53 protein-coding genes and 3 tRNA genes are annotated in these 56,567 nt (G+C 72.0%); 21 read left to right on the top strand and 35 right to left on the bottom strand.

The window, feature by feature from the left end:
- Positions 1–22: 22 nt before the first annotated feature.
- From DEI86_RS13410 to rplU, 11 genes are all read right to left on the bottom strand, one after another.
- Complete coding sequence (locus DEI86_RS13410) at positions 23–982, bottom strand: aldose 1-epimerase family protein (RefSeq protein ID WP_111013901.1); 960 nt, start codon at positions 980–982, stop codon at positions 23–25.
- 104 nt (positions 983–1,086) lie between these two features.
- Positions 1,087–1,162: transfer RNA gene (locus DEI86_RS13405), tRNA-Ala, on the bottom strand.
- A gap of 69 nt (positions 1,163–1,231) precedes the next feature.
- A complete protein-coding gene (gene rsfS, locus DEI86_RS13400; protein ID WP_111011057.1) occupies positions 1,232–1,600 on the bottom strand; it encodes a ribosome silencing factor in 369 nt (122 codons plus the stop codon).
- Positions 1,601–1,729: 129 nt separating this feature from the next.
- Positions 1,730–3,328 (bottom strand): hypothetical protein, encoded by a 1,599-nt coding sequence (locus tag DEI86_RS13395; RefSeq protein WP_111049845.1) that lies wholly within the window; start codon positions 3,326–3,328, stop codon positions 1,730–1,732.
- Positions 3,325–3,924, bottom strand: coding sequence for a nicotinate-nucleotide adenylyltransferase (gene nadD / locus DEI86_RS13390; protein ID WP_111011055.1), 600 nt, complete (start codon positions 3,922–3,924; stop codon positions 3,325–3,327). Before nadD ends, DEI86_RS13395 begins: the two co-directional genes overlap by 4 nt.
- 11 nt (positions 3,925–3,935) lie before the next feature.
- Complete coding sequence (locus tag DEI86_RS13385; RefSeq protein WP_111011054.1) at positions 3,936–4,142, bottom strand: hypothetical protein; 207 nt, start codon at positions 4,140–4,142, stop codon at positions 3,936–3,938.
- Between the two features lie 48 nt (positions 4,143–4,190).
- Positions 4,191–5,456, bottom strand: coding sequence for a glutamate-5-semialdehyde dehydrogenase (locus tag DEI86_RS13380; RefSeq protein ID WP_111049844.1), 1,266 nt, complete (start codon positions 5,454–5,456; stop codon positions 4,191–4,193).
- A gap of 51 nt (positions 5,457–5,507) precedes the next feature.
- Positions 5,508–6,329, bottom strand: a complete 822-nt coding sequence (proB, locus tag DEI86_RS13375; protein ID WP_111049843.1) for a glutamate 5-kinase — start codon at positions 6,327–6,329, stop codon at positions 5,508–5,510.
- Between the two features lie 64 nt (positions 6,330–6,393).
- Positions 6,394–7,917: a GTPase ObgE gene (gene obgE, locus DEI86_RS13370; RefSeq protein ID WP_111013905.1), complete on the bottom strand. Its 1,524-nt coding sequence runs from the start codon at positions 7,915–7,917 to the stop codon at positions 6,394–6,396.
- Between the two features lie 116 nt (positions 7,918–8,033).
- Complete coding sequence (gene rpmA / locus DEI86_RS13365; protein WP_111011050.1) at positions 8,034–8,285, bottom strand: 50S ribosomal protein L27; 252 nt, start codon at positions 8,283–8,285, stop codon at positions 8,034–8,036.
- A gap of 12 nt (positions 8,286–8,297) precedes the next feature.
- Complete coding sequence (gene rplU, locus DEI86_RS13360) at positions 8,298–8,606, bottom strand: 50S ribosomal protein L21 (protein WP_111011049.1); 309 nt, start codon at positions 8,604–8,606, stop codon at positions 8,298–8,300.
- 153 nt (positions 8,607–8,759) lie between these two features.
- Here rplU and DEI86_RS13355 point away from each other — a divergent pair, with 153 nt between their 5' ends.
- Positions 8,760–9,035: a DUF4031 domain-containing protein gene (locus DEI86_RS13355; protein ID WP_111011048.1), complete on the top strand. Its 276-nt coding sequence runs from the start codon at positions 8,760–8,762 to the stop codon at positions 9,033–9,035.
- A gap of 18 nt (positions 9,036–9,053) precedes the next feature.
- Here DEI86_RS13355 and DEI86_RS13350 read toward each other — a convergent pair whose 3' ends face one another.
- Together DEI86_RS13350 and DEI86_RS13345 are read right to left on the bottom strand one after the other, a co-directional pair.
- A complete protein-coding gene (locus DEI86_RS13350) occupies positions 9,054–9,977 on the bottom strand; it encodes a hypothetical protein (RefSeq protein ID WP_146244936.1) in 924 nt (307 codons plus the stop codon).
- A gap of 379 nt (positions 9,978–10,356) precedes the next feature.
- The gene (locus tag DEI86_RS13345; protein WP_111049841.1) at positions 10,357–13,365 is read right to left on the bottom strand and encodes an Rne/Rng family ribonuclease; all 3,009 of its coding nucleotides are present in this window, start codon (positions 13,363–13,365) and stop codon (positions 10,357–10,359) included.
- 270 nt (positions 13,366–13,635) lie between these two features.
- Between DEI86_RS13345 and DEI86_RS13340 the strand changes: the two genes are divergently transcribed.
- Positions 13,636–14,238, top strand: a complete 603-nt coding sequence (locus DEI86_RS13340) for a vitamin K epoxide reductase family protein (RefSeq protein ID WP_258368710.1) — start codon at positions 13,636–13,638, stop codon at positions 14,236–14,238.
- Positions 14,239–14,381: 143 nt separating this feature from the next.
- A complete protein-coding gene (locus tag DEI86_RS13335) occupies positions 14,382–15,302 on the top strand; it encodes a thioredoxin domain-containing protein (protein WP_111026919.1) in 921 nt (306 codons plus the stop codon).
- A 285-nt stretch (positions 15,303–15,587) separates the two neighbouring features.
- Here the strand turns inward: DEI86_RS13335 and ndk are convergent, their stop codons facing one another.
- The 4 genes from ndk to ileS form a co-directional block, all read right to left on the bottom strand.
- A complete protein-coding gene (gene ndk / locus DEI86_RS13330) occupies positions 15,588–16,007 on the bottom strand; it encodes a nucleoside-diphosphate kinase (protein ID WP_111011044.1) in 420 nt (139 codons plus the stop codon).
- Positions 16,008–16,059: 52 nt separating this feature from the next.
- Entirely contained in the window at positions 16,060–16,503 is a 444-nt protein-coding gene (locus DEI86_RS13325) for a DUF4233 domain-containing protein (RefSeq protein ID WP_111049840.1), read from the bottom strand.
- On the bottom strand, positions 16,500–17,918 hold the full coding sequence (locus DEI86_RS13320) for a bifunctional folylpolyglutamate synthase/dihydrofolate synthase (RefSeq protein ID WP_375342177.1): 1,419 nt from the start codon (positions 17,916–17,918) through the stop codon (positions 16,500–16,502). The genes DEI86_RS13325 and DEI86_RS13320 overlap by 4 nt, the downstream gene beginning before the upstream one ends.
- 82 nt (positions 17,919–18,000) lie before the next feature.
- Complete coding sequence (ileS, locus tag DEI86_RS13315; RefSeq protein WP_111049839.1) at positions 18,001–21,267, bottom strand: isoleucine--tRNA ligase; 3,267 nt, start codon at positions 21,265–21,267, stop codon at positions 18,001–18,003.
- Between the two features lie 305 nt (positions 21,268–21,572).
- Here ileS and DEI86_RS13310 point away from each other — a divergent pair, with 305 nt between their 5' ends.
- Both DEI86_RS13310 and DEI86_RS13305 read left to right on the top strand, forming a co-directional pair.
- Entirely contained in the window at positions 21,573–22,649 is a 1,077-nt protein-coding gene (locus tag DEI86_RS13310) for a cation diffusion facilitator family transporter (RefSeq protein ID WP_111013911.1), read from the top strand.
- A gap of 86 nt (positions 22,650–22,735) precedes the next feature.
- On the top strand, positions 22,736–23,830 hold the full coding sequence (locus DEI86_RS13305) for an acyltransferase (protein WP_111049838.1): 1,095 nt from the start codon (positions 22,736–22,738) through the stop codon (positions 23,828–23,830).
- Between the two features lie 67 nt (positions 23,831–23,897).
- Here DEI86_RS13305 and DEI86_RS13300 read toward each other — a convergent pair whose 3' ends face one another.
- The gene (locus DEI86_RS13300; protein WP_111013912.1) at positions 23,898–24,518 is read right to left on the bottom strand and encodes a TetR/AcrR family transcriptional regulator; all 621 of its coding nucleotides are present in this window, start codon (positions 24,516–24,518) and stop codon (positions 23,898–23,900) included.
- 31 nt (positions 24,519–24,549) lie between these two features.
- On the opposite strand from DEI86_RS13300, the gene DEI86_RS13295 reads away from it, so the two are divergent.
- Genes DEI86_RS13295 through DEI86_RS13280 form a run of 4 tightly spaced genes read left to right on the top strand, consistent with a single transcriptional unit; the run spans position 24,550 to position 30,078 of the window.
- Positions 24,550–26,250, top strand: coding sequence for an ABC transporter substrate-binding protein (locus DEI86_RS13295; protein ID WP_111049837.1), 1,701 nt, complete (start codon positions 24,550–24,552; stop codon positions 26,248–26,250).
- On the top strand, positions 26,235–27,356 hold the full coding sequence (locus DEI86_RS13290; protein ID WP_309146563.1) for an ABC transporter permease: 1,122 nt from the start codon (positions 26,235–26,237) through the stop codon (positions 27,354–27,356). The genes DEI86_RS13295 and DEI86_RS13290 overlap by 16 nt, the downstream gene beginning before the upstream one ends.
- The gene (locus tag DEI86_RS13285; RefSeq protein WP_258376554.1) at positions 27,353–28,252 is read left to right on the top strand and encodes an ABC transporter permease; all 900 of its coding nucleotides are present in this window, start codon (positions 27,353–27,355) and stop codon (positions 28,250–28,252) included. The genes DEI86_RS13290 and DEI86_RS13285 overlap by 4 nt, the downstream gene beginning before the upstream one ends.
- A complete protein-coding gene (locus DEI86_RS13280) occupies positions 28,249–30,078 on the top strand; it encodes an ABC transporter ATP-binding protein (protein ID WP_258376553.1) in 1,830 nt (609 codons plus the stop codon). The genes DEI86_RS13285 and DEI86_RS13280 overlap by 4 nt, the downstream gene beginning before the upstream one ends.
- 103 nt (positions 30,079–30,181) lie before the next feature.
- On the opposite strand, the gene DEI86_RS13275 is transcribed toward DEI86_RS13280, so the two are convergent.
- Positions 30,182–30,526 carry a MerR family transcriptional regulator gene (locus DEI86_RS13275; protein ID WP_111011037.1) on the bottom strand — a complete coding sequence of 115 codons (345 nt, stop codon included), beginning with the start codon at positions 30,524–30,526 and terminating at the stop codon, positions 30,182–30,184.
- Positions 30,527–30,623: 97 nt separating this feature from the next.
- Between DEI86_RS13275 and DEI86_RS13270 the strand changes: the two genes are divergently transcribed.
- Positions 30,624–31,529, top strand: a complete 906-nt coding sequence (locus tag DEI86_RS13270) for a PHB depolymerase family esterase (protein WP_111011036.1) — start codon at positions 30,624–30,626, stop codon at positions 31,527–31,529.
- Positions 31,530–31,650: 121 nt separating this feature from the next.
- On the top strand, positions 31,651–32,493 hold the full coding sequence (locus tag DEI86_RS13265) for a dienelactone hydrolase family protein (RefSeq protein ID WP_111049836.1): 843 nt from the start codon (positions 31,651–31,653) through the stop codon (positions 32,491–32,493).
- A 9-nt stretch (positions 32,494–32,502) separates the two neighbouring features.
- On the opposite strand, the gene DEI86_RS13260 is transcribed toward DEI86_RS13265, so the two are convergent.
- Entirely contained in the window at positions 32,503–33,414 is a 912-nt protein-coding gene (locus DEI86_RS13260) for an EamA/RhaT family transporter (RefSeq protein ID WP_111049835.1), read from the bottom strand.
- A 54-nt stretch (positions 33,415–33,468) separates the two neighbouring features.
- Positions 33,469–35,043 carry an MFS transporter gene (locus tag DEI86_RS13255; protein ID WP_111011031.1) on the bottom strand — a complete coding sequence of 525 codons (1,575 nt, stop codon included), beginning with the start codon at positions 35,041–35,043 and terminating at the stop codon, positions 33,469–33,471.
- Between the two features lie 233 nt (positions 35,044–35,276).
- On the opposite strand from DEI86_RS13255, the gene valS reads away from it, so the two are divergent.
- Together valS and DEI86_RS13245 are read left to right on the top strand one after the other, a co-directional pair.
- Positions 35,277–37,871 (top strand): valine--tRNA ligase, encoded by a 2,595-nt coding sequence (gene valS, locus DEI86_RS13250; protein ID WP_111049834.1) that lies wholly within the window; start codon positions 35,277–35,279, stop codon positions 37,869–37,871.
- Positions 37,872–37,966: 95 nt separating this feature from the next.
- The gene (locus tag DEI86_RS13245; RefSeq protein ID WP_111049833.1) at positions 37,967–38,212 is read left to right on the top strand and encodes a hypothetical protein; all 246 of its coding nucleotides are present in this window, start codon (positions 37,967–37,969) and stop codon (positions 38,210–38,212) included.
- Positions 38,213–38,264: 52 nt separating this feature from the next.
- Here the strand turns inward: DEI86_RS13245 and DEI86_RS13240 are convergent, their stop codons facing one another.
- Positions 38,265–39,308, bottom strand: a complete 1,044-nt coding sequence (locus tag DEI86_RS13240) for an SDR family oxidoreductase (RefSeq protein ID WP_258372238.1) — start codon at positions 39,306–39,308, stop codon at positions 38,265–38,267.
- A 170-nt stretch (positions 39,309–39,478) separates the two neighbouring features.
- Entirely contained in the window at positions 39,479–40,315 is an 837-nt protein-coding gene (locus DEI86_RS13235) for an alpha/beta fold hydrolase (protein WP_111049832.1), read from the bottom strand.
- Positions 40,316–40,526: 211 nt separating this feature from the next.
- Between DEI86_RS13235 and DEI86_RS13230 the strand changes: the two genes are divergently transcribed.
- Positions 40,527–41,117, top strand: a complete 591-nt coding sequence (locus tag DEI86_RS13230) for a TetR/AcrR family transcriptional regulator (protein ID WP_111011027.1) — start codon at positions 40,527–40,529, stop codon at positions 41,115–41,117.
- A gap of 58 nt (positions 41,118–41,175) precedes the next feature.
- Positions 41,176–43,200: a M3 family metallopeptidase gene (locus DEI86_RS13225; protein WP_111049831.1), complete on the top strand. Its 2,025-nt coding sequence runs from the start codon at positions 41,176–41,178 to the stop codon at positions 43,198–43,200.
- A 137-nt stretch (positions 43,201–43,337) separates the two neighbouring features.
- On the opposite strand, the gene clpX is transcribed toward DEI86_RS13225, so the two are convergent.
- Positions 43,338–44,618, bottom strand: coding sequence for an ATP-dependent Clp protease ATP-binding subunit ClpX (clpX, locus tag DEI86_RS13220; protein WP_111011025.1), 1,281 nt, complete (start codon positions 44,616–44,618; stop codon positions 43,338–43,340).
- A gap of 206 nt (positions 44,619–44,824) precedes the next feature.
- Here clpX and DEI86_RS13215 point away from each other — a divergent pair, with 206 nt between their 5' ends.
- A complete protein-coding gene (locus DEI86_RS13215; protein WP_111011024.1) occupies positions 44,825–45,592 on the top strand; it encodes a YcnI family protein in 768 nt (255 codons plus the stop codon).
- The gene (locus DEI86_RS13210; protein ID WP_111049830.1) at positions 45,589–46,320 is read left to right on the top strand and encodes a copper resistance CopC family protein; all 732 of its coding nucleotides are present in this window, start codon (positions 45,589–45,591) and stop codon (positions 46,318–46,320) included. The genes DEI86_RS13215 and DEI86_RS13210 overlap by 4 nt, the downstream gene beginning before the upstream one ends.
- 256 nt (positions 46,321–46,576) lie before the next feature.
- Here the strand turns inward: DEI86_RS13210 and DEI86_RS13205 are convergent, their stop codons facing one another.
- From DEI86_RS13205 to DEI86_RS13185, 5 genes are all read right to left on the bottom strand, one after another.
- A complete protein-coding gene (locus DEI86_RS13205; protein ID WP_111011022.1) occupies positions 46,577–47,236 on the bottom strand; it encodes an ATP-dependent Clp protease proteolytic subunit in 660 nt (219 codons plus the stop codon).
- A gap of 27 nt (positions 47,237–47,263) precedes the next feature.
- Positions 47,264–47,890: an ATP-dependent Clp protease proteolytic subunit gene (locus tag DEI86_RS13200; protein WP_111011021.1), complete on the bottom strand. Its 627-nt coding sequence runs from the start codon at positions 47,888–47,890 to the stop codon at positions 47,264–47,266.
- A gap of 217 nt (positions 47,891–48,107) precedes the next feature.
- Complete coding sequence (gene tig / locus DEI86_RS13195) at positions 48,108–49,427, bottom strand: trigger factor (protein WP_111049829.1); 1,320 nt, start codon at positions 49,425–49,427, stop codon at positions 48,108–48,110.
- A gap of 35 nt (positions 49,428–49,462) precedes the next feature.
- Positions 49,463–49,539, bottom strand: a tRNA-Pro gene (locus DEI86_RS13190).
- 136 nt (positions 49,540–49,675) lie between these two features.
- Entirely contained in the window at positions 49,676–50,032 is a 357-nt protein-coding gene (locus DEI86_RS13185; RefSeq protein WP_146242916.1) for a hypothetical protein, read from the bottom strand.
- 77 nt (positions 50,033–50,109) lie between these two features.
- Here DEI86_RS13185 and DEI86_RS13180 point away from each other — a divergent pair.
- Positions 50,110–50,183, top strand: a tRNA-Gly gene (locus DEI86_RS13180).
- Here the strand turns inward: DEI86_RS13180 and DEI86_RS13175 are convergent.
- Together DEI86_RS13175 and DEI86_RS13170 are read right to left on the bottom strand one after the other, a co-directional pair.
- Positions 50,152–50,475, bottom strand: coding sequence for a hypothetical protein (locus DEI86_RS13175; RefSeq protein WP_111011018.1), 324 nt, complete (start codon positions 50,473–50,475; stop codon positions 50,152–50,154). The genes DEI86_RS13180 and DEI86_RS13175 overlap by 32 nt on opposite strands.
- Positions 50,472–50,783 carry an ATP-dependent DNA ligase gene (locus tag DEI86_RS13170; RefSeq protein WP_111011017.1) on the bottom strand — a complete coding sequence of 104 codons (312 nt, stop codon included), beginning with the start codon at positions 50,781–50,783 and terminating at the stop codon, positions 50,472–50,474. Before DEI86_RS13170 ends, DEI86_RS13175 begins: the two co-directional genes overlap by 4 nt.
- Before the next feature lie 95 nt (positions 50,784–50,878).
- On the opposite strand from DEI86_RS13170, the gene DEI86_RS13165 reads away from it, so the two are divergent.
- From DEI86_RS13165 to DEI86_RS16610, 3 genes are all read left to right on the top strand, one after another.
- The gene (locus DEI86_RS13165; protein WP_111011016.1) at positions 50,879–51,232 is read left to right on the top strand and encodes a hypothetical protein; all 354 of its coding nucleotides are present in this window, start codon (positions 50,879–50,881) and stop codon (positions 51,230–51,232) included.
- Between the two features lie 89 nt (positions 51,233–51,321).
- Entirely contained in the window at positions 51,322–51,648 is a 327-nt protein-coding gene (locus DEI86_RS13160) for a hypothetical protein (RefSeq protein ID WP_111011015.1), read from the top strand.
- A 177-nt stretch (positions 51,649–51,825) separates the two neighbouring features.
- The gene (locus tag DEI86_RS16610) at positions 51,826–51,981 is read left to right on the top strand and encodes a hypothetical protein (protein WP_181434930.1); all 156 of its coding nucleotides are present in this window, start codon (positions 51,826–51,828) and stop codon (positions 51,979–51,981) included.
- Positions 51,982–52,009: 28 nt separating this feature from the next.
- Here the strand turns inward: DEI86_RS16610 and DEI86_RS13155 are convergent, their stop codons facing one another.
- From DEI86_RS13155 to DEI86_RS13140, 4 genes are all read right to left on the bottom strand, one after another.
- Positions 52,010–52,924: a DMT family transporter gene (locus tag DEI86_RS13155; protein ID WP_111027740.1), complete on the bottom strand. Its 915-nt coding sequence runs from the start codon at positions 52,922–52,924 to the stop codon at positions 52,010–52,012.
- A 7-nt stretch (positions 52,925–52,931) separates the two neighbouring features.
- The gene (locus DEI86_RS13150; RefSeq protein ID WP_111013933.1) at positions 52,932–53,594 is read right to left on the bottom strand and encodes a response regulator transcription factor; all 663 of its coding nucleotides are present in this window, start codon (positions 53,592–53,594) and stop codon (positions 52,932–52,934) included.
- A 17-nt stretch (positions 53,595–53,611) separates the two neighbouring features.
- Positions 53,612–55,246 carry a sensor histidine kinase gene (locus DEI86_RS13145; protein ID WP_111049828.1) on the bottom strand — a complete coding sequence of 545 codons (1,635 nt, stop codon included), beginning with the start codon at positions 55,244–55,246 and terminating at the stop codon, positions 53,612–53,614.
- Positions 55,247–56,123: 877 nt separating this feature from the next.
- Positions 56,124–56,510: a DNA methyltransferase gene (locus DEI86_RS13140; RefSeq protein WP_220038523.1), complete on the bottom strand. Its 387-nt coding sequence runs from the start codon at positions 56,508–56,510 to the stop codon at positions 56,124–56,126.
- Between the last annotated feature and the right edge of the window lie 57 nt (positions 56,511–56,567).

Genomic DNA, 56,567 nt, shown 5'->3' with positions numbered 1-56,567 from the left:
GCCGTGGCGCCTCCGCGCCCGGTCAGACCGCGGCGATCGTCCAGGAGGCCGTGGCCGACTCCCCCGGTTCGACGACCAGGAGGCCCCGCTCGGCTCCGGCGTTGAACGCATCCGGGGCGCAGGTCATCGGTTCGACCGCCAGGCCGACACGGTGGTACTCGGGCACGACGTGGTCCGCGGTGTGCACCTGCACCCAGGGGCACTCCGGGCCGAAGGTCATCCGCACGCCAGAGCCGTCGGCGGCGGTCACCCGCACGGTCGCCGTGCCGTCCCCGTCACGGTCGAACCCGGTGAAGGCATGGTCGATGAACCGCGAGCCGATCCGCTCCGGCACCCGGAGGTCGAACACACCGTCGTCGACGTCCGCCACCGGGGACAACGCCGTCGGGACCAGTCGGTCCGGCGTCACCTCGAGCACCTGCTGCGCCGGCAGGTGCAGGGTCCAGTCGTCGACGTGCCCGGGGCCTGCGACGAGGTACGGGTGCGGCCCGGTCCCCCAGGGCGCCGCGTCGGGGCCGGTGTTCGTCCCCGTGATCGTCGTGTGCAGGCCCTGCTCGTCGACCTGGTGGGTGACCGCGACCTCGACCCGGAACGGGTACCCGAGCTGCGCGGGGATGGTGGTGGTGAGGACCACCCGGTCGTCGGCCCGTTCAGCCACGGCGAAGTCGGCCCACGCGACGAGGCCGTGCAACGCGTGGCCACGCTCCGGCTCGGACAGGGCGAGCAGGTGGTCCTGCCCCGCGAACGAGTACCGGCCGTCCACGACGCGGTTGGGCCACGGCGCGAGCACGGCGCCGCGGAACACCGGACGGACCTCGTCCGCGTCGAACGGCACGACGAGGTCACGGCCGTCGTACCGGAGGCTCCGGAGCGTCGCCCCGATCGACGCGATCGTGGCCGTGTACGGCCCCGCGCTGATCGAGCATTCGGTCCCCGACAGGGGCTGACTGGAGGTGTCCGCGGTGCGCGGCGATGCGCTCATGCCGACCAGGCTATCGGTGTCCCGCCGAACCGCCGGCCGAGATCTCGACCAGCGACGGCCCGCTCAACGACGAAGGCCCCGCCGGAGCGGGGCCTTCGTCGTGATGGTGGATCTGAGGGGACTCGAACCCCTGACCCCCTGCATGCCATGCAGGTGCGCTACCAGCTGCGCCACAGACCCAGGTCGGTTGCCCCCGTGCGGAAGCAACCAGTCAAGCGTACACCATCTGCGAGGGCCGCCGGACCACGGTCAGTGGGTGACGGGGACCTCGAGCGGGATGCTCGGGCAGTCGGACCACAGGCGCTCGAGCGAGTAGTACTGCCGGTCCTCGTCGTGGAAGACGTGCACGACGACGTCACCGAAGTCCAGGAGGACCCATCGACCCTCGCTCCGCCCCTCGCGCCGGAGCGGCTTGGCGCCGGCCTGGAGCATGCGGTCCTCGACCTCGTCCGCGATGGCGAGGACGTTGCGCTCGTTCCGGCCACTCGCCAGGAGGAACACGTCGGTCAGTGGGAGCGGACCCGTCACGTCGAGGGCGACGAGGTCCTCGGCCTGCTTGTCGTCCGCCGCGGCGGCAGCGATCTGGGTGAGTTCGAGGGCTCGGGGGGAAGCGGTCACGGATTCCTTCGGTCGTTCGACGCCGGGTAGGGGTCGATGCCGTCGATCATAAGCGACACCCACGACACGGACCAGCCTGGAGGCCCGAACCGGCCACCGCGGAGAGCGAACGAACGCCGGCGGGTCGCCTCAGAAGACGCCGAGCGAGAACATCGCCAGGACGACGGCGATGACCCCGGCCACCCCGACCCCTGCAGCGGAGTACGCCAACGCGGTCGGGACCTTCGACTGCTTCGGCTTCGCCGCGGCCAGCACGACCGCACGGGTCGACGTGTGGCTCGACACCGCACGGCTCGCCCGGACGGGGACCGCGTCGTTCGTCGCGGTCTCGGCGTCGTGCTGCTCGAGCAGCCGATCGACCTCGACGCCGTCGATGTGTGGCGTGTGCGCTCCGGTGGCGGCGAGGGTCTTCGGCAGGTCGATCGACCCGGTGATGATGACCTCGCCCGTGGCGTTGAGGGCACCCGTGACGTCGCTGAGCGCCGAGTTCGGCAGGATCAGCGCGTTCGTCTGCGTCTGCGTCGCCCGCGACTGCCCGGTCTGGGGATCGTGCAGGTGCTCGTCCGCGGCCTCGGCCTGGCGGGACCAGTGGCCGGTCGGCGTCGCGATGGTGCCGGTCGTGGCCGGCGGCTCCGGGGCCGCTCCCCCACGCGCGGCAGCGGGACGGGCCCGACCCGCCGAAGCGGGTGACGCCGGACGCCGTTCTTCCGTGCGAGCGTCGGCCGCGGTGGGCGATCCGGCCGCGTCCGAGAGGTCGAGGGGGAACACGTTCGGCGTCGAGGCCGCCGGGAGGGCCGGATCGAGCACGTCGTCGGTGCTCGCGTCGATGCCCTCGGCGGCACCGGACGCGGACCGCGGGCGCGCTGCCCCGGCGTCACGGGCATCCGGGACGTCACCGGCACCACGCGCAGCGCGGTCGTCACGCGCAGTGTCGTCACGACCCGCAGCCTCGTCGTCATGCACCGCATCGGCGTCCCCGGCCGGGACGATGTCGACGATCGGCTCGGCCTCGGGGAGCGGGGCGTCCGGCTCCGGTGCCGGCGGCGCCCAGGTCGACCGGTGCACCCGCGGCTCGTCGCTGTGGGCGACGGCGTCCGAGAGCGGCTCGATGGCGTCGGGCGAACCGTCCGCCTCGGTCGCCTGGTGGAGGACCGCGGCGTCCGGCGCGGGCTCGTCGTGCTCCGCGGCGATGCGCTGGCCCTCGAGCGCGGCGACGTCGCCGAGGACGTCCGCCACGGTGCGGTCGGACGACTGGGGTGACGGCGTCCGGAGCGGGACGGGTGCCTGGTCACGGTGCTGCTCGGCCTCACGCAGGGCGCGGAGCTGACGCCGCGTCATGCCGGTGCCGGGGACGATCTCGGTGGCCGATGCGGGCGGGGCGGCATCGTCGGCGCGGGACGGTTGGACGGCCGCGCGCTGCGTGGGCTCCGCGGCGCCCTGATCGGCGACACCACCCCGCACCGGCACCGCGGCGGCCTGTGCTGGTGCCGACGCGGCGGGAGCGACGTGCGAACCCGGACGCCGGCGCGGCAGGTCGGTCGGGGCGGCGGGCGGTGCCGAGGGCACCGCGACGCTGCGCGGGCCATCGGCCGCGGACGCGACGGATGCGGGAACGCCGGCGGCCACGGCGGCCTCCGGCGTCACGGGCTGAGCACCGGTCTCGGCGGCACGCTCGCGCTCTCGGGCCTGACGCCGCGTGAGGGGCGGCTGCGAGTCGGACGAACTCATGCGACGCTCCGATACAGATGGTGCTTGGTGATGTACTGGACGACGCCGTCCGGGACCAAGTACCACACGGGATGTCCTCGGCCCACGCGGCTTCGGCAGTCGGTCGACGAGATCGCCAGTGCCGGTACCTCGAGCAAGCTTACGTCCCGCTCCGGCAATCCGGTGACGGTCAGGTCATGTCCCGGCCGAGTCACAGCAACGAAGTGGGCGAGGTCCCAGAGCTCGGAGTGGTCCTTCCAGTCGAGGATCTGGGCCACGGCGTCGGCGCCCGAGATGAACACGAACTGGGCGTCCGGTCGTTGGTCGCGGAGGTCACGGAGGGTGTCGATCGTGTACGTGGGGCCGGGGCGGTCGATGTCGACACGGCTCACCGTGAACATCGGGTTCGACGCGGTGGCGATCACCGTCATGAGGTACCGGTGCTCCGCGTCCGACACGTCGGACTTCATGTACGGCTGGCCGGTCGGGACGAACACGACCTCGTCGAGGCCGAACGAGGACGCGACCTCGCTCGCTGCCACGAGGTGACCATGGTGGATCGGGTCGAACGTGCCGCCCATCACACCGATGCGCGGCCGACCGGTGCTCTCGAGCATCGGGCGGCGGGTCAGATCTTCGTGTGGCCGAACTCGTCGACGCCGGTCTCGTCGGTCCGGGTGGCGTCGAACTTGTGGCTGTGCCGGTAGGCGACGTCGCGGAAGCTCCAGGTCACGAACCCGAGGAACGTGAACACCGCGGCCGCACCGAGCGGGAAGATGAACCGCGGCACCTCGGCCGTGGTGGGTTCTCCGGCAGCGAGCAGCAGGTGGATCATGGGCGCTCCGATCATTCCGATGGGGTGTGGCGGTGGCCGCGCCCCAGTCTAGCCGCGCACCTGACCGTGTCCGCGCACGATCCACTTCGTGCTCGTGAGCTCCGGCAGCCCCATCGGCCCTCGCGCGTGCAGCTTCTGCGTCGAGATCCCGACCTCGGCCCCGAACCCGAACTCACCGCCGTCGGTGAACCGCGTGGAGGCGTTCACCATGACGACTGCGGAATCGACCTCGGCGAGGAACCGGTCCGCGTTGCGGAGGTCGTTCGTGACGATCGACTCCGTGTGCTGGGTGGACCACCGGGCGATGTGCGCGATCGCGGCGTCGAGGTCGGGCACGACCCGGACGGACAGGTCGAGCGCCATCGATTCGGTGCCCCAGTCCTCCTCGGTCACGGGGACCGCCTGCGGGACGAGCGCGCGGGTCGCGTCGTCACCGCGCAGGGTGACCCCCGCCTCCAGGAGGCGCGCCGCCACCACGGGCAGGAGGCGCGGTGCGGCGTCCTGGTGCACGAGCAGCGTCTCGAGGGCGTTGCAGACGCTCGGACGCTGCACCTTGCTGTTGAGCACGATGTCGACCGACCAGTCCTCGGGCGCCGACGCGTCCAGGAACACGTGGACGACGCCCGCACCGGTCTCGATCACCGGGACCTGCGACTCCGTGACGACGGTCTGGATGAGGCCGGCGCTGCCGCGAGGCACGAGGACGTCGACCAGCCCCCGCGCCCGCATGAGCTCCGTCGCGCCGTCGCGGCCGAACTCGTCGATGGTCTGCACGAGCGCGCCGGGCAGCCCCACCGTGGCCACGGCGTCCTGGATGCGCTCGACGAGCACGGCGTTCGTCCGGGCGGCCGCCGAGCCGCCGCGGAGCACGACCGCGTTGCCGCTCTTGAGCGCGAGGCTGGCGATGTCCACGGTGACGTTCGGCCGTGCCTCGTAGATCGCCCCGACGACCCCGAACGGCACGCGGACCTCGGTCAGCTGGAGTCCGTTCGGCAGGGTCGAGCCGCGCACGGTCTGCCCGACGGGGTCGGTGAGCGTGGCGACGTGCTCGACGGCGGACGCCAGCGCCTCGATCCGCGCGGGGTCCAGCCGCAGGCGGTCCAGGAGGCCGGGCGCGAGCCCGCCCTGCTCCCCCGCTTCGAGGTCGTGGGCGTTGGCCGCGACGATCTCGTCGGTGGCCGACCGCACGGCCGCCGCGATCGCGCCGAGCGCGGCGTTCTTGACGTCGGCGGTCGCCGTCACGAGGGCGGATGAGGCCGCGCGCGCAGCGACGAGCTTGTCGACGAGCGTGGGGCGGACGGCGGTGGTTGCCATACCCGGATTGTAGACGGGGCGACCGACGGGAGCCGGTGCCACCGCCCCGCGCTACGCCTGCGGTCGGGCGGCGAACCAGGTCCCGATCGCGGCACCCGTGAGCGCGCGGTCGACGAGCGCGGTCGCGGTGACGAGGACGCTCGTGCCGGCCTCGGCCGCGAGGCGGGCGGCCGCGACCTTCGTCCCCGCGCCACCCGTCCCCACGCCCGCGGCGCCGACCGAACCGAACGTGACGCCGGCGAGGTCGTCACCGAACGGGACCTCCGCGATCCGCTCGGCGCCGGGCTGCTCCGGCGGCTTCGTGTAGAGCGCGTCGACGTCCGAGAGGAGGACGAGGACGTCGGCACGGAGCAACCGAGCGACGAGGGCGGCCAACCGGTCGTTGTCCCCGAACCGGATCTCGTGCGTGGCGACGGTGTCGTTCTCGTTGACGATCGGCAGGATCCGGAGCGCGAGCAGGCGGTCCATCGCCCGCTGCGCGTTGACCCGGTGCGTGGGGTTCTGCAGGTCCCCGGCGGTCAGGAGCACCTGACCGGCGACGATCTCGTACCGGCGCAGGCTCCGCTGGTACCGGTACACCAGGACGTTCTGCCCGACGGCCGCGGCGGCCTGCTGCGTCGCGAGGTCGTCGGGGCGGGCGTCGAGCGCCAGGTACGGGAACCCGGTCGCGATCGCCCCCGACGACACGAGCACGACCTCGGTGCCCCGGCCGTGCGCGGCGGCGAGGGCGTCGACGAGGGGTTCGATCTGCCCGGCGTTCTCCCCGCTGATCGAGGACGAGCCGACCTTGACGACGATCCGGCGCGCGGTCGGGACGTCGGCACGGGTCCGGACGGGGGTCGGCTCCGCGCGCGTGGTCGTGCTGTCGGTCATCGCTGCGGCACTCCTGTCGTGTCGGGTCGTGGTCCTGCCGGGTGCTCGGGGCGGGCGTGGTCGGTCAGTCGGCGTCCGGCTCGGTGTCGTCGTCGTCCGCCCAGAGTCCGGCGACGCGCTCGCGCTCGAGCTCGGCGCGCGCCTCGGCCTTGGCGTCCATGCGCTCGAAGTACTCCGCACGGCGCTGACCGCGGGTCGGGCGGGGGTTGAGGTCGAGGCGGGAGTCCGTGCCGCGTGCGCTCGTGATGAGCTCGGCGGTCGAGGTGAGTGTCGGCTCCCAGTCGAAGACCATGCCGCCGTCCCCGCCGATCACGACGGTCGAACCGGCCACCGCGCCGGCCTTGAAGAGGTCGTCCTCGACGCCGAGCTTGGCGAGTCGGTCCGCCAGGTAGCCGATGGCTTCCTCGTTGTCGAAGTCCGTCTGCTGCACCCAGCGCTCGGGCTTCGCCCCGCGGATCCGGTAGAACCGGTGCTCCTCGCCACCCTCGGCGCGGACGGTGTACTCGGTCTGGTCGACCGCCCGGGGACGGAGCACGATCCGCTCGGGCTCGGGCTGGGTGGCCTGCGTGACCCGGGCCTGCTCGACGATGTCCGCGAGGGCGAAGGTCAGCGCACGGAGTCCAGCGTGCGACGCGGTCGAGATCTCGAACACGCGGTAGCCCCGCGACTCGAGCTCCGGCCGCACGAACTCGGCGAGCTCGCGGGCGTCGGGGACGTCGATCTTGTTGAGGGCGACGAGCTGGGGACGCTCGAGCAGCGGTGTCTGACCGGCCGGCACGGGGTACCGCTCGAGTTCGCGGAGGATGACGTCGAGGTCGCTGATCGGGTCACGGCCGGGGTCGAGCGTCGCGCAGTCGATCACGTGCAGCAGGGCGCTGCACCGCTCGACGTGCCGGAGGAACTCGAGGCCGAGTCCGCGACCCTCGGACGCCCCCTCGATGAGGCCGGGGACGTCGGCGACGGTGAACCGGACCGATCCCGACTCGACGACGCCGAGGTTCGGGGTGAGCGTCGTGAAGGGGTAGTCGGCGATCTTCGGCTTGGCGGCGGAGATCGCGGCGATCAGGCTCGACTTGCCCGCGGACGGGAACCCGACCAGGGCGACGTCGGCCACGGTCTTGAGTTCGAGCCGGACGTCCCCGGTCTCGCCGAGCGTGCCGAGGAGCGCGAACCCGGGGGCCTTGCGCTTCGGTGTGGCGAGGGCGGCGTTGCCGAGGCCACCCTGGCCGCCCTGCGCGACGACGACGCGCATCCCCGGGCGGTCCATGTCGGCGATCTGCTCGCCGCGCTCGTCGTACACGACGGTGCCGACGGGCACCGGGAGGTCGAGCTCCTCGCCGCTCGTGCCGCTGCGCATGTCGCCCATGCCGGGCTGTCCGTTCCGGCTGGAGCGGTGGGGCGACCGGTGGTACCCGAGCAGGGTCGTGACCTGGGGGTCGCTGACGAGGACGATGTCCCCGCCGTTCCCGCCGTTGCCGCCGTCGGGCCCGGCGAGGGGCTTGAACTTCTCGCGGCGGACCGAGACGCAGCCGTTGCCGCCGTTGCCCGCGGTCAGGTGCAGGGTGACGTGGTCGACGAAGGTGGCCATGGTGTCCTCACGGAGCTGGTGCCAGGGGCGCCGGACCGAGGGCGCCGCACCCGGCGGGAAAGCGAAGAAGGGCGGGCACTCGGCCCGCCCTTCTCGTGGAGTGTGTCGTCGTGCGATCAGGCGTTGACGATGTTGACGACCTTGCGGCCGCCCTTGGTGCCGAACTCGACGGCGCCCGCGGTGAGCGCGAAGAGCGTGTCGTCGCCGCCACGGCCGACGTTGGCGCCCGGGTGGAAGTGGGTGCCACGCTGGCGGAGGATGATCTCGCCCGCGTTGACGACCTGTCCGCCGAAGCGCTTCACGCCGAGGCGCTGCGCGTTCGAGTCACGACCGTTGCGAGTGGAGCTCGCACCCTTCTTGTGTGCCATTGTTCTTCCGCCTTACGCGATCTTGGTGATCTTGACGCGGGTGAGCTCCGAGCGGTGGCCCTGACGCTTCTTGTACCCGGTCTTGTTCTTGAACTTCTGGATGACGATCTTCGGGCCACGGAGGTCGTTCAGGACCTCGGCCGTGACCGTCACGCCGGCGAGGTCACTCGCCGCGGAGGTGACCTTGTCGCCGTCCACGAGGAGCACCGGCGCGAGCTGGATGGTGCCGTTCTCGTCGCCCTTGATGCGGTCGATGTTCAGGACGGTGCCGACCTCGACCTTTTCCTGACGGCCGCCGGCGCGCACAACTGCGTAAACCACGTGGAATTCCTTACGTACTCTGCTGGAGGGAAGTCTGCGGTGCCGTCGCCGACGCGGTCGACGCGGGCATGAGGCCTCGCGGACACCAATAACCAAGGGTACTCGATGGCTCCCGGTCCGGTCAAACGCGCGCCACGCCGTAGGCTCCTCCGGGTGACCGTGCTCATCGACCCTCCCGTCTGGCCCGCGCACGACACGGTCTGGTCGCACCTGGTGAGCGACGAGTCCTACGACGAGCTCCACGCCTTCGCGGCCCGCGCCGGCCTGCCCCGCCGCGCGTTCGACCACGACCACTACGACGTCCCCGCGGCCCGGCACGACGAACTCGTCGCGCTCGGGGCCCTCGCCGTGTCCGGCCGGGAACTCGTCCTCCGGCTCATCGCGAGCGGACTCCGGGTCCCGCAGCGCGACAAGCGCTCCGGGCACTGACCCGCTGCCCAGGGCGCCTCAGCGGTCCCGGTCGACCTCGTCGGTCGCACGCCACTCCTCGGGAGCCGACGTCCCCGTCGGCCACGGGGTTCCCGACCGGGACGCATCGGCTGTCCACGCGCCTCCCGGCTGCGCTGCGCCCGTCGGCCACGCGCCTCCCGGCTGCGACGCACCTGTCGGCCACGCGCTCCCCGGCTGCGCTGCGCCCGTCGGCCACGCGCTCCCCGGCTGCGCTGCGCCCGTCGGCCACGCGCCTCCCGGCTGCGACGCACCCGGTCGCGGAGCAGCCGCATGCCAGGCCGGCGCCTGCGGCGGGATCGTGGCCACCGGCACGGCGTCGGCCGGCGGGACCATGCCCGGCATCCCCGGACGGCCGGTGCGGCCTCGTCGCCCTGGACGTCCGGACCACAACCAGACGAGCGTGCAGGCCGTGATGGTGAGCGCGGTGTACTCGACGCCGCGGGACAGGGGGTCCGTCAGGATGTCGGTGAGCAGGTAGGTCCAGTCGAGCTCGCTCACCGCGTGGACGAAGCCCTCGAACACGCCGACGACCATGATGCCCACGGTCCCCGCCGCCCCGGCGACGATCGCCCGGAGCACGATCGTCGGCAGTGGACTCCGTCGCGTCACCGGGGTCAGGAACGCGAGGACGACGAACGCGACGACGTAGAACGCCAGCGGGTCGAGCAGCCAGGTGACGAGGAAGTACCCGAGCGGCGTGCCGGTGAAGCCCTCGTCGCCGAAGTCCATGGCACCCGCGTAGGACAGGGTGCCGAGGAACTCGGACAGGGACGACACGAGCAGGACCGCCGCGACCACCGCGATGGCGAGCGCCGCGGCGGCGACGCCAGCTCCCGAGCGCTCCCGAGCGAACACACTCGTGGGGCTGCTCCTCCGCCATGCGGGGACGGCGCCCGGGAGCTCGATGCCGGGGCCGGGCACTCGCGGAACCGACAGACCCGGAACCGACAGACCCGGAACCGACGGACCCGGAACCGACGGACCCGGGACGGACGCCCACGACGGCGCGGGGCCGGCCGCGCCCGGCATCCGGTGGTGGTCACCCTGGGACGCGGCACGGCCGTCTCTCGGGAACCCGGGCGCTCCCCCGACCGGCTGCTGGTGGTCGTCGGTCGGATCGGACACGCGGGCTCTCCTCTGCGGTGGCGGTGGGCGGCCGCGGCACGCGGCACCGGTCGACGGTCAGGAAACGCTACCGCGGAACGACGAACGCGACCCCGCCCCGCCGGGGGGAGGTCGCGTTCGTCGTCGGCCGCGTCGGCCGTCTGCCGGGAGGCCCGGGCTCAGTCCCGCGCTGCGGTCACCGCCCGAGGATGACCGGCCCGCCGTCGGGGTCGCCCGCGTCGTCAGCACCGCCGGCGTCGGTTGCGCCGCTGGTCGTCGCGGGTGCGCTGATGCTCCCCGACGTCACCCTGCGGGACCGGTTGCGCCCCTGGCCGGGCTGCTTCGGCTCGGGGAGCGCCTGGAGGACGGAGTCCAGGAGGGACTCGGCCGCCTCGGTGCTCACCGGCCGGGGCTGTCGGACCGGCGCCGCGGAGAGCGGGATGTCGAGGATCGCGACGGACTCGGTCGGGGACACGGTCGCCGTCGTGCTCACCCGACGAGACCCCGTCGACGCCGGCTCACGGGTCGTCGACACCGGTTCGAGCGTCGCCGGTTCGTGCGGCGCTGCGGGCTGCTGCCGTGTCACCTCGGTCGGCTGCTCCACGGTCGCGTCGGCGGACGGAGCGTGCTCGGTGCGCTCGGTGCGCTCCTCACGGTCGGCACGCTCGTTCCGGTCGGCACGCTCGTTCCGGTCGGCACGGTCGTTCCGATCGCCGCGCTCGTTCCGGTCCCCGCGACGGGAGCGGCGCTGCGATCGCGTCGTCCCCGTACCGGCGTCGGCCTCACCCGGTGTGGCTCCGCTGGCGCTGTCCAGAGCCTCCTCGAGCTGGCTCGCGCTCGTCGGCGCGGTGCCGCTCGCAGCCGTCGCAGCGGCGTCGTCGTGCGGAATGGTCGATGCGGCGATCCGCGAGAGCGCGTTCTTGACGTCCTCGGTGATCTGGTGCGCCTGCTGCGACGACTGCTGGCCGTTGCCGTTGCCGCTGCCGCTGCCGTTGCCGTTGCCCTGGCCACCGCCGTTGCCCCGGCCCTTGCGACCGCTCCGGCCACCCTTCGGCGAGGACTCGTTCGTGTTGTCGTTGACCTTGGCGTTCACCTCGGCGAACGACTCCTGCAGGCCGACGCCGATCTTCTTGCGGGTCATCTGCACGAGGCCGAGCGAGGTGACCTCGGCGACCTGGTGCTTCGTCCGGTCACGGCTCAGGCACTCGACGAGACGGCGGAGGACGAGGTCGCGGTTGGACTCGAGCACCATGTCGATGAAGTCGACCACGATGATGCCGCCGATGTCGCGCAGTCGGAGCTGACGCACGATCTCCTCGGCCGCCTCGAGGTTGTTCTTCGTGACGGTCTCCTCGAGGTTGCCCCCGGACCCGACGAACTTGCCCGTGTTGACGTCGACCACGGTCATCGCCTCGGTACGGTCGATCACCAGTGAGCCGCCGGACGGCAGCCAGACCTTGCGGTCCAGGGCCTTCTCGATCTGCTCGTTGAGCCGGTGCTCCTCGAACGAGTCGGGGCCCTCGTAGAGCTCGACGCGGTCCTTGAGGTCCGGCGCCACCGCCGAGAGGTACTCGTCGATGACGGCGCGGGCGGCATCACCGTCGATGATCAGCTTCGAGAAGTCCTCGTTGAAGACGTCGCGCACGATCTTGACGAGGAGGTCGGGCTCGCTGTGGAGCAGCACCGGCGCCTGGCCGTTCTGCACCTTGTTCTGGATCGCCTCCCACTGGCTCGTGAGCCGGGTGACGTCGCGCGTGAGCTGCTCCTCGGTCGCTCCCTCGGCCGCGGTGCGCACGATGACACCCGCGTGCTCCGGCAGGACCTCCTTGAGGATCTTCTTGAGGCGCGCGCGCTCGGTGTCGGGCAGCTTGCGCGAGATCCCGTTCATCGAGCCGTTCGGCACGTAGACCAGGTAGCGCCCCGGGAGCGAGATCTGGCTCGTCAGGCGGGCGCCCTTGTGGCCGACCGGGTCCTTCGTCACCTGCACGAGGACCTTGTCGCCGGGCTTGAGCGCGAGCTCGATGCGGCGGGGCTGGTTGCCCGTCTCGACGGAGTCCCAGTCGACCTCGCCCGAGTACAGCACCGCGTTCCGCCCGCGGCCGATGTCCACGAACGCGGCCTCCATGCTCGGCAACACGTTCTGCACCTTGCCGAGGTAGACGTTCCCGATGAGCGAGACGTTGTGGTTCTTCGTGACGTAGTGCTCCGCGAGGACGCCGTCCTCGAGCACGCCGATCTCGATGCGGTCCGCCTGCGAGCGGACGATCATCTGGCGGTCGACGCTCTCGCGGCGGGCGAGGAACTCGTCCTCGGTGATGACCTGACGGCGGCGACCGGCGTCACGGCCGTCACGGCGACGCTGCTTCTTCGCCTCGAGCCGGGTCGACCCCTTGATGCGCTGCGGCTCGGTGATGAGCTCCGGCTCGCGCTTCTGCTTGGGCTGCCGCTGCTGCTGCACGCCCGGGTCGTCGGCCTGCTGGTCGTCCTGCGCGGCGGCCCCGCGACGACGCGATCGACGGCGGGTGCTCGGCGACTCGACGAGGTCGCGGTCACGGTCGCGGTCACGGTCGCGGTCGCGGTCGCGGTCCGGCTCGTCGTCCGGCTGGAACCGCTCGGGCAGGTCCGGCAGCACGGGCGCATGGAAGATGAGGCTCGTCGTGCTCGTCGCGACCGGGTACGTCGGTGCGGGTTCGGCCGCGGACTCCTCAGCCGTCGACGGCTCGGCCTCCGGCTGCCCGGCGCCGGTGGGCTCCGCATCCGGCAGATCGGTGACACCCGACCCCGTCGCCTCCGGGGCGAGGTCGGCTGCCGTGTCCTCAGCGAGGCCGAGGGGCACCGCCTCCGTCGCCGTCGCGACCGCGTCGACCATCGTCGTCACCGACACGGCCTCGTCGACCACCGTCGTCACCTGCGCGGCCTCGTCGATCACCGTCGTCACCTGCGCGGCCTCGTCGACCGCGGAGGTCACCGAGTCGCCCTCGTCGACGGCGACGCGCGCGGCGTCCGGGGCGTCGACCGACGCCACCGGTGCCGAGAGCTCGCCGGGGTCCTCCGCGTCGGACGCGGGCGGCGTGACGGGCGTCGCCCGGGCCTCCCGGTCGGCGACGTGGTCGTCCGGTCCGTGGGACCGTGCCCGGCGGCTGCCGAACAGGCGCCCGCGGCGCTTCGTACCGTCTTCGTTGTTGTTGTCGTTCTGCTCCACCATCGACTGGTGCACTCCTCAGCCCGGCCTGGTCAGCATGTGACCGGCGGGAATCCTCGGCGGGCGGCGACTACGCCCCCGCGCTCGCTCCAAGCGGCCGGTGCCGCTCCGTACGGGGCAGCACCACGGTCGCGCGCGCCCTCTCACGGCGCTTCGTTGTCCGGGCACCGGGCCCGGAAAGCTCTTCGTCATCGACGGTACGGGACCGTCGACCCATCGATTATCGCACGCCCGCCCATGGGAACGCCGAACGTGCATGCGATGATGGCGCTCGTGACGTCCCGCGAAGCCCTCCGTCGTCCACCCGTGGCCATGGCCGTGTTCCTCCTCGTCACCGGGGCGGGCGGGTTGTACGGCGCCTTCCGGCTCGTCGTCGACGAGTACCAACTGCTGGAACACCCCAAGCAGGCACTGGGATGCGACGTCAACCCCTTCATCAGCTGCTCGAACGTCATGGCGAGCCACCAGGCACATCTGTTCGGGTTCCCGAACCCGATCCTCGGCGTCTCGGGGTTCGTGGCACCGATCGCCGTCGCGGTGATGCTGTTGGCCGGCGTCGTCGCGGCCCGCTGGTTCTGGGTGGCGTTCAACGCCGGGGTGTTCCTGGCGTGGGTGTTCGTGACGTGGCTCTTCACGCAGACGGTGTGGTCGATCGGTGCGCTCTGCCCCTGGTGCATGCTCGTCTGGTCCATGACGATCCCGATGTTCTGGGTGTTCACGTGCTGGAACCTGGCGCGGGGGAACCTCGGCGAACGCGGACGTCGGATCGGCCAGGCGGTCCTCCCGTTCTCCTGGCTCATCGTGCTCGTCAACTACGTCGTGATCGTCCTCGTGATCCTCATCATGTTCCCGACGCTGCGGGCCATCCTCTTCTGATCGCGTACGACCGGTCCGCACCGCGACGCCGGCCTGATGTCGACGCCCCGCGCACCGGCGTCGATGACGCGTCACGCACTTCTGGGAGGTTTGTCAGCCGAGCCGCGCTCGACCCCCTCCAGCACCCGTTACGGTTGTTGCCGATGAGCACCGCAGGCGACAACTCCTCCAAGAAGGCACGGCGCGAAGCAGCCCGCGAGCACGCGCGGGCGATGCGCGAGCGAGAACAACAGCGCAGACGCCGCAACCGGCTGTTCCTGCAGGGCGGCATCGGCCTCGCCGTGCTGGCCGTCGCCGCGATCGTCGTGCTCGTCGTCGTGAACTCGATCCAGCCCGCGGGCCCCGGCCCCAAGAACATGGCGAGCGACGGCATCCTCCTGCACGGCAACGGCAAGTCGATCACCGCGGTCACCACGGGTGCGACGAAGGCCGGCGCGGAGCCGACGGCCACCAAGACGGCAGCCCACAAGGACACGATCAACGTCGTGATCTACGAGGACTACATGTGCCCGTACTGCAACCAGTTCGAGACGACGAACATGACGCAGATCAAGCAGTGGGTCACCGCCGGGTACGCCACGCTCGAGCTCCATCCGTTCGCGCTGCTCGACGCGAGCTCCCTCGGCACCAAGTACTCGACCCGCGCCACCAACGCCGCCGCCTGTGTCGCGAACTACGAGCCGAACAAGTTCCTCGCCGTGAACCAGCGCTTCTACAAGAAGCAACCGAGCGAGCAGACCAAGGGTCTGACCGACGACCAGATCGTCAGCCTCGTCAAGGCCGCTGGCGCGACGAACGAGAACATCCCGAGCTGCATCCACAACGGCACGTTCAAGGGGTGGGTGGCCGACGTCACGAACCGGACGCTCAACGACAAGATCCCGAACTCCGACGTCAAGAAGCTCACCGGCACCCCGCTCGTCCTCGTCAACGGGCAGCAGTACACCGGGTCGTTGACCGACACGTCGGCGTTCTCGTCGTTCGTGGAGCAGGTCGCCGAGCAGGCCGTGGGTTCCTCGGGCAGCTCGACCGCGACGCCGACCGCCACGCCCTCGGCGGGCTGATGCCACGGTCGCCACGGGCCAGCCCCGCGGCGACCGTCAGCCGTGCGACGACGGGCCGTACCGATGGGGGCGGCCCGTCGTCGTTCCGTCTCGGGTGTCCGCTCGCTCCCCGGGGTGGTGTCGGGCCTCCCGGTCACGCCCGGTGCGGGTGCTCGTCTCGACGGCGCGGGTGTCGGACGACAGGGGTGACGTCGTCAGATGCCCGCGCATCGTGTGCGTGCGGAGACGGCGACAGGCCCGTTGTCGGACGACGACGGGCCTGTCGGGAAGACGCGGAACAGCGGGTCAGGCGAACCAGAGACCGAGCTCGCGCGCGGCGGACTCGGGCGAGTCGCTGCCGTGCACGAGGTTCTGCTGCACCTTGAGACCCCAGTCGCGCCCGAGGTCGCCGCGGATCGTGCCCGGCGCGGCCGAGGTCGGATCGGTGGTGCCCGCGAGCGAGCGGAATCCGGCGATCACGCCGTTGCCCGCGACGCGGACGGCGACGATCGGCCCGGACTCCATGAACTCGACGAGCGGCTCGAAGAACGGCTTGCCCTGGTGCTCCTCGTAGTGGGCGCTGAGCAGGTCACGGGACGCCGTCAGCATCTTCAGGTCGACGATCTCGTAGCCCTTCGCCTCGATGCGGCGGAGGATCTCCCCGGTCAGCTGTCGGGCGACGCCGTCGGGCTTGACGAGGACGAGGGTCTCTTCGAGGTCGGACACGCATTGCTCCCTGGGTTCGGGGGTGGATGTGGTCGGTGTGCGGCGACGGCGGTCAGGCGCCGGCGTCGGTGCCCGGTCCGGGGTCCTCGCCGAGGGCCGCCGCGCGGGCCGCATTCGTCCGGTCGAGCTGACCACCCTTGACGAAGCAGTAGATCCAGAACGCCAGGAACATGGCGCCCACGACGAACATGAACGGTTCCACGAAGCCGGTGGCGAGGATGGCCGCCTGCAGCAGCCATCCGAACCCTACACCGGCGGGGCGACCGGTCAGCCGGGAGGCGATAGCGAGCACGACCATGAACCCGAGGCCGCCGCCGAACGCCGCGGCCGGCGGGAGCTCGTGTTTGCCGAACACGACGAGCATCGGGAAGAAGAACACGACGGCCTCGAGCACGAGGACGATCGACAGCAGGCTCTCGCGGGCGCCGCGCGGGGGGCGGGGACGCCGCATCCGTGTGCCGCGGGCCGGCGGGGAGGTCCGGGGAGCGTCCGTCATGCCGACTCGCCTTCGCCGTCGACCAGGTCCATGACCCGACCGATGAGCACGATGGAGCCCGCGACGAGGACCATGGCGCCCGGCTCCCCCTCGGCGAGGTCAGCCTCGGCGTCGGCGTCCTCGGCGAGGGTCCGTGCCTCGGCCAGGGCGGCCTCGACGTCGGGCTCGACGACCACCCGATCCGGGCCGACCTCGTCGACGACGATCGCGGCGAACGCGTCGGCGTCGAGGGCCCTGGGACCGGGCGGTTGCGTGACGACGAACGTGGCCACGACGTCCTTGAGCGCGCGAACGATGCCGCGGGCGTCCTTGTCGGCGAGGACGCCGAGCACGCCGACCACGTGGTCGGACGGGAACGCGACGGGCAGGGCCTCGGCCAGGGCCCGGGCGCCGTGCGGGTTGTGTGCGGCGTCGACGACCACGGTCGGCTGCTGGGCGATCGGCTGGAGACGGCCGGGCGACGTCGCTGCCGCGAGGCCCTCGCTGAGGACGTCCTCGTCGAGGGGCTGCGATCCGCGACCGAGGAACGACTCGACGGCGGCGATCGCCACCGCGGCGTTCTCGGCCTGGTGGGCACCGAAGAGCGGCACGAACAGGTCGTCGTACCGTCCGGCGACGCCCTGGACGCTGACGAGCTGACCGCCGACGGCCGGGGTGTCCGACAGCACACGGAAGCCGCCGTTCGGGCCGGAGGTCGCCTCGACGGCGAGCGTCGCCTCGCTCAGGGCCGCCGCGCGCTCGAGCTCCCCCAGGGCCTCCGGCGTCTGCCGGGCGCTGACGACCGCCGCCGAGGGCTTGATGATCCCGGCCTTGGTCCGGGCGATCTCGGCCACGGTGTTGCCGAGCTGCTTGGCGTGGTCGATCGCGATCGGGGTGAACACCGCCACCTGGCCGTCGACCACGTTCGTGGAGTCCCACTCGCCGCCCATGCCGACCTCGATCACGGCGACGTCGACCGGCGCGTCCGCGAAGCACGCGATCGCGAGGACCGTGAGCGCCTCGAAGAACGTGAGCGGCTGCTGTCCGGCGGCGCGGAGCTCGTCGTCGGTCATGGTCAGGTACGGCTGGATGTCGCGCCAGTTCTCGACGAACGACTCGGGCCGGATGGGCTCGCCGTCGATGACGATGCGCTCCCGGATGGCCACGAGGTGCGGGCTCGTCATGAGTCCGGTGCGGAGCCCGTGCGCGCGCACGATGCTCTCGATCATCCGGGCGGTCGACGTCTTGCCGTTCGTGCCGGTGATGTGGATGACCGGGAACGCGTGCTGCGGGTCGCCGAGCAGCTCGACGGCACGCCGGGTCGCCGCCAGCCGACGCTCGGGGGCTTGTTCCCCGATGCGGGCGTACAGCTCCGACTCGACCTGGGCGACGCCGTCGTCCTCGGGCCCGTGCGGCACGGGGACGCCCGCCGTCACCGGACGTGGAGTCCCGGCGACGGGCTCGCCGTCCTCGTCGTACGCGTCGTCGTCGCCGTAGGGGTTCGTACCGTTGCCGATCTCAGCCAACGCGGGTCACCTCCACCCGGACGAGCGCGCCGTCGCCGACGTGCTCGACGCCGGGGTCGTCGTCGTCCAGCGCGGAGACGACCTGCTCGAGCCGGCTGCTCAAGGTCTCCTGCGCGATGAGTCCATGGTGCGCCTCGATCGCGCTGCTCGCAGCCTCGTCGGCCTCGAGGCGCAGGACGATGCGGTCGCTGACGTCGAGCCCGGCGTCCCGACGCGCCTGCTGCACCGCACGCACGACGTCGCGGGCCAGGCCCTCGGCCTCCAGCTCCGGGGTCGTCACGGTGTCGAGCACGACGAAGCCACTGCCCTCGAGGAACGCCACCGCGCTCGTCGGGTCGGCCACGGTGAGGTCGAGCGTGTACTCCCCCTCGACCAGGTCGACGCCGCCGACCGTGACGCCGTCGGCGGTGGCGGTCCAGTCACCGCGCTTGGCCGCCGGGATCACCTGCTGCACGAGCTTCCCGATGCGGGGACCCGCGGCACGGGCGTTCACCGTGAGCTTCCGCTCGATGCCGTACTGCGCCAGCGACTCCTCGGCCTGCTGCTCGAGCACGACGCGCTTGACGTTCAGCTCGTCGCGGAGGATGTCGGCGAACGGCTCGAGCCCGGCGGGATCCGCGGTGACGACGGTCAGGGTCGCGAGCGGCAGACGGACCCGCTTGCCGGTCGCCTTGCGGAGCGCGAGGCCCTTCGACGCGACGTCGCGGACGCGGTCCATCGCGGCGACGAGGGCGTCGTCGGCGGGGAACGCCTCGGCGTCCGGCCAGTCCTCGAGGTGGACGCTGCGCCCACCGGTGAGGCCCCTCCAGACCTCGTCCGCGACGAGCGGCGCGAGCGGCGCGGCGACGCGCGTCAGGGTCTCGAGGACCGTGTACAGCGTGTCGAAGGCATCGCGGGCGGCGTCCGAGGACCCGGCACCCGCCCAGAACTTGTCACGGGACCGCCGGACGTACCAGTTCGTGAGGACGTCGGCGAAGTCGCGGACCGCGAGGGTGGCCAGCGGGGTGTCGAGGGCCTCGAGGTGCGCCGTGACGTCGAGCACGAGCTGCCGGGTGCGCGCGAGCAGGTACCGGTCGAGCACGTCCGTCGAGTCGGTGCGCCAGGTGGCGTGGTACCCGTCGTCCCCCGACGCGTTCGCGTAGAGGGTGAAGAAGTAGTAGGTCGACCAGAGGGGCAGCAGGAACTCGCGGACGCCCTGGCGGATCCCCTCTTCGGTGACGACGAGGTTCCCACCGCGGATCACCGAGGACGACATGAGGAACCACCGCATGGCGTCGGCGCCGTCGCGGTCGAAGACCTCGTTGACGTCGGGGTAGTTCCGCCGGCTCTTCGACATCTTCTGGCCGTCGGACCCGAGCACGATGCCGTGGCTGATGACGTTCGAGAACGCCGGACGGTCGAACAGGGCCGTCGCCAGCGCGTGCATGACGTAGAACCAGCCGCGCGTCTGTCCGATGTACTCGACGATGAAGTCGGCCGGGTTGTGGGTGTCGAACCACTCGCGGTTCTCGAAGGGGTAGTGCACCTGGGCGTACGGCATCGACCCGGAGTCGAACCAGACGTCGAACACGTCGGTGATCCGGCGCATCGTGGAGCGGCCGGTCGGGTCGTCGGGGTTCGGCCTCGTCAGCTCGTCGATGAACGGGCGGTGCAGGTCCGGCTCGCCGGCGTCGTTCAGGGGCAGGCGCCCGAAGTCGCGTTCGAGGTCGGCGAGGGATCCGTACACGTCGACGCGCGGGTAGGCGGGGTCGTCGCTCTTCCACACCGGGATCGGCGAACCCCAGTACCGGTTGCGCGAGATCGACCAGTCACGAGCGCCCTCGACCCACTTGCCGAACTGGCCGTCCTTGACGTTCTCGGGCACCCAGGTGATCTGCTCGTTGAGCTCGCCCATGCGGTCCCGGAAATCCGTGACCCGGATGAACCAGCTCGACACGGCCTTGTAGATGAGCGGGTTCCGGCAGCGCCAGCAGTGCGGGTAGCTGTGCTCGTACGAGGCGACCCGGAGCAGGCGACCCATCGCGCGGAGCTCCTGCGTCAGCGGCTTGTTCGCGTCGGACCACAGCTGGCCCGCGACGAGGTCCACCTGCGGCAGGAACAGCCCGCCGTCGTCGAGGGAGAGGATCGTCGGGATGCCCGCCGCCGAGCAGACGGCCTGGTCGTCCTCGCCGTAGGCCGGTGCCTGGTGCACGACGCCCGTGCCCTCGCCCGTGGCGACGTACTCGGCGACGAGCACCCGCCAGGCGTTCTCCATGCCCTCGACGTCGACGTAGAAGTCCCACAGCCGCTCGTACGCGACGCCGTCGAGCTCGGCACCGGTGACGGTGCGGGTGACCGCGGCACGGGCCTCCTCGGCGGAGCCGTAGCCGAGGTCCTTGGCGTACGCGGCGAGCGTGTCGCCGGCGAGCAGGAACGACGCGGTGCCTGCCGCGGTCCCGTCGGCCGCGCCGTCCGGACCGGCCGGCACGACCACGTACTCGATGGCGGGTCCCACGGCGAGCGCCGCGTTCGTCGGCAGGGTCCACGGCGTCGTCGTCCACGCGAGCGCGCGGACGCCCGAGAGCCCGAGCTCCTCGGCGCGGGCGCCGGTGAACGGGAACGCGACGGTCACCGACTGGTCCTGGCGCTGCTGGTAGACGTCGTCGTCCATGCGGAGCTCGTGGTTCGACAGCGGCGTCTGGTCGTTCCAGCAGTAGGGCAGCACGCGGAAGCCCTCGTACGCCAGGCCCTTGTCCCAGAGGGACCTGAACGCCCACAGCACGCTCTCCATGAACGTGACGTCGAGCGTCTTGTAGTCGTCGTCGAAGTCGACCCAGCGTGCCTGGCGGGTGACGTAGTCGCGCCACTCGTCGGTGTACTGGAGCACGGACCGACGTGCCGCCGCGTTGAACACGTCGATGCCCATGTCGTCGATCTCGTGCTTCTCGGTGATGCCGAGCTGGCGCATGGCCTCGAGTTCGGCCGGCAGCCCGTGGGTGTCCCACCCGAACCGGCGGTGCACCTGCTTGCCGCGCATCGTCTGGAACCGCGGGAAGACGTCCTTGGCGTAGCCGGTGAGCAGGTGCCCGTAGTGCGGGAGTCCGTTCGCGAACGGCGGGCCGTCGTAGAACACCCACTCGTCGCAGCCCTGCCGCTGCTCGACCGACGCCCGGAACGTGTCGTCGCGCTGCCAGAAGGCGAGGACGCCGCGCTCGACCTCGGGGAACGAGGGGGACGGGGTGACGCCGGCGGCGTCCGGGTCGTTCAAGGGGTAGCGCATCTGGTCCTCGGCGAGTGGTCGTGTGCGTGCTGTCGACGAGGACGCCACCCGGTCGACTCGACCCGGCGGCGCGGTACCACCTCGATTGCGGCCACGGCCGGGAGGCACTGCTCCCGTCGCGCGGACCACCGCTCGTTGCTCAGGCTGTGACGGACCCGACCCGTTCGGTTCTAGTGGCCGCCCGACTCCCGCTCGCGCCCGGGGACGCTCGGGGAGGACGGATGGTGTTCTTCCGAAGGCTCCCCGGTGATGGCCGGATCGACGCCGCTGGGACGATCGTACCGCCCGCGGAGCAGACTGGGGGCATGGTGAGCGACGCGACCGAGGACCGCAAGAGCACGGACCACCCGGACGCGGCGGCCTCGGGCGCCCCGAAGCCCGAGAGCCTGCTCACGGTCGTCATCGCCTTCGCCGCGAACCTGCTCGTGGCCCTCGCCAAGACGTTCGCGTCGTTGTTGACCGGTTCGGCGTCGATGGTCGCCGAGGCGGCGCACTCGTGGGCGGACACCGGCAACGAGATCTTCCTGCTCATCGCCGAGCGCCGGGGCGCCAAGCAGCGCGACGCCGACCACCCGCTCGGCTACGGCCGCGAGACCTACATCTGGTCGATGTTCGCGGCGTTCGGGCTGTTCACGGCCGGCGCGATCGTGTCGATCTACCACGGGATCAGCGAGCTGACCTCCGACGAACCGCCGCGCGACGTCCTCATCGGCTACATCGTGCTCGCGGTCTCCGCGTGCCTCGAGGGCACGAGCTTCCTGCAGGCGTTCCGGCAGGCCCACGGCGCGGCGACCCGACGCCGGGTGCCGATCCTCCGGCACGTGCTCCAGTCCTCGAACCCGACGCTCCGCGCGGTGTTCGCCGAGGACTCCGCGGCACTCGTCGGTCTCGTCCTCGCGTTCCTCGGCCTGCTCCTGCACCAGCTGACCGGGTCGGCCGTGTGGGACGCGCTCGGCTCGATCGCCGTCGGGGTGCTGCTCGGCGTGGTCGCGGTGGTGCTCATCGACCGGAACCGGCGGTTCCTCATCGGGGAGTCGACGTCGCCCGAGCTCGAGGACGCCGTGCTCGCGGAGATCCTCCGCAAGCCCGAGGTGGAGCGTGTGACGTACCTGCACCTCGAGTTCGTCGGGCCGAGCCGGGTGTACCTCGTCGCGGCGATCGACATGGCGGGCAACGAGCGCGAGGAGCAGGTCGCGCTCCGGCTGCGTGCGGTCGAGGAACAGCTCGAGTCGAGCCCCTACATCGAGGAGGCCGTGCTCACGCTCTCGCAGCCGGGCGACGCCAGCCTGGTGCCGGACAACGACGGCGACGTGCCGGAGATCGTCGAGGACGGCACCCTCGAGGAGGTCGCCACGGGCGACGGGCGCACCCTCCGCGCCTGACCGGGCCTCCACGACCGTCCCAGGGGTGCTGGGAACGGCCCCACCGGCCCCCGAGGACCATCAGCGTCGACGGACGGGAGGTCCCGATGGCGCGACCGGCACTCCCCCGCGGCCTGCGGGTGTTCCTCGACGCGGTGCGCGGACTCGCGGCGCTCGAGGTCGTCGCCCACCACCTCGTGTCGGTCAACGCCTACGGCGGACCCGTGGTCCTGCGCGACGTGTTCGCGTTCGGGCAGGAGGCCGTCATGGTCTTCTTCCTGCTCAGCGGATTCGTCGTGTACGCCAACGAGTTCGACCGGCGCGGCGGGGTCGGCGCGTACCTGTTCCGGCGTCTCCGTCGGATCTACCCGCCGCTCGTGCTCGCACTGGTGCTGTCGATCGGGGTGGCGGCGGCGGACCGCGACCTCGTGGCCGAGTTCCACCCCGGGCAGGTCCTCGGCACCCTCGTGGCGCTGCAGGACAACGGGGCGCTGAAGCCGGGGGTCATCGTCGACCCGCCGTTCCACAACCTCGCCCTGTGGTCGCTGTCGTACGAGATCGCCTTCTACCTGGTGTTCCCGCTCCTCGCGTCGGCACTGCACCGGTGGCCGCGACTGACCCCCCACCTCGTCGGTGCGGTGTCGCTCGCGGCGTTCGCGGCCTACACGGTGCACCCCGGGCACGCCGTGCTCGTGCTCGCGTACCTGCTCGTGTGGTGGGCCGGCGCGGCGATGGCGCGTGCGTTCCTCCAGGACCGGGTCGGTCCGCGCGCGCTCGCCCCGGAGCTGCTCTGGCTCACGGCGCTCACGGCGCTCGCCGTGGGCACGACACTCCGTCTGGGCACCGGCGGCGGGTTCGCTGCCTACCCGCTGCTCATGGTCCGGCACTTCGGTGTGGCCACGGCCCTGGTGACGCTCGTCGCGGTCGTGGCGCCGACGCTGCGGGCACGGCCCGCCCTCGCCGCTGCGCTCGGCCGGGGCCTGACCCGCGTCGCGGCGCCGTCCGCGTTCCTGGCGTCGATCTCGTACGGGCTGTACGTGTTCCACTGGCCGTTGCTCGTGCAGTGGGGGTTCCCGCACACCGGACCGGTACCGTTCGCGGTGGCCGCCGTGACGCTCCTCGCGCTCGCGGTCGCCGGGGACCGCTGGGCGGGCGCGGGGCTCGCGCGTCGGCACCGACGACCGGTCGCCGTGGCCGTCTGAGCGCCGACCTGGGGCGAGGGAGCACCGGACGATCCCGAGGGGACGCCGGACGGGTCCAGCGGGCGTGCTACCGCGCGTCCAGTCCCGCGGCGACGGGGGTCAGCGCCGCGGCCACGTACTCGACGAGGGGTCCACGCCCGACCCCGTCGGCGACCCACACCCCGAACGCCGCGGCCGCCGCGCCGAGCATCGCGCCGCTGACCGTCTGGGGCCACAACCCGCTCGGACGCTCGCCCGTGCGGTCGGCGACGAACGCGGCGACCGCACTGTGCTGCCCCATGATACGGGCCGCGGCGCTCTGCACCAGCTCGGGGCCGATCCGCATGACCTCGGCCTGGGCGATCGACCACGGCACCCGCTGGGGGTCGTGCCGCCGGGCCGCGGCGAGCAGGGCGTCCTCGACGGCCCGGACCGGCGAGCGCTCCTCGGACACGCGGAGGAGCGCGGGGATCTCGCGCACGGCCTCGTCGAGTTCCAGCCACATGACGTCGGACTTCGCGGTGAAGTAGTTGAAGAACGTGGCGCGACTCACCCCGGCGCGCTGCGCGATGTGGTCGACCGTCGTGCCGGCGTACCCCTGCTCGAGGAAGAGCTCGGCGGCGGCGTCGGCGAGCACCACTGCCGAGGAGCGCCGCGGGCGGCCGGCTCGGCGCACACGCTCCGCCTGTGGGTCCTCCGGATCGGCCATGCCCCCATTCAACCGCTAGACTCACCCGGACATGTTCTTGGACTCGGTACACAAACTCGCCTCCGCTGTTCGCGCCGCGGTCGCTCCCCCGCTGATCCGCACCCGCTCGAAGCGCGTCGCGCGCACCGCGACGACCGTGGCGGGCGCGACCGCGGTCCTCCTGGCCGTCGCCGCGTGTTCCGGCGGGAGCCCGAGCGCCAGCAGCACGCCGACGCACGGCGGAACGCTCGTGTACGCGTCCGGCGACGCCGAACCGACCTGCCTCGATCCGCACGTCGGTGGCAACTACCCGCAGGCGCTCCTCGCGTCGCAGTACATCGAGGAGCTCGTCACCATGGGCAGCGACCGGAAGGCCCAGCCCGCCCTCGCGACGAGCTGGACCACGAGCAGCGACGGCCGCACCTGGACCTTCCACCTGCGCGAGGGCGTCACGTTCAGCGACGGGACGCCGTTCGACGCGGCCGCCGTCGTCCGGAACATCGAGCACGTGCAGGACCCGGCGACGGCGTCGAGCACCGGGTACCTGGCCCTCGGCGCGATCACGACGGCGACCGCGACCGACGCCCACACGGTGACGCTGCGCCTCAGCCGCCCGGACAGCGCCCTGCTCGAGTCGCTGTCGCAGCCGTGGGTGGGGATCGAGTCGCCGACGGCGCTGGCCCGCTCGCAGGCGACCAACTGCGCCAGCCCGGTGGGGACGGGTCCGTTCATGGTGACGAAGTGGGTGCACGGCGACCACGTCAGCCTCACCCGGAACACGCACTTCACGCCGCTCGGGAACTCGAGCACGAAGCCCCGGCTGTCCGGGATCACCTGGCGGTTCCTGCCCGACTCGACCTCGCGCTACGCGGCGCTGAAGTCCGGCCAGGTCGACGTCATCGACAACGCCCAGCCCGACCAGCTGCACGCGGCGAGCTCGACGGGGAGCATCCGTGACCTCGACGCCCCGCGGCCCGGCGCCTCGAACCGGCTCGAGCTCAACTCCGGCCACGGGGTGTTCCGCGACGAGCAGGTGCGCAAGGCGTTCATCGCCGGCGCGCAGATCGATCCGGGCATCCGGTCCCTGTTCCTCGGCACGGCGAAGCGGTCGTACTCCGTCCTGTCGAGCGTCGAGCCGCTCGCCGTGAGCGACAAGCGGCTGTTCAGCTCCTCGCCCGCGACCGCGAAGCGCCTGCTCGACGCGGACGGCTGGAAGGTCGGGTCGGACGGCGTCCGCACGAAGGACGGCCAGCGGCTCACCGTCACGTTCCCGGTGTCGACGAACCAGTCGATCCCGGCCGAGCGCAGCCTCTTCCAGCAGATCCAGGCGTCGGAGAAGGCCGTCGGCTTCGACGTCCGCATCGAGCAGCTCGACCTGTCCAGCTGGTACGCCGCACTCGCCGCGAACCACTACGACGTCGTGAGTGCCCCGTACACGAAGGTCGGCCCGGACGTGCTCCGGATCCTGTACGACAGCGCGAGCATCACGCCCGCGCCGTCCGGGTACTTCGCGAACCTCGCGCAGCTGTCCGAGCCCCAGCTCGACGCCGAGCTCGAACAGGCCGCCCGCACGACGGACCCGACCACGCGGTCCACGCTCTACGCCGAGGCGCAGCACCGGATCCTCACGAGCCGCACCGTGCTGCCGCTGTACGACCAGCAGAACCAGTTCCTGTACCGGTCGAGCGTCCACGGCATCACGACCACGTCGGTGAGCACCCCGGACTTCGGGACCGCGTGGATCGACCACTGACGGACGGCGCGACCGGTCCGGCCGCTCCGGTCGGACCGGCCGGTCCGCCCGCTCCGGCCGGGAGGCCCACCCCCGTTCCCCGGGTCCGGCTCGGCATCGCCGCGGCCTGGCTGGCGCGCCGGGTCGTCGGGGCGGTCGTCGTCCTCTGGGCCGTGGCGACGATCGTGTTCGTCGCGATCCGTGCGATCCCCGGCGACCCCGCGCAGGCGATCCTCGGCGGGCCCGGATCGCAGGCCTCGGCCGCCGCGGTCGCGCACGTCCGCGCCGAGTACGGGCTCGACCGCCCCGTCGTCGTGCAGTACGCGGTGTTCCTCGGACGGCTGGCGACCGTGCGGCTCGGCGACTCGTACACCTTCCACACACCGGTCGCCGCCCTGCTCGCCCAGGAGCTCCCGGTCACCCTGACGCTCGCGCTCGCCGGACTCGTCGTCGCGTGGGCGTTGGCCGTCGTCGCCGCGTGGTGGTCGACCGGTCGTGGGCGGATCGCCGCCGCCCTGACGTCGGGGATCGCGGTCGCGGCGAGCGTGACGCCGCACTTCTGGCTCGGCAGCGTGCTCATCGTCGTGTTCGCGACCGGGCTCGGATGGACCCCCGCGGTGAGCGACGGCACGGTCGGCGGATGGGTGCTCCCGGCCGTCACGGTCGCGGTCCCCGTGGCCGGCTACCTGGCGCAGACGATCCGCGACGGTGTGCTCGACGCCGAGCGGTCCGCGTTCGCCCTCGCGGCGCGAGCGCGAGGCGAGTCCCCCGTCGGCCTGTTCTCCCGGCACCTGCTGCGGCACGCGGCGTTGCCGGGGATCGCCCTGAGCGCCTGGGCCTTCGGGTCGCTCGTGTCCGGCGCGGTCGTCGTCGAGTCCGTGTTCGCACTCCCCGGCATCGGACGGAGTCTCGTCGGCGCCGTGACCGAGCGGGACATGCCCCTGGTCGCCGGGATCGCGCTCGTGTCCGCCCTCGCGTACGTCGTGGTGCTCGCGGTCGCGGACCTCGTCGAACGCGTCGTCGACCCGCGGGTGACCCGCATGGGACCGACCGGCTCGTCCGTCCGACGCACCCGCCGGCCCCGCCCGGGTGCTCCCCGGCCGACCACGGGGCGGGCCGCTCCGTGACCGGGATCGTCGACCCGGGCCTCCCGGCGGCCGGCGTGGACGATGCCGTCCCCGCGACCGTCGGCGCGCCGGGCACCGCATGGCGACGCACGGTCCGCGCCCTCGGACCGTCCGGGAGCGTCGCCGCCGTCGTGGTGCTCCTCGCCGTCCTCGCCGCCGTCTGGCCGGCCGCACTCGGCGGCGCCCACCCGCTGGCGGTGCACCCTGCGCAGGCGTTGCTCGCGCCGTCCCCGCTCCATCCGTTCGGCACCGACGAGTCGGGCCGCGACGTCCTCGCGCGCGTGGTCGCCGGAACCCGCGCCTCGCTGACCGTCGGCGTCGTCGCGACACTCGTCGGCGGCGTCGCCGGGGTCCTCCTCGGGCTCGTCGCGGGGCTCGGCGGCCGGATCGCCGACGCCGTGGTCGGACGGATGCTCGAGGTCGGGTTCGCCTTGCCGATCCTGCTCGTCGCGCTCGTCGTCATCACCGTGACGGGGCCCGGCGCCGTGCCCGCGACGATCGCCGTCGGGTTCGCGACCGCCCCCGGCTACGGCCGCATCGTGCGCGGACTCGTCCGCACGGCGCGGGCCTCGGCCGTGGCGGAGACGGCCGTGCTGCTCGGACGGCGCCCGACGTGGATCGTCCTGCACCACGTGCTGCCGACCGCGCTCTGGCCGATCGTCGCCGTCGGCACCCTCGGCGTCGGGCAGGCCGTCGTGTGGGCGTCGGCCCTGAGCTACCTCGGGCTCGGGACGCCACCGCCGGCGCCGGAATGGGGCGCGATGCTCGCCGACGGCCGGACCTACCTGGACACCGCCCCGTGGACGAGCGCGTTCCCGGGACTCGCGATCGTCGTCACCGCCGCTGCGGTCACCGTCCTCGGGCGTCGGCTGCGCGGACTCGGAGTGCCGCGGTGAGCGCGATCGGGGCGCACGTGGACGGCGGCATGTCCACGGGTCCGTCCGCCGCGGGCCTCCCGGTCCTCGACGTCACCGACCTCGCCGTGGCGATCGACGGCCGGACCGTCGTCAGCGGCGTGGACCTCCGCATCGCGCCCGGCGAGTGCGTCGCGCTCGTCGGCCCGTCCGGGTCAGGCAAGTCGGTGACGGCGCGGGCACTCCTCGGGCTCTCGACACCCGGCGCCCGCGTCACCGCGGGGCGGCTCGAGCTCGACGGCGCGGACCTGCGGACCGCGTCGGAGCGACGGTGGCGCCGGATCCGCGGCCATCGCGTCGGGTACGTCGGCCAGGAGGCCCTCAGCGCGCTCGACCCGCTCCGCCCCGTCGGCCGCGAGGTCGCCGACGCCCTCCGCCTCCACACCGGACTCACTGCGCGCGAGCGGCTGGACCAGGTCGCTGCCACGCTCAACCGGGTCGGTCTCGACCCCGCGCTCGCCCGCGACGGACGGTGCGCCGACACCCTGTCCGGCGGGATGCGGCAGCGGGCGCTCATCGCCGCCGCGATCGTCGGTGGTCCCACACTCGTGATCGCGGACGAGCCGACCACGGCGCTCGATGCCGGCATCGCCGTCACGGTCATGGAGACCTTGCAGCGCGTCCGGGACGCCGGCGCCGGACTCCTCCTCATCACGCACGACATGGGCCTCGTCGCGGGCTGGGCCGACCGCGTCGCCGTCATGACGGACGGGAGGATCGTGGAGAGCGGGCGCACCGCCTCCGTCCTGCGGACGCCCCGCCATCCCGTGACGCGGGCGCTCGTCGCCGCGGCCGAGCACGCGCGCGTCGCGGTGCGCTGGGGTTCCGAGGTTGCCGATCCGGTCGGTGGCACCGCCGGTTCCGCGATGGCGGCCCCGCCTGCAGCGACGGCCGATCCCGCGGTGCCTGCCGATCCTGCGGTCGGCGCCGGTCCCGCGGTCGGCGCCGGTCCCGCGGTCGGCGCCGGTCCTGCGGTCGGCGCCGGTCCCGCGGTCGGCGCCGGTCCTGCCGGGCACGCCGTGCCTCCGGCCTCGTCAGCCGCCCCTGAGCCGGTGCTCGTCGGCGAGGACCTCGGCGCTCGGTACGACGGACGGAGCGTGCTCGAGCACGTCGATCTGGCGCTGGCTCGGGGCCGGACGCTCGGGGTCGTCGGCGCATCCGGGTCGGGCAAGACGACACTCGCCCGGGTGCTCCTCGGGCTGACGGACCCGGCCACCGGACGGGTGCGACTCGACGGCGCGGCCTGGGCGCCCCTCCCGGAAGCCGCGCGGCGGGCACGTCGTCACCGGATCGCCGCCGTCGTGCAGGACCCCGGGTCGACGTTCGACGAGCGATGGAGCGTCGAGCGGGTGCTCGTCGACGCACTCACCGCGGGACGCGCTCGACGTGCCGCCGGTGCCGTCGCCGACGCCGTGGACGCCGCCCTCCGCCGGGTCGACCTCGACCCCGCGCTCCGGCCCCGCGGTCCCCGCACCCTGTCCGGCGGGCAACGGCAGCGGCTCGCGATCGCCCGGGCCCTGGCGACCGGACCGGACCTGCTGCTCCTCGACGAACCCGTCACCGCGCTCGACGCCACCGTGCAGGACGCGGTGCTCGCGCTGCTCGAGCGGCTGCAGCGCGAGACCGGGACGGCGATGCTCTTCGTCTCGCACGACCTGGCGGCGGTGCGGCGGATGAGCGACGACGTGCTGGTGCTCGACGCCGGGCGGGTGGTCGAGGCCGGGCCGGCCGATCGGGTGTTCGGGCGGCCGGCGCACCCGGTCACGGCGCGGCTCCTGGCGGCGGCGGAGCGGCTGGCGGCGGGGTAGGTCGGGCGTCAGCGGTCAGGACCGGCGCGCATCTCGCGCCCGCGCTGTCGCTCCCCACGTTGTCACTTCCCGCAGTCGCTTCCCGCGGTCGCACGCCGCGCGGTCACACCCCGCGCTCGAGGAACTCCGTCAACGCCGCACGCGTCCTGACGAGCTCGTCGATCCGCTCGGACATGTCGTCGCGCATCCGCTCGACCGTGCCCCGGACGGCGCGGCGGTCGACCGTGTCGTGCCGCCCGGTCGCGCAGGGGATGACCGCCCGGACGTCCTCGCGCGAGAACCCGATCTCGAACATCGTCCGGATGACCCGCGCCTTCTCGACGGCGTCGTCGGTGTACGTCCGGTAGCCGTTCGGGCTGCGGCGAGCGCTGAGGAGTCCCTGCTGCTCGTAGTACCGCAACGAGCGGGCGCTGACGCCGGACCGTGCACTCAGCTCACCGATGTTCATCCGCCGCCCCCACCTCGCTTGACCTTGACACGACGTCAGACTCTAGCGTCGGTCCCGACCGCGCACAGCACGGCGCACGAGCACGAGGAGGACGGGCATGCGCAGCACCATCGACGTGGACGGCAGGCAGCGGACGATGACGATCGTGGGCGATCCGGAGGCCCAGCAGGCCCGAGACCTCGTCCTCGTCCTGCACGGGTCGAAGCAGACCGGCGCGAAGCACCGCGCCTTCACGGGCGGCATGTACGACGCGTTCGCGGCGAGCGGCACGGCTGTGGTCGTGTACCTCGACGGGTACCGCGGGAACTGGAACGACGCCCGACGGCAGAGCGGGTTCCCGGCGCGACTCGAGGGGATCGACGACGTCGGGTTCGTCCGCGCCGTGATCCGGGACCTCGGGGCGACCCACGGCATCGACCCGGACCGGGTGTTCGTCATCGGCTACTCGAACGGCGGCCAGATGGCCATGCGCCTGGTGCACGAGGTACCGGAACTGCTGGCCGGCGTCACGGTCGTCGCCGCGACGATGCCCACGCGCGACGATTTCCTGCTCCCCACCGAGACACCTGCCACGACGCCGCTCCCGATCCTGCTCGTGCACGGCACGGCCGACCCGATCGCGCCCTACGCCGGTGGCGCGATGAAGCCGTGGGCACAGCGCTTCTTCAAGGTCGGCGGCAGCGCCCTGTCGGCACGCGACACGGCCGCGTACTTCGCCCGGCGCAACGGCATCAGCACGCCGGGGGTCGTGGACCGGATCCCCTCCGACGGGCACGGATCGACGTGGATGGAGCAGGTCGACCACCGGGAGGACGGGCGCATGCCCGTCCGCCTGGTCACGGTCCACCGGGGCGGGCACACGGTCCCCGGGCCGAAGCGGGCGCCCTTCGTCCTCGGGCGCACCGGTCACGACTTGTCCGTGGCGGCCGCGGCCGCGGCGTTCTTCGGCATCGGCGGACGCCGCGCGGAGGACGGGAGTCGGGCCTCCCGGCACGCCGGGTGAGTGGCGGGCGACGAAGTGCACGGTGCGCTGGCAGCGGCGGGTCGACCGAGCAGCGCGGGTGACCGCACGGACCCCACCGAGCACCGCCCCGTAGGCTGCATCCACCGACGAAGGAGTCGCCATGCCCGCCAGCACCGCCCCTCGATCCGACCTCACCGGATGGAGGCGCTCACCGTTCACGGGCGGTGGTCTGACGTACGACTGCTTCGAGAAGGGCACCGGCCCCGGCGTGGTCCTCATCCCGGAGATCCCGGGGATCACGCCCGAGGTCCTCGGGCTCGCGGAGCACCTGGTCGACAGCGGCTTCACCGTCGTCGTCCCATCGCCCTTCGGTGAGCCGGGTCGGTCGGCGACGCCCGCCTCCACCCTCGGCGTGGTCGCCAGACTGTGCGTCTCGGCGGAGTTCCGCGCCTTCGCGGTGAACGCGCATCGACCGGTGACCGACTTCCTGCGCGCCGTCGCCGCGGACCTCGCGGCTCGGACACCGGGAAAGGGTGTCGGCGTGATCGGCATGTGCTTCACCGGAGGCTTCGCGCTGGCGGCGGCGATCGACGACACGGTCAGGGCATCGGTCCTCAGTCAGCCCGCGGTCCCGTTCCCCCTCGGCCGCGCGCGCAAGCTCGCGCCGGGGCCCGTCTCGACGGCCGAGTTCGACCGCATCGCCGCGCGTGCCGCCGCGGGCGAGGTGTGTGCACTCGGCCTGCGGTTCAGCGAGGACGGCACCGTGCCCCGCGCCCGGTTCGAGACACTCAAGCGTCGGCTCGGGGACGCCTTCGAGGTCATCGAGCTCGACTCGTCCCCCGGCAACAGCGGCGGTTTCGGCCCGCACGCCCACTCCGTGCTCACCAACGAGGTCCGGGAGGTCCCCGGGCATCCCGCACTCGCGGCCCGCGACCGCACGGTTCAGTTCCTGCGCGGCCGGCTCACGCCCGCAGGCACTGGCGAGCAGACGCAGCCTGCCTGACGGCGGACCTCACGCGAGTGCCAGCGTCGCACTCGCCGCGAACCCGAGCACCAAGCCCGCGACCTGCACGCGCGACAGCCGCTCCCGCAGCACGATCGCGGCCAGGAGGATCGTCCCGATCGGGTAGAGCGCGTCCAGCACGCTGACCACGGGCAGCGCCGCCGGGTCGTCGGACACGTGCAGTGCGGCCTGGATGAACACGTTCGCGGACGCGTCGAAGCACCCGCACGCGACCACGACGACCCAGAACCGCCGGTGGACCGGGAGGAGCGGTGCGCGATCCGGCGAACCCTCAGCTCCGGCGGGCGCAGCAGCGGCAGCGCGTCGCGATCGTGCGACGACGACGAGCACGCCCGTCCACATGACGATCGCCTGGATCACCCGGGCGACGACGAGTGGCGCGATCCCGTCCGCTGCGTCGGTCCGGGCGTAGGCGATGACCAGGACCCCGAACCCGCATCCCGACACGGCGGCGATCCCGAGGCCGCCGAGGGTCAGCGGCGTCGAGGACCCGTTCGACGAGGTGGCGACGAGCACGACGGCCACGACGGCGGCGATGATCGCGGCGATCGCCACCGGCCCGAGTCGAACCCCCGCGACGACACCGACGACGACGGGCACGACCGCCGCGAACACGGACGTGACCGGCGAGAGCACGCTCATCGGCCCGATCGCGAGCGCGGCGTAGAGCAGCAGGACGCCGACCGAGCCCGCGATCCCGGCGACGGACCCCCACAGGAGCGCGTGGCCGGTGAACCGGGCGTGCAGCAGGGGCACGGCCGCCACGAGCGGCACGATGCCGACGACCGCGGCGATGGCCGTGACCACGATCGGCCGCGCCGTCCGCGACCCGACCCCGCCGAGGAAGTCGGACACCCCGTAGGTCATGGCGCCGAGCAGCCCGAGGACCACGGTCAGCACATCCGACCTCCGCGCGTCGCTGTCGCGCCGCCCGCTCGGCAGCGTGCGTCGACCCTACCGAACGGACGGAGGGCGATCGCGTGGGGCGTCCTGCTCCCCCACCACCGGGATCTGACTCGTGGCGAAGTCTCGCGCCCAGCTCGTGCGCGAGAACGCGCTCGTCGGGTCGGCGTACTGCTCGATGACCGCGGACGCCTCGGCCTCGGTGGTCACGGTGGGCCCCGAGCCGAGCAGCGGCTCCTGTGCGGTCTCGGTGGTGCAGGCCACCGCGACCAGCCCGATCACCGCGGCGACGACGAGGTACAGCGCGGGCACGTCGTCCGCCCACGGCAGGCCGGCGTCGTGCGCGGCCGCGACGAGCGCCTCGGTCGCCAGTGGTGTCGTCCCGCCGAACAACGACACCGAGACGTTGAACGCGATCGCGAGCGCGCCGTAGCGGACGGCGGTCGGGAACAGCGCGGGCAGCGTCGACGGCATGGTCGACGTGAACGTCACGAGCACGAGTCCCATGAGCAGCAGTCCGCAGAACCCGAGCCACGGGTCCGCGGTCTGCACGAGGGCGAGGGCCGGCCACGACAGGACGATGAAGCCGATGCAGCCCGCGAAGAGCACGGGGCGCCGTCCGAACCGATCGGACAGCCGGCCGCCGAGCCCGATCACCGCCATCATGACGACCATCACGACGATGACGAGCACGAGGCCGTCGGTGGCGTCGCTGCCGAGCGTCTCGGTCAGGTAGGTCGGCATGTAGGACAACAGCATGTAGTCGGTGACGTTGAACACGAGCACCAGCCCGATGCACACGAGCAGCGGCCGCCAGTGTTCGGCGAGCAGGCGCACGACCGGGGTCCGTTCCGCCTCGCGTTCAGCGAGCGCGGCCTGCTGTCGTTGGAACGCGGGCGTCTCCTCGAGCCGGAGACGCAGGTACAGCCCGATGACCCCGAGCGGACCCGCCACGAGGAACGGGACCCGCCACCCCCACGCGAGCAGCGCGTCGTCCGACAGCGTCGCCTGGAGGGCCGTCACGAGCCCGGCGCCGAGCACGTACCCGCCGAGCGTCCCGAACTCGAGCCAGGCGCCGAGGGCGCCACGGCGCCGGTCCGGTGCGTACTCGGCGATGAACGTCGCCGCCCCGCCGTACTCACCGCCCGTCGAGAACCCCTGCAACAGCCGGGCGAGCAAGAGGAGGACCGCACCCCACAGCCCGATCCGGTCGTACCCGGGCACCAGCCCGATGGCGAAGGTCCCGGCCGCCATGAGCACCATCGTCAGCGCGAGCACCCGCTGTCGCCCGATCCGGTCCCCGAGCGGACCGAACACCACGCCGCCGAGCGGTCGGACCAGGAACGCGGCGGTGAACGTCGCGAACGCCGAGATCGTGCTGGCCGTCGGGTCCGCCGACGGGAAGAACACCTGCCCGATCGTCGTGGCGAGGTAGGCGAAGACGCCGAAGTCGAACCACTCCATCGCGTTGCCCAGCGCCGCCGCCGTGACCGCGCGCTTGAGCAGCGGACCGTCGACGACCGTCACGTCGTCCGCGGTCAGGCGGCGCCGGGCGGACCGGACGAGGTCCGGCGCTCCCCTGCGGCGCGGTCGGGACGTCGTGGTGTCGTTCGATGGCGCGGTCACTGGTCCTGGTCCTTCCGGGCGTCGTGGAATGTCACGTACCAGAGTGCCGTATCGGTGGGCCCGTCGCGTCCTCACCGCTCAGGGTGTGCGCCTCGCCTGTCGTGGTCGCCGTGTGGCGGCGACTGGTCCGACCCTCCCGGCCCCGGTACCCTTGTCCCGACCCGCAGCGCGCGGAACACTCAGGCACCTCATCACGGACTCGGTGCCGCACACATCGACCGGAAGGTGCAGCCATGACCAAGCCCATGCCCGACAAGCCCTCGGTGGACGGCCTCGAGCAGGTCTGGGGCCCGCAGTGGGAGACCGACGGCACCTACCGGTTCGACCGCGATGGTGCGACCCGCGCCGACGTCTACTCGATCGACACCCCGCCGCCCACGGCGTCCGGCTCGCTGCACATCGGGCACGTGTTCAGCTACACCCACACCGACGTCAAGGCGCGGTTCGAGCGCATGCGCGGCAAGCGCGTGTTCTACCCGATGGGCTGGGACGACAACGGCCTGCCGACGGAACGCCGCGTGCAGAACTACTACGGCGTCCGCTGCGACCCGTCGCTCCCCTACGACGCGTCCTTCACGCCACCGTTCGAGGGCGGCGACGGCAAGAGCACCAAGGCCGCCGACCAGGTCCCGATCTCACGCCGCAACTTCATCGAGCTGTGCGAGCGCCTGACCGTCGAGGACGAGCAGCAGTTCGAGCACGTGTGGCGCACCCTCGGCCTGTCGGTGGACTGGACGCAGTCGTACCGGACGATCGGCGACGAATCGCAGGCGATCGCGCAGAAGGCGTTCCTGCGGAACCTCGCCCGCGGCGAGGCCTACCAGGCGGACGCACCGACCCTGTGGGACGTCACGTTCCGCACGGCGGTGGCGCAGGCCGAACTGGAGGACCGGGACCAGCCCGGCGCGTACCACGGCATCGCGTTCCACAAGACCGACGGCAGCGGCGACGTCGTGATCCAGACGACCCGGCCGGAGCTGCTCCCCGCGTGCGTCGCACTCGTCGCGCACCCGGACGACGAACGGTTCCAGGACCTGTTCGGGACGACGGTGCGCTCCCCGCTGTTCGACGTCGAGGTCCCGGTGCTCGCCCACCACCTGGCACAGCAGGACAAGGGCGCCGGCATCGCGATGATCTGCACCTTCGGCGACACGACGGACGTCGTCTGGTGGCGCGAGCTGCAGCTGCCGAACCGCTCGGTGATCGGGTTCGACGGCCGCATCGTGTCGCAGGCGCCCGACGTCATCACCTCGGAGCGCGGCCTGGCCGTGTACGCCGAGATGGCCGGCAAGACCGTGTTCAGCGCCAAGCAGGTCGTCGTCGACGCGCTCACCGAATCGGGCGAGCTCATCGGCGACGTCAAGAAGATCACGCACCCGGTCAAGTTCTTCGAGAAGGGCGACAAGCCGCTCGAGATCGTGTCGACGCGGCAGTGGTACATCGTCAACGGGTCGCGCGACCAGCAGCTCAAGGACACCCTCGTCGAGCGCGGTCAGCAGATCGCGTTCCACCCGGACTTCATGCGCGTCCGGTACGAGAACTGGGTGAACGGCCTGTCCGGCGACTGGCTCGTGTCGCGGCAGCGGTTCTTCGGTGTGCCGCTCCCCGTCTGGTACCCGCTCGACGCCGACGGCAACCCCGTGTTCGACCAGGTGATCACCCCGACCGAGGACCAGCTCCCCGTGGACCCGTCGTCCGACCCGGCTCCCGGCTACTCAGCCGACCAGCGCGGCGTCCCCGGCGGGTTCATCGGCGAGGTCGACGTCATGGACACGTGGGCGACCTCGTCCCTGACCCCGCAGCTCGCCGGCGGGTGGGAGCGGGACCCCGACCTGTTCGGGATCGTCTACCCGTACGACGTCCGTCCGCAGGGCCAGGACATCATCCGGACCTGGCTGTTCACGACCGCGCTCCGGGCCCAGCTCGAGGACGGCGTCGCCCCGTGGGCGAACGCCTCGATCTCGGGGTTCATCGTCGACCCGGACCGCAAGAAGATGTCGAAGTCGAAGGGCAACGTCGTCACGCCCATCGACATGCTCGAGCAGCACGGCGCCGACGCGGTCCGGTACTGGGCGGCGTCCTCGCGTCTCGGCACCGACGCGGCGTTCGACCCGCAGAACCCCAAGCAGATCAAGGTCGGTCGACGCCTGGCGATCAAGGTGCTCAACGCCGCGAAGTTCGTGCACGGCTTCGAGCTGCCCGTCGGTGCGCACAGCGTCACCGAGGCGCTCGACGTGGACATGCTCGCCGCGCTCCGCTCGGTCGTCGAGCAGGCCACGACCGCGTTCGCGCAGTACGACCACGCCCGCGCGCTCGAGGTCACCGAGCGGTTCTTCTGGACGTTCTGCGACGACTACCTCGAGCTCGTCAAGGAGCGCGCGTACGGCACCGCCGACGAGGCCACCCACGAGACGCAGGCCTCGGCGGTGCTCGCGCTCCGCGCCGCGATGGACGTGCTGACCCGCCTGCTCGCACCGTTCCTCCCGTTCGCAACGGAGGAAGTGTGGGCCTGGACGCACGACGGATCGGTGCACCGGGCCTCCTGGCCGACCCCGGCCGACCTGCCGGTCGACGCGGACGAGTCCGGGCTGCTCGAGGCCGTCGGGCAGGCGCTCATCGGCATCCGCGGGGCGAAGACGGCGGCGAAGGCGTCGCAGAAGACGCCCGTCACGCGGGCGGTCGTCGCGGCCCCCGAGCCGGTGCGGGCGCTCATCGAGCAGGCCGCACCGGACCTCGCCGCGGTCGGGCGGATCCGGAACCTGGCGTTCGCGGAGGGCGCGGAGCTCAGCGTCGTCGAGATCGAGCTCGAGGAGCAGCCCGCGGTCTGACCCCCCTCCGCGAGATCGCAGTCGTTGCCGTTCTGGTTCGATCAGAACGGCAACGACTGCGATCTCGGATCGGACTGGGACGGACTGGAGGCACCATGCAGCTGGGCACACGATGGAGCGTCGGGCAGGAGCCACCGGCCGCCCTGCCGGAGGCGATGCTCGTCGCGGTCCGGACGGTCGAGGAGGAACTCGCCGACGAGGGGGTCGACGCCTCGACGTGGCGCTGGACCCTGACGTGGCTCGAGCGCCGACCGATCGCCGAGCTCGACGACGGGACGCGGATCCACCTCGACCCGCTCGGGCAGGCCGTGACGACGCCGCCCCACGACGACGAGCCCTGAGCGGACCCAGCCCGGTCTCGGCTGGGCCGGGCAGGCAGCCAGGAGGGGCTGGTCAGCGCGCGCGGAGACGCCGTCCGACGAACACCGCGATCGCGCCGACGAGCGCCCAGCCCATCACGTTGCGGCTCGCGGTGCGCCGTCCGCCGTGCCACCCGCCATCCGCCGTCGCGTCCCGCGGGTCGGACGACGGGGTGAAGATCGTGCCCTGGTTGTCGGGGACGTGCTCGTGGCGCGACAGGTGCGTCTTGTCGGTCTGGATCGCCATCTGCGCCTCGACCGCGGCCGGGGTCATGCGGTGCTGCTGCACGAACGCCTTGCCGGCACCTCCGATCGCGATCTCGGTCGCCTTGCCGGGCGCGTCGGCCGCGCGGACGACCGCGCGCGCGACCTTGTCGACACCGTAGACCGGCGGCAGCGCGACGATCTTGCGGCCGGTGTGGTTCGCGCTGTGCCGGAAGAACGGCGTGTCCACGGTGGGCGGCAGGACCGTGACGACGTGGATGCGCTTCTTGCCGCGGAGCATGAGCTCGGACCGGAGGCTCACGCCGAGGGCACGGACCGCCGCCTTCGACATGCCGTAGGGCGCGGTGTACGGCTGCGGGACCTCGCCCACGATGGACGACACGTTGACGAGCACGCCACGCCCCTGCCGCTCCATGACCTCGAGGGCCGCGCGTGCGCCGTACACGTACCCCATGACGTTGACGTCCATCACACGGCGGAACTCGTCCATCGGCATCTGCAGGAACGGCGAGAACGACGAGATGGCGGCGTCGTTGATCCACACGTCGATGCGTCCGAACCGGCGGACGGCCTCCGCTGCCAGGCGGAGCACGGCGGTCTCGTCGCTCGTGTCGGTCGGCACGGCGAGCGCCTCGCCACCGAGCGCACGGCACTCGGCGGCCACGGCCTCCAGGGCGGCGGGACGACGGGCGGCGAGGACGACCGCGTCGCCGGCGCGGGCGAACCGGAGCGCCGTGGCCCGACCGATGCCGCTGGACGCCCCCGTGATCACGATCGTGCGGTTCCGCTTGCCCATGGTGCGCCTCCCGGTGCGCTCGGCGGAGCGGGACGTCCCCGTCTCCTGACGGTCCACTGGTACGCCCTCCGGGTGGCCGTCGTTCCCAGCGAGGGCCGTTCGCGGGCCGCGAGCGCCGGACACGGCGATGCCCCGCTCCGGAGTGGAGCGGGGCATCGCCCTGCGGCCACCACCCTGCCGGATCGGAGGGCGGGGTGCGAGAGGAGCGGGCTGGTGCTGCGCCGGGCCTACTTGCGGAGGAAGGCGAGCAGGGCCTCGTTCACCTCCGCGGTGTGGGTCGTGAGGAGCCCGTGCGGCGCCCCTTCGATCTCGACGTAGTCCGCCGACGGCAGCGCCGCGGCGAAGCGCCGACCGGTGGCGTCGATCGGCAGGATGCGGTCGCCGGTGCCGTGCACGATGAGCGCGGGGACGTCCACCTGGGGGATGTCCGCGCGGAAGTCGGTCGGCCAGGTCAGGGGCGCGGCCGCGGACGCGATGGCCCCGGAACCGGCGGCCACGTTCCACGCGTTGCGGACCGCCTCCTCGCTGATGCGGCTGCCCAGGTTCTCGTCGAGGTTGAAGAAGTCCTGGTAGAAGGCGGTGAAGTACGCGTAACGGTCCTGCGCGACGGTCTCGGCGATCCCCTCAAAGAAGGACATCGGCGCCGCTCCGTCCGGGTTGTCGTCGGTCACCGCGAGGTACGGCTCGAGCGATGTGAGGAACGCGGCCTTCGCGACGCGCCCGGAACCGTAGGTGGCGATGTACCGGGCGACCTCGCCGGTGCCCATCGAGAAGCCGACGAGGATCGCGTCGTGCAGGTCGAGGGTCTCCATGACGACGTTGAGGTCCGCCGCGAACGTGTCGTAGTCGTACCCGGTCGACGGCTGCGACGACCGCCCGAACCCGCGGCGGTCGTACGTGATGACGCGGTAGCCCGCCTGGAGGAGCGCGGGCACCTGGCCCTCCCACGAGTTGCCGTCGAGCGGGAAGCCGTGGATGAGTACGACCGGCTGGCCCGTGCCCTTGTCCTCGTAGTGGAGCTCGATGTCGATGCTGTTCTCGGTCCCGACCGTGATGGTGCTCATCGTCCTACATCCCTTCGTCGTCCGGGCCGTCTCTCGGTCCGGTTCGGCGGAGAACGATCGTTCTCCGCCGATGTCCGTTACAGTAGAGAACGAGCGTTCTCCGCGCAAGCCGGTCTCAGCCGACTCGCAGGTACTGCTCCGAACGGGGGACGTCGACACCATCCCGCCGCAGCTCCTCCGCTGCCACGACCGAGGACCAGAGGAACCAGACATGAGCACCGTCACCGTCGAGCAGGACGACACCCGGGCCGGCATCATCGCCGCTGCCGACGAGCTGTTCTACCGACGTGGCATCCAGTCGGTCGGCATGGACGCCGTCCGCTCGGCCGCGAACGTGTCGCTGAAACGCCTCTACAAGGAGTTCCCCGGCAAGGAGGACCTCGTCGTCGCCGTCCTCGCCGGCCGGCACGACATGTGGGAGCGCGGGGTCAGCGCCGCCGTCGACGCCGCCGACGGGCCCCGAGCGAAGCTCCTCGCCGTCTACGACTACCTCGAGGCGTGGTTCGCCGACAGCTCGTTCCGCGGGTGCGGGTTCATCAACGCCTTCGGGGAACTCGGCGCGACCTCCCCTGCGATCGCGGACATGGCGCGGCGACACAAGGAGTCCTTCCAGCGGTACATCGCCGGGCTCACCGCCACCATCGGGCTCGACCACGCCCACGCCGAGGAGCTCGCCGCCCAGCTCGCACTGCTCGCCGAGGGCGCCCAGACCACCGCGGCGATCGCCGGCACCGCCGACGCCGCCGTCCACGCCCGACGCGCCGCCGCCACGCTCGTCGACGCCGCGGTCGCCACCCGCTGAACCGGCCGGGAGGCCCGCCCCCGGGCGTCCCCGCACCCCCGGTCCTAGGGTGGTGGACATGGCCACGCCCTTCGACGCCCCGAGCAGCCTCCCGTACGCGCTCCCCCCGTTCACCGAGGTCCGGCTCGAGCACTACCGCCCCGCGTTCGACCAGGGCATGCGCGAGCAGCGTGCAGAGGTCGAGGCGATCGCGACGGACCCGGAGTCCCCGACGTTCGACAACACGCTCGTCGCCCTCGAGCGTTCCGGGCAGCTCCTGGCGCGCGCGTCCATGGCCTTCTTCACCGTCGCCTCGGCGGACTCGACCGCCGAGATCCACGACCTCGAGGCCGAGATCTCGCCGCTGCTGGCCGCCCACCGCGATGCGATCACCCTCGACAGCCGGCTGTACGAGCGGGTCGCCGCCGTGCACGACGCCCGCGAGGACCTCGGCCTGACCGGCGAGCACCTCCGCCTCGTGGAGCGGACCCACACCGAGATGACCCTGGCCGGTGCGGGGCTCGACGCATCCGGCAAGGAGCGCCTGACCGCGCTGAACCAGGAGCTCTCGACGCTCACGACACGGTTCGAGCGCAACCTGCTCGACGACACCAACGACCTCGCCGTGCACATCACCGACGAGGCGGAGCTCGACGGCCTCGACGACGGTGCCCGGTCCGCGACCCGCGGGGCCGCCGAGGCGCGCGGCCTGGACGGCTGGCTCATCACCCTGCCGCTGTTCACCGGGCACCCCTACCTGGCGACCCTGACGGACCGAGCGGTCCGGGCCCGCATCATGGACGCCTCGCTGCAGCGGGGTCGGCGGGGCAACGACTGGGACAACCGGGACCTCGTGCTCCGCATCGTCCGACTCCGTGCCGAGCGCGCGGAACTCCTCGGGTTCCCGAACCACGCCGCCGCCGTGACCGCCGACGAGACCGCAGGGACGCCGGAGGCGGTGGACGGCCTCCTGACGTCGCTCGCGCCCGCCGCGGCCGCGAACGCCCGGGACGAGCGCGAGGTCCGTGCGCGGGTGCTCGGCCACGAGGTCGAGGCGCACGACTGGGCGTACGCGACCGAGATCCTCCGCGCCCAGCAGTTCGCGGTCGACGCGACCGCGATGCGCGCGTACTTCGAGGCGGAGCGCGTGCTGCACGACGGTGTGTTCCACGCGGCGAACGCCCTGTACGGCCTGTCGTTCGCCGAGCGGCCCGACCTGCACGGCTACAACGACGAGGTCCGGGTGTTCGAGGTCACGGACGAACAGGGCGCGTCGGTCGGCCTCTACCTGCTCGACCTGTACACGCGCGACGGCAAGCGCGGCGGTGCGTGGATGAACCCGATCGTCGAGCAGTCGGCCCTGATCGGCACCCTGCCCGTCGTCGTCAACAACCTCAACGTCCCGAAGCCCGCCGCCGGGTCCCCCACACTCCTGACCCAGGACGAGGTCACCACGCTGTTCCACGAGTTCGGGCACGCGCTGCACGGCCTCATCGCGCGGACGACGTACCCGCGGTTCTCGGGCACGAGCGTCGAGCGCGACTTCGTCGAGTTCCCGAGCCAGGTCAACGAGATGTGGCTCAACTGGCCCGAGGTCCTGGTGAACTACGCCCGACACCACGAGACCGGCGAGCCCATGCCCGTGGAACTCGTACTCGGCCTCAGCGACTCCGAGGGGTTCAACGAGGGCTTCGCCACGACCGAGTACCTCGCTGCCGCGATGCTCGACCAGGCCTGGCACCGCCTCAGCTCCGCGGAGGCCGCGGCGGTGACCGACGTGGAGGCGTTCGAGCAGGACGCCCTCGAGGCCGCCGGCATCGCCGTCCCCGCGGTCCCCACGCGCTACTCGTCGACGTACTTCGCCCACACGTTCTCGGGCGGGTACGACGCGGGCTACTACGGCTACATCTGGAGCGAGGTGCTCGACGCGGACACCGTGGAGTGGTTCCGGGAGCACGGCGGCCTGTCACGCGAGGCCGGACGCCGGTTCGCCTCGATCGTCCTCGGTGTCGGAGGCTCCCGCGACCCGCTCGAGGCCTACCGCGAGTTCCGGGGCCGCGACGCCGAGGTCGGTCCCCTGCTGCGCCGCCGCGGGCTCGAGTAGGCCGGCCGACGTCGCGCCGAGGCGCCGCCAGGCTTCGAACACCGCGATGCCGTTCGAACACGGGGATCGCGGTGTTCGAACGGCACGGGCGTGTTCAACGGGCCAGCGGGACGTCCGCCGACCGCGTTGCAGCGGCGCTACGCGGACTTCTCGACGCGCTTGCGCGCCCGCGGCACGATCGTCGGCGCGGCGTTCTCGAGCACGGACTCCCGCGTGACGACGACGCGAGCGACGTCATCGTCCGAGGGGACCTCGAACATGATCGGGCCGAGGACTTCTTCCATGATGGCGCGAAGACCACGGGCACCGGTCTGGCGGAGCACCGCGAGGTCCGCGATCGCCTCGAGCGCCTGCCGGTCGAACTCGAGCTCGACGCCGTCGATCTGGAACATCCGCTGGTACTGCTTGACCAGCGCGTTCTTCGGCTCGGTCAGGATCTCCATGAGGGCGGCCTGGTCGAGCGGTGTCACGGTGGTCACGACGGGGAGGCGCCCGATGAACTCCGGGATGAGGCCGAACTTGTGCAGGTCCTCGGGCAGGACCTCGCCGTAGACGTCCGTCTGGTCGAGCGGGCTGTGCAACGGTGCGCCGAAGCCGATGCCCCGCTTGCCGATGCGGGACGAGATGATGTCCTCGAGCCCGGCGAACGCCCCGGCCACGATGAACAGCACGTTCGTCGTGTCGATCTGGATGAACTCCTGGTGCGGGTGCTTGCGCCCACCCTGCGGCGGCACCGACGCCGTCGTGCCCTCGAGGATCTTGAGGAGCGCCTGCTGCACGCCCTCGCCCGAGACGTCGCGCGTGATCGAGGGGTTCTCGGCCTTCCGGGCGATCTTGTCGACCTCGTCGATGTAGATGATCCCCGTCTCGGCCCGCTTGACGTCGTAGTCGGCGGCCTGGATCAGCTTGAGCAGGATGTTCTCGACGTCCTCGCCGACGTAGCCGGCCTCGGTGAGCGCCGTGGCGTCCGCGACCGCGAACGGCACGTTGAGCCGCTTGGCCAGGGTCTGCGCCAGGTAGGTCTTGCCACAGCCCGTCGGGCCGATGAGCAGGATGTTCGACTTGGCGATCTCGATGTCGTCGCCGCGGTGCTCGGCCGCGGTGATCGCACCCTGAGCGCGGATGCGCTTGTAGTGGTTGTAGACCGCGACCGACAGGGCACGCTTGGCCGGATCCTGCCCGATGACGTACTCCTCGAGGAAGTCGAAGATCTCGCGCGGCTTGGGGAGGTCGAAGTCGCCGTCCGCGGTGTCCTCGCCGGCCTCGGCGAGGCGTTCCTCGATGATCTCGTTGCAGAGTTCGACGCACTCGTCGCAGATGTACACGCCCGGGCCCGCGATGAGCTGCTGCACCTGCTTCTGGCTCTTGCCGCAGAAGGAGCACTTGAGGAGATCGGCGCTCTCTCCGATGCGTGCCATGCGAGGCCTCCTTGGTCGTCGCGCACCGGTGGCTGGCACACGAGGTCGTCGTGGAGTTGAGCCTAATCGCATCCGACGACACTGACGGCGCGACCGTGCCGCAAACCACCACGCGTTCGCTCGGGGCGGCCGGTTTGTGCCACAGGACCGCCTCGGACTACGGTGGCCGTCGGGACTCTACAAGTTGTAGAAGCGAAAGGACCTCCATGCGCAAGCGCCTCGTCGCGGGCACCGCCGCCACCGTGGGCATCACGGCCGCTCTCGTCCTCGGGACCGCCGCCGCGGCGAGCGCCCACGTCGAGGCGACGGCCACGGACACCGCCGCCGACTCGTACACGACCCTGACGTTCTCGGTCCCGCACGGGTGCGACGGCTCCCCGACCACCGCGCTGACCTTCCACGTTCCGCGGTCGGTCATCGACGTCACGCCCACGGTGAACCCCAACTGGACGATCACCAAGGCAACGGAGCCCTACACGAGCAAGCAGTCCGCGAGCGACGACGAGGACCCCGCCGACGCCGGGACGCGCGTGACGAGCGTCACGTACACGGCGACGACGCCCCTGGCCGCGGACGAGCGCGACACCTTCCAGCTCTCGCTCTCGCTGCCCGACGGCAAGCCCGGCACGATCGTCGCGTTCCCCGTGACCCAGACGTGCGTCACCGGATCGACCGAGTGGGACCAGGTGCAGAAAGCCGGCCAGGACGAGCCCGAGCACCCCGCACCGGCCGTCACCCTGACCGCGGCGATCCCGGGCGCGGACGACGACGACGACCACGCGCAGGAGCACGCCAGCGACGCGGCGACGGGCAGTGCGAGCGGCACCGAGGCGAGCGGCACCGAGACGAGCGGCACCGGATCCGCCGGCGGGGACACCGACCTCGTCGCTCGGGGCCTCGGCATCGCCGGACTCGTCGTCGGCGCGGTGGGCGTCGTGAGCGCGGCCGCCATGGCCCGGCGGCGTCCCCGGTGAGCGCCCGCCGCATCCGCACCGGATCCGGTGCGGCGTCGCCGGCCGGGAGGACCGGGCCGCGTCGCGCGCTCGCCCTCGCGCTGGCATCGGTGGCGGTCACCGCAGGCGCCGTCCTCGGACTGGCGGCCCCGGCCTCCGCGCACAACTACATGATCGCGTCGACGCCGACCGTCAACGGCACACTGACCTCACTGCCGAAGCGGTTCGAGATCACGACGAACGATCGACTGCTCGACATCGGCGACACCAACTCGGGCTTCGCCTACCGGATCGTCGGACCGAGCGGTCGGTACTACGAGAACGGCTGCCTCATCGTGGACGGCCCGTCGATGACGACGAAGGCGGCGCTCGGACGGTCGGGCGAGTACACGATCGAGTGGCAGATCGTCAGCGCCGACGGCCACACGGTGTCGGACCGGTACCGGTTCCGCTGGGAGGCCCCGGCCGGCTTCCGTCCCGCCACGGGGAGCACGCGGCCGCCGGTCTGCGCGTCCGGGCCGGGCTCGTCGGCCGCCGCGTCGGACTCCGGCACGGGCAGCGCGGGCAGCGGCTCCAGCGGGGTCGTGGGCGACGCCATCTGGATCGGCGCGGGTGGGCTCGTGCTCGTGGCGCTCGTCGTGGTCGTGCTGCTGCTCCTCCGCCGCCCTGCCGGATCCGCCGTGGAGCCGGCGACCGCCGAACGCGGCCGCGACGACGAGGACGACCTCGCCGACGACGCCCGCGACTGACCGCAGCCGCCCCCCGGCGAGATCGCAGTCGTTGCCGTTCTGAGGAGACCCAGAACGGCAACGACTGCGATCTCGCGGAAGGGTGGGCGGCCGCAGGCCGGCCGCAGGCCGGCCGCAGGCCGCAAGCCGCAGGACGCAGGACGCAGGCCGCGCAAGCGGCGCAAGCGGCGCAAGCGGCGCAGGCGCGCGGCCACCAAGCCGCCGGACACGACGGAGGGCCCCGACCAGAACGGTCGGGGCCCTCGGTCTGTCGGGACTACTTGACGAGCGCCGGCAGCGACTTGCGGCTGGTCAGCACCTGGTCGATGAGCCCGTACTCGACGGCCTCTTGCGCGGACATGATCTTGTCGCGCTCGATGTCGTGGTTGACCTGCTCCGGGGTGCGGTTCGAGTGCCGGGACAGGGTCTCCTCGAGCCAGGTGCGCATGCGGAGGATCTCCGCGGCCTGGATCTCGATGTCCGACGCCTGCCCGCCACCCTGCTGGGTTGCCGGCTGGTGGATGAGCACGCGGGCGTTCGGCAGCGCGAGACGCTTGCCCGGCGTGCCGGCGGCCAGGAGCACCGACGCGGCGGACGCTGCCTGACCGAGGCACACCGTCTGGATCTGCGGACGGATGTACTGCATCGTGTCGTAGATCGCCGTCATGGCCGTGAACGAGCCACCGGGCGAGTTGATGTACATGACGATGTCGCGGTCCGGGTCCATCGACTCGAGCACGAGCAGCTGGGCCATGATGTCGTCGGCCGAAGCGTCGTCCACCTGCACGCCGAGGAACACGATGCGGTCCTCGAAGAGCTTGGCGTACGGGTCCTGGCGCTTGTAGCCGTAGGCGGTGCGCTCCTCGAAGCTCGGGAGGATGTAGCGGTCGGAGGGTGCGGGGACGTTCTGCGCGCCACCGAGCATGGGGAGATGCATTCTCGATTTCCTTTTCTTGGTGGTGGGCTACTCGGCGGACGGCGCCGCGGCCGGGGTCTCTGTCTCGCCGTCGCCGACCGTCCCGCCGCCACCGATGACCTCACTGGACATCGCACGGAGGTGGTCGACGAAGCCGTACTCCAGGGCCTCCTGCGCGGTGAACCAGTTGTCGCGGTCGTTGTCCTTGAGGATCTGCTCGATCGACTTGCCGGTCTGCTCGGCGGTGAGTTCCGCCATGCGCTGCTTCATGTCGAGGATGACCTTGGCCTGGGTCTGGATGTCGGCGGCGGTCCCGCCGAAGCCACCGGACGGCTGGTGCAGGAGCACGCGGGCGTTCGGGGTGATGTAGCGCTTGCCCGGGGTGCCGGACGAGAGCAGGAACTGCCCCATCGAGGCGGCGAGCCCGATACCGACGGTGACGATGTCGTTCGGGACGAACTGCATCGTGTCGTAGATGGCCATGCCGGCGGTGATCGAACCACCGGGCGAGTTGATGTAGAGGTAGATGTCCTTCTCGGGGTCCTCCGCCGCGAGCAGCAGCAGCTTCGCAGCGATCTCGTTCGAGTTGTCGTCACGGACCTCGGAGCCGAGCCAGACGATCCGGTCCCTCAGAAGACGGTCAAAAACACTGGGGTTCAGTGTCGCTTCGGCCATGTGTAGCTCCCGTTCAGTTGTCGCTTGTCGTCGAACCTATCGGGTGCAACGCGGCGCATCTCCCGAGTTCGCTGTCGGCAATACCAGGGCCGGGAACGACGCACGGGAGGCCCGGGACCACCTGGTCCCGGGCCTCCCGTGCGCGCTCTTCGCATGTGCGACGCGCCAGCGTTGCGCGGCGCCGACCGAGCCTGCGAGGTCGGTCAGTCAGCTCGGCTCACTCGGCCTCGGCCTCGTCGTCCGTCGCCGGCTCCTGCGCGACGCCCGCGGTGAACGCGGACAGGTCGACCGGGTTGCCGTTCGTGTCGACGACCTTCGCCTTGGCGAGCACGGTCGCGATCGCCTTGGAACGGGCGACCTCGCCGACCATGCCGGGGATCTGGCCGTTCTGGTCGATCACCTTGATGAACTCGCCCGGCTCCATGCCGTACTGCGCGGCGGCCTGGATCAGGTACTGGGTCAGCTCCTCCTGGCTGACCTGGACCTGCTCCTGCTCGGCGACGGCGTCGAGGAGCAGCTGCGACTTGAACGCCTTCTCGCTCGACTCGGCGACCTCGGCGCGGTGCTCGTCGTCCTCGAGGCGGTTCTCCTGCTCGAGGTGACGGTGGACCTCGTCGTCGATGAGCTGCTGCGAGATCGGGATCTCGACGCTGTCGAGGAGCTTCTCGACGAGCTGGTCGCGGGCCGCGGCGCCCTGGCCGAAGGTCTTCGACTTGGCGATCTGCTCCTTGAGGTCCGCCTTGAGCTCGTCGATCGTGTCGAACTGGCTCGCGATCTGCGCGAACTCGTCGTCGGCCTCGGGCAGCTCGCGCTCCTTGACGGCCGTGAGCGTCACGGCGATCTGGGCGGTCTCGCCCTCGTGGTCGCCGCCGAGGAGCTTCGACTCGAAGGTGGTGGACTCGCCTGCGGTCAGGGTCTCGAGGGCGTCGTCGATGCCCTCGATGAGGTCGCCGGAGCCGATCTCGTACGAGACGCCCGTGGCCGAGTCGACTTCTTCGTCGCCGATGGTCGCGGTGAGGTCGAGCTGGGCGAAGTCGCCCGCGGTGGCGGGGCGGTCGACCGTGACGAGCGTGCCGAAGCGCGTGCGGAGGTTCTGGAGCTCCTCCTCGATCTCGTCGTCGGTGACGTCGACCGCGTCGACCGTGAGCTCGAGGCCCTCGTAGTCGGGGAGGTCGAACTCGGGACGGACGTCGACCTCGAACGTGAGGACGAGGTCGCCGGAGAAGTCCTTGACGCTCGGGAGCTCGGCGATGTCGGCCTCGGCGCGACCGAGCACGCGGAGCTCGTTCTCCTCGACCGCCTGGCGGTAGAAGGTGTCGATGGCGTCCCCGACGGCGTGGTTCAGGATCTCCGGACGGCCGACGCGCTGGTCGACGATGGCCGGCGGCACCTTGCCCTTCCGGAAGCCGGGGATGTTGATCTGCTCGGCGATGTGCTTGTACGCGTGGTCGATGCTCGGCTTGAGCTCGTCCGGCGTCACGTTCACGGTGAGCTTGACCCGGGTGGGGCTCAACTTGTCGACGGTGCTGGTGACCAAGGGTGTGTTCTCCTGAGGTTGACGATGGTGTGACCTGGTCGGGGCGACAGGATTTGAACCTGCGACCTCCCGCTCCCAAAGCGGGCGCTCTACCAAGCTGAGCTACGCCCCGGTCGTTGCCGGGCCAGGGTCGTGCAACGAGCGCGGGCAGGACGGACCCGACCGCGATCGATCCCGACGAGTCTAGCGGCACGCAAGCGCCGCGTTCCCGGCCCTCCCAGCGGCCGTGGAGGCGGTGGGCACCCGCGTCACGCGGGTGGCGGTGGCAGCGCGCCCCGGTCCTCCCGGCCGTCGGTGGCGGCGTCCTGCCCGCGACCGGTCCTGCGGTCCTGGCGGCCGTCGTCCGCGGCGTCCCGCAGGAGCCGGCGCCGCCAGCGGACGCCCACGGCGACCTGGACGAGCACCGCGGCCGCGAACAGCGCCACCGCGACGATCGGACGGACGACGTGCAGGAGCACGTGCAACGGCTCTCCCACCCGTCCGCCGACGACCGACGGCGCGAACGACAGGACGACGACGCCGACGGCGACGAGGACGTAGGAGACCACGCGCGAACGCCGCACGAGCGGATCGTGGCTGGTGGTGGCGATCCGGGGTACCCGCACGCCGCCGAGTGTAGGCGCGGTGTGCGTGGGCACCCGGCCGTCCGCTACGATCGGAGGGCGGCGCCGCGGTGTCGCACGGGGATGTAGCTCAATGGTAGAGCCCCAGTCTTCCAAACTGGTTACGCGGGTTCGATTCCCGTCATCCCCTCCACGTGACCCGACCCGACGTCGTCCACCGTGCCGAGCAGGTGCTCGTCCTCCTCGAGCCGGTACCGCACCGGATCGCCGTCGTCCGATGCATCACGGTCGGCGACGAGTGCGATGGTCGAACTCCGGGACACGAGCAGCACGGCCGGGGTCGGCCGGCCGTCGCCACGGTTCACCTCGAGCCACATGAGGCCGTCGGACGCCAGGGCCGTCCGGATCCGCTCCCGCACCGCGTCGGGCCCCTCCTTCGAGATCGTGTACTCGATCCCGTCGTAGATGACGATGGTCCGGATCATGCCGGGGTCCCTTCCGAGGGCTCGGGGACGATGCGCAGTCCGCCGGGTGACCCGGCTGCCTGGGCCAACGCCTCGACCCACTCGCGGTTGATGGTCGGCGGGCGACTGCCCGAGTAGCGGATGACGAGGGGCACGGTCCGGTCGAGCCAGATCGCGGTCCGACCGTTCCCGACGTCGCGGTCGTCCTTCCAGGAGAACATGAACGACTCGCCGCGGCGCAGCTTCGTCGCGATCACGATCTGCAGGTGCGCGAGCAGGCGGTCCTCGAAGTCCACGGTGTACGAGCTGTTGTAGATCATCCTGCCCATGGGACCAGCCTCCGATCCGGCTCCTGGGATCGCCACCAGGGAGCCCAACGCCTGTCCTGTCAGCGTACCCAGACCGGAACGACCACGCTGGCATCATGCGACGCATCCACTACGCCGGGGGGTACGTCATGACCGGCGACAGCACGTGCAAGGCCCTCCTCCGGTACGCCCGGGCACTCGCCGTGGCGGGCGTCGCCGACGTCGTCCAGATCCCGGTCGTCACGGACGGCGGCAGCAGGGCGTACGCCCACCTGCTCATCGGGCCCGCGAGCCAGATCTTCTCGACACCAGTCCTCGAGAGCCCGGACGAACCGCTCGACCAGGAGGTCATCGAGCGCCTCGAGCGGGGGACGATGTCCCTGCAACCGAGCCGGCCGGAGTGGCCCGCCGAGATGACCGACGTGCAGGACCTCAGTTTCCTCGTCGACCTGGACTACGACGCCACGTAGGGTCGGCCGAGGGCGTACCGGACGCGCGGCCGAGCCGGGACGCGCCGCTCGACTTGACGCCGGGTTCGAACAGACGTTCGAATAGGGGCATGGGACGGCGACGTGAGGACCGGTGGTCACCACCGGAGCACCCCGAGTCGCCGCGCCCCGACGCGTTCTCGCTGTCGGAGGACGCCCGGGGCGGCGATCCCTGCCACGCCGTCACGCCGATCCCGGTGTGGGCGTGGATCCAGTTCCCGTCGTTCCACGTCCGGGTCAAGGCGTTCGCCCGCAGCTGGACCGTCGACGCCGTCCTCGTGGAGTGGGCGCAGTTCGGTCATCCGGCCGAGGCCTGGGTCTGGCGATCCGCCGTCAAGCACCGCACCCTCCGCGAGGACGACCGCCGGACGCGCCGGGTGGCGGACGACCGATGGTGACCATGCAACGACGCCGCGGACGCACGGACCGCGTGAAGCGGACATTCTGACGCGACCGCATTGACAGCCCTGCCCATACAGAGGATCGTTCAACGAATCGCACGTCGTTGAACATTTCAGCGCGCGAAGGATTGGACGGACGGACCAGTGCCGGCCGCATCGACCACGGGAGGGCAGATGAAGAAGACCGACGTCCCCTCCTGGATGTCCCACGTCCTCACCCCGCCCGAGGTCATCGCGGCCTACGTCGAGCAGCGCGTCAACGACCCGTCGCTCCTCGCCCCGGACCAGACCGAGCCGACGTACGCGGACTTCCTCGTGTCCGAGGACTGACCGGCCCCGGCGCCGGCCGGGAGGCCCGTCAAGCGGGCGGCGCGTCGGGTACCGGTGTGCTCCTCCCGCGCTCCCGTCGGCCGCTCACGGTGACGCCGATGCTCGCCAGCGTCACGCAGGCCAGCGCGACGAGCTCCCGCGCCGACAGGGCCTCGCCCGCGATCGCGAACCCGGCGAGCGCTGCGATGGCCGGCCCGAGACTCTGGAGCACCCCGAACACCCGCGGGGGCAACGTCCGAAGCGCCTGCATCTCGAGGGCGTAGGGCAGGACGCTCGACAGCACGGCCACGGCGCCGAACACGAGCAGCAGCACCGGATCCGCTCGGACACCGTGCACGGCGGCACCCGCACCGACCGGGAGGGCGACGAGCATCGCGACGACGAGCGAGACGCTCAGACCGTCCACCCCGGGGATCCGCGCACCGACGTGCCGGTTGAGCACGATGTACGCCGCCCAGCACACCGCGGCGACGACGGCGAACACGAACCCCGCGACCGCGGCGGGACCGGACGCGCCGACACCGAGCAGCACGACGCCGGCGAGTGCGAGCGCGGCCCAGACCACGTCGCGCCATCGCCGGGTGTACACGAGCGAGAGCGCGAGCGGCCCGAGGAACTCCACCGTCACCGCGATGCCGATCGGGATGCTCGCGAACGCGACGTAGATGCAGACGTTCATGCCGCCGAGGGCGAGACCGAGCCCGAGGGCGCCGAGCCACTGCGCCCGGTCCCACGACCGCACCGCCGGCCGCACCACGAGGGCGAACACGACGGCGCCGATCGTCAGACGGAGCACGGCCGCACCGACGGACCCGACGACGTCGAAGTGGGTCTTCGCGATCGCCGCGCCGAGTTGTACCGACACCATGGCGGCGACGGCGAGCGCGGGCGCCGGGACACGTGCCGCGCGGTCACCGTCCCGGGCCGGGGTCGGCGCGCTCATCGGTGCCTCATCGCAGGGACGCGAGGACGGCGAGGACACGACGGTGGTCGTCGCCGGTGTCCTCGAGTCCGAGCTTGGCGAAGATGTTCGACACGTGCTTCTCGACGGCGCCGGTCCCGATCACGAGGGTGCGTGCGATCGCGGCGTTCGAGCGCCCCTCGGCCATGAGCGCGAGGACGTCCCGCTCGCGCGGTGTCAGGGCGGCGAGCGGGTCACGCCGACGCCCCATGAGCTCCGTCACGACCTCGGGATCGAGCACCGTGCCGCCGCTCGCGATGCGCCGGATCGCGTCGTCGATCTCGTCGAGGCGCGTGACGCGGTCCTTGAGCAGGTAGCCGAGCCCGCTCGATCCGTCCGCCAGGAGCTCCTCGGCGTACGACGCCTCGACGTACTGCGAGAGGAGGAGCACCCCGATGCCCGGCACCGTACGACGGGCCGCGACGGCGGCGCGCACACCCTCGTCCGTGTAGCTCGGCGGCATGCGGACGTCCATCACGACGACGTCCGGTCGGACCTCCGGCAGGCTCGCGAGGAACGTCACCGCGTCACCGTACTGCGCGACGACCGCGATCCCGGCCTCGTCGAGGACGCGCGTGAGGCCCTCGCGCAGGAGGACCGCGTCGTCGACGACGACGGCCCGGATGCGGGGTGCATCCGGGCCGTCGGTCATGCGCTCGATGCTAGCCGTCACGGCGCCGCGGTCGGTCCCGCGGCGGGCGCGACCGGACCCGTGGTGGACGAGGACGGGCCTCCCGGCATCGTCGTCGGCGTACCCCGCAGCGCGCCGAGCGGGATCCGCGCCACGGCGTCGGTCGGGCCACCCGCCGGGCTCGACACCGACAGCTCGCCGTCGAGCGCGCGCATCCGCCCCATGAGCCCGAGGATCCCGTGGCCCTCCTGCACGGCGGCACCACCCCGGCCGTCGTCCCGGACCCGGAGTTCGAGCACCGGCTGACCGTCGGGGTCGGACGTCAGGGTGATCGAGACCTCGGCGGAGGACGCCTCCGCGTGCTTCGTGGTGTTCGTCAGGAGCTCGCTCACCGTGAAGTACAGGTTGCGCTCGATCTCGGTCGGCAGCACGAACCCGTCCGGCAGCCGCACGTCGAGGTCGACGGGCAGGGGCGTCCGGGACACGAGCGCCTCGAGTGCCGCGACGAGCCCGCGGTCGAGCAGGATCGGCGGCGCGAACCCCCGGGACAGCGCACGGAGCTCGTCGAGGGCGTCCTTCGCGTGCCCGGACGCCTCGGCCATGAGCCCGCGGGCACGCTCGGGGTCACGCTCGAACGCGCGCTCGGCCGCCGCGAGGTCCATCCGCAGCCGGACGAGCCGCTGCTGCGGTCCGTCGTGCAGGTCACGCTCGATCTGACGGAGCGCCTGGCCCTCGGCGGTGACGGCACCGGCCCGCGATGCCTGCAGCCCGACGACGCGCTGCTGCAGCACCTCGGACCGGAAGCCGCCGAGGAGTGCTCGGTCCACCCAGTAGTGCGCGAGCACCGCGCCGCGGGTCCACAGCGGGAACAGGAGGACCGCTGCCGTCACCGACACCGCGCACGCGATCGCGCCGACCACCCAGGGCCAGGTCTGGCCGATCCCCTGATGGGCGAGGTACTGGTTGATCTGCCACCCGTGGGTGATGGCGGCGAACCCGGCGCCGACCGGGGCCACGACACCGGCGACGAGGGTGGCGCCGGCGCCGATCGTGATGCACGCGACGAGCGGGTAGACGACGACCGCGTGCAGCAGGTACAGCCAGTAGTGCGGGTTCGCCACGGCCGACACGATCCGGAGGAACCAGTTCTGTCGCCACCGCGGCGTCCAGTCGACGGGGCGGAAGCGCTCGGGCTCGGCCCAGCTCATCCGGAGCTGCTCGAACGCGCCGAGCCATCGGGCGACGAACAGCGACGCCAGGAACAGCACGAGCGAGATCGGGTTGAGCATCTGCCCGGCGGTCCCGTGCAGGATCACGAGGGGGAACACGGAGTACACGGTGCCGAGGAGCAGCGCCGTGAACGCGAGGTACCCGAAGTCACGGGGGACGTGCCTCCAGGCGTCCCGGTAGAAGGAGCGGCGCGGGGTGCCGTCACCACCACCCCCACCGCCGGGCGGGACGGCGCCGTCGTCCGGGCCGGACGGGGGGACGTCGCCGAGTCGGGTCCCCGGTATGCGGCCGGGCGCGGACGCGGGCGCGCTGCCGGACGCGGGCGCGCTGCCGGACGCGGGCACGGCGCCCGACGCGGGCACGCCGCCCGACGCGGCCGACGGGAGCTGGTCGGAGGGCATGGGCACGGTCTCCGCGGTGTCGATGCGAGCTGTTTCGGTCATGGATCGAGCCTCGCGGTCGGCGGGCCCGCGCCCCATCCTGCCCGCTCCCGGACCCGTGGTGGGGTTGTCCCCCCTCCGACCCTCCGGGTAGTCCCACCCTCCGGGCAGTCCCACCCGGTCCCCCTCCCGCCTGGTTCCGACGTGGCCGTCGTCGTGCGACACCTGGATCGTCGCCACGTACCGCCGCACAGGGCGCTTCCGCATGGATCGACCATGCCGTCGTCGGACGACCGCGGGAGTGTCGGGAACGAGCGGGGCGCGCGGGAGGGGGCGGTCAGCTGGCCAGACGGGCCTCCCGCCGGGCGGCCTGCTCGACCGGGTCGGGGACGGGAGCGGCCGCGATGAGCCGACGGGTGTACGCGTCCTCGGGCGAGCGGAGGAGATGCCGTGGCAGCCGGTCGACCCGGAGCCGCACAACAGCTGCAGGTTCGACGCGAGCGTGGGGCCGCCCTGCGACCGGTTCAGCCGGTGGTCCCGGTTGTCGCCCCGCGCCCGAAGACACCGCTGGCAGAGACTGTCGTCACGCTCGGTCGCGATCCTGTAGGCGCGCGCCTCCTCGCCGGGGGTCGGGCGCGCTTCCTTCGGGCCGATCACGACCGCACACCTGAGGGTTCGGATGCATCGTCCGTACAACCAGGCGTGCAAGACGATCTGGGCCAGCTACCCGCGGGGCGGGCACTGCCGTGCATGAACATGGCCGAACCCCTGCCCCAACACCCTCGGCATAGAGCACGACATGTATAGCCGCATCGTCGTCCTCGCAGCCCACGCCTGGGAACTCGTTCCCGACTTCTGGAAGGAGTACATTCCGCTCGAAATGCTGCCGCACCTGATTGACGCATGGGCGAACCACTGACCGTCGGCTTGTCAGTGACGGTCACGCGGCACCTTCCATGTCGAGCAGATCGAACAGCGATGGCAGCTCCTGCTTCCGGTCCTGCTGACGCAGGTACGCGAGCCCGTCCCGGAACGAGTTCGGGTTCAGCTCCGCCGCGCGACCGCGGCGACCGAGCTTCAGCGCCCGCAGCGGCACCGTGAACAGTCCGCCGAACGGGTCATAGACGACGTCGCCCTCGTTCGAGTACCGCTCGATGAGCCTGTCGACGATGTCGAACTGCAGCGGGCAGATGTGGAACTCGAGGTTCCGGCGTGCCTGCTCCCCATTGAGGGTCTGCATGCGGTTGACGTCGTGCCACACGTCCGGGTGCCATAACCCGGGCGCGAGTGACATGAACGTCGACGGCAGCGCCTTGCGTTGGTGCACGCGCAGATGTCGACCATCCCGTCGTCGAACGACCGCGGGAGTGTCGAAAACCAGCGG

It is taken from the genome of Curtobacterium sp. MCBD17_028 (genome assembly GCF_003234875.1).
Taxonomy (GTDB): domain Bacteria; phylum Actinomycetota; class Actinomycetes; order Actinomycetales; family Microbacteriaceae; genus Curtobacterium.
Note: the sequence above shows the minus strand (reverse complement) of the source record. Positions and strands in the feature narration are given on the sequence as shown.

Coding starts and splice junctions, on each gene's coding strand:
- DEI86_RS13410 (WP_111013901.1), bottom strand. CDS start 982: ATGAGCGCATCGCCGCGCACCGCGGACACCTCCAGTCAGCCCCTGTCG.
- DEI86_RS13395 (WP_111049845.1), bottom strand. CDS start 3,328: ATGAGTTCGTCCGACTCGCAGCCGCCCCTCACGCGGCGTCAGGCCCGA.
- nadD (WP_111011055.1), bottom strand. CDS start 3,924: ATGCTCGAGAGCACCGGTCGGCCGCGCATCGGTGTGATGGGCGGCACG.
- DEI86_RS13385 (WP_111011054.1), bottom strand. CDS start 4,142: ATGATCCACCTGCTGCTCGCTGCCGGAGAACCCACCACGGCCGAGGTG.
- DEI86_RS13380 (WP_111049844.1), bottom strand. CDS start 5,456: ATGGCAACCACCGCCGTCCGCCCCACGCTCGTCGACAAGCTCGTCGCT.
- proB (WP_111049843.1), bottom strand. CDS start 6,329: ATGACCGACAGCACGACCACGCGCGCGGAGCCGACCCCCGTCCGGACC.
- obgE (WP_111013905.1), bottom strand. CDS start 7,917: ATGGCCACCTTCGTCGACCACGTCACCCTGCACCTGACCGCGGGCAAC.
- rpmA (WP_111011050.1), bottom strand. CDS start 8,285: ATGGCACACAAGAAGGGTGCGAGCTCCACTCGCAACGGTCGTGACTCG.
- DEI86_RS13345 (WP_111049841.1), bottom strand. CDS start 13,365: ATGGTGGAGCAGAACGACAACAACAACGAAGACGGTACGAAGCGCCGC.
- DEI86_RS13335 (WP_111026919.1), top strand. CDS start 14,382: ATGAGCACCGCAGGCGACAACTCCTCCAAGAAGGCACGGCGCGAAGCA.
- DEI86_RS13325 (WP_111049840.1), bottom strand. CDS start 16,503: ATGACGGACGCTCCCCGGACCTCCCCGCCGGCCCGCGGCACACGGATG.
- ileS (WP_111049839.1), bottom strand. CDS start 21,267: ATGCGCTACCCCTTGAACGACCCGGACGCCGCCGGCGTCACCCCGTCC.
- DEI86_RS13310 (WP_111013911.1), top strand. CDS start 21,573: ATGGTGAGCGACGCGACCGAGGACCGCAAGAGCACGGACCACCCGGAC.
- DEI86_RS13305 (WP_111049838.1), top strand. CDS start 22,736: ATGGCGCGACCGGCACTCCCCCGCGGCCTGCGGGTGTTCCTCGACGCG.
- DEI86_RS13300 (WP_111013912.1), bottom strand. CDS start 24,518: ATGGCCGATCCGGAGGACCCACAGGCGGAGCGTGTGCGCCGAGCCGGC.
- DEI86_RS13295 (WP_111049837.1), top strand. CDS start 24,550: ATGTTCTTGGACTCGGTACACAAACTCGCCTCCGCTGTTCGCGCCGCG.
- DEI86_RS13275 (WP_111011037.1), bottom strand. CDS start 30,526: ATGAACATCGGTGAGCTGAGTGCACGGTCCGGCGTCAGCGCCCGCTCG.
- DEI86_RS13270 (WP_111011036.1), top strand. CDS start 30,624: ATGCGCAGCACCATCGACGTGGACGGCAGGCAGCGGACGATGACGATC.
- DEI86_RS13265 (WP_111049836.1), top strand. CDS start 31,651: ATGCCCGCCAGCACCGCCCCTCGATCCGACCTCACCGGATGGAGGCGC.
- valS (WP_111049834.1), top strand. CDS start 35,277: ATGACCAAGCCCATGCCCGACAAGCCCTCGGTGGACGGCCTCGAGCAG.
- DEI86_RS13245 (WP_111049833.1), top strand. CDS start 37,967: ATGCAGCTGGGCACACGATGGAGCGTCGGGCAGGAGCCACCGGCCGCC.
- DEI86_RS13235 (WP_111049832.1), bottom strand. CDS start 40,315: ATGAGCACCATCACGGTCGGGACCGAGAACAGCATCGACATCGAGCTC.
- DEI86_RS13230 (WP_111011027.1), top strand. CDS start 40,527: ATGAGCACCGTCACCGTCGAGCAGGACGACACCCGGGCCGGCATCATC.
- DEI86_RS13225 (WP_111049831.1), top strand. CDS start 41,176: ATGGCCACGCCCTTCGACGCCCCGAGCAGCCTCCCGTACGCGCTCCCC.
- clpX (WP_111011025.1), bottom strand. CDS start 44,618: ATGGCACGCATCGGAGAGAGCGCCGATCTCCTCAAGTGCTCCTTCTGC.
- DEI86_RS13215 (WP_111011024.1), top strand. CDS start 44,825: ATGCGCAAGCGCCTCGTCGCGGGCACCGCCGCCACCGTGGGCATCACG.
- DEI86_RS13205 (WP_111011022.1), bottom strand. CDS start 47,236: ATGCATCTCCCCATGCTCGGTGGCGCGCAGAACGTCCCCGCACCCTCC.
- DEI86_RS13200 (WP_111011021.1), bottom strand. CDS start 47,890: ATGGCCGAAGCGACACTGAACCCCAGTGTTTTTGACCGTCTTCTGAGG.
- DEI86_RS13175 (WP_111011018.1), bottom strand. CDS start 50,475: ATGATCCGGACCATCGTCATCTACGACGGGATCGAGTACACGATCTCG.
- DEI86_RS13170 (WP_111011017.1), bottom strand. CDS start 50,783: ATGGGCAGGATGATCTACAACAGCTCGTACACCGTGGACTTCGAGGAC.
- DEI86_RS13165 (WP_111011016.1), top strand. CDS start 50,879: ATGCGACGCATCCACTACGCCGGGGGGTACGTCATGACCGGCGACAGC.
- DEI86_RS13160 (WP_111011015.1), top strand. CDS start 51,322: ATGGGACGGCGACGTGAGGACCGGTGGTCACCACCGGAGCACCCCGAG.
- DEI86_RS16610 (WP_181434930.1), top strand. CDS start 51,826: ATGAAGAAGACCGACGTCCCCTCCTGGATGTCCCACGTCCTCACCCCG.
- DEI86_RS13155 (WP_111027740.1), bottom strand. CDS start 52,924: ATGAGCGCGCCGACCCCGGCCCGGGACGGTGACCGCGCGGCACGTGTC.
- DEI86_RS13150 (WP_111013933.1), bottom strand. CDS start 53,594: ATGACCGACGGCCCGGATGCACCCCGCATCCGGGCCGTCGTCGTCGAC.
- DEI86_RS13145 (WP_111049828.1), bottom strand. CDS start 55,246: ATGACCGAAACAGCTCGCATCGACACCGCGGAGACCGTGCCCATGCCC.